The organism is Leucothrix mucor DSM 2157 (assembly GCF_000419525.1).
Lineage (GTDB): Bacteria > Pseudomonadota > Gammaproteobacteria > Thiotrichales > Thiotrichaceae > Leucothrix > Leucothrix mucor.
The window spans coordinates 2,532,773-2,590,443 of the sequence record NZ_ATTE01000001.1; the positions used below are offsets into that span (position 1 = coordinate 2,532,773).

The 57,671-nt window shown below is 46.9% G+C and carries 56 protein-coding genes and 1 tRNA gene (2 of these 57 running past the window's edge); 14 read left to right on the forward strand and 43 right to left on the reverse strand.

What is annotated here, in order from left to right; all coding sequences use genetic code 11:
* From dnaE to rpsB, 16 genes are all read right to left on the reverse strand, one after another.
* Positions 1–2,289, reverse strand: the 5' portion of a protein-coding gene (gene dnaE / locus LEUMU_RS0111300) for a DNA polymerase III subunit alpha (protein WP_022952395.1). The gene continues 1,179 nt to the left of window position 1, outside the view; the window shows 2,289 of its 3,468 coding nt (coding positions 1–2,289); the start codon lies at positions 2,287–2,289; its stop codon lies beyond the left edge, outside the window.
* Positions 2,286–2,861 (reverse strand): ribonuclease HII, encoded by a 576-nt coding sequence (gene rnhB, locus LEUMU_RS0111305; RefSeq protein WP_022952396.1) that lies wholly within the window; start codon positions 2,859–2,861, stop codon positions 2,286–2,288. The genes dnaE and rnhB overlap by 4 nt, the downstream gene beginning before the upstream one ends.
* An 83-nt stretch (positions 2,862–2,944) precedes the next feature.
* On the reverse strand, positions 2,945–4,093 hold the full coding sequence (gene lpxB, locus LEUMU_RS0111310; protein ID WP_022952397.1) for a lipid-A-disaccharide synthase: 1,149 nt from the start codon (positions 4,091–4,093) through the stop codon (positions 2,945–2,947).
* A complete protein-coding gene (gene lpxA, locus LEUMU_RS0111315; protein ID WP_022952398.1) occupies positions 4,093–4,863 on the reverse strand; it encodes an acyl-ACP--UDP-N-acetylglucosamine O-acyltransferase in 771 nt (256 codons plus the stop codon). Before lpxA ends, lpxB begins: the two co-directional genes overlap by 1 nt.
* Positions 4,860–5,309: a 3-hydroxyacyl-ACP dehydratase FabZ gene (gene fabZ / locus LEUMU_RS0111320; RefSeq protein ID WP_022952399.1), complete on the reverse strand. Its 450-nt coding sequence runs from the start codon at positions 5,307–5,309 to the stop codon at positions 4,860–4,862. The genes lpxA and fabZ overlap by 4 nt, the downstream gene beginning before the upstream one ends.
* Entirely contained in the window at positions 5,306–6,358 is a 1,053-nt protein-coding gene (gene lpxD, locus LEUMU_RS0111325; protein ID WP_022952400.1) for a UDP-3-O-(3-hydroxymyristoyl)glucosamine N-acyltransferase, read from the reverse strand. Before lpxD ends, fabZ begins: the two co-directional genes overlap by 4 nt.
* 2 nt (positions 6,359–6,360) lie before the next feature.
* A complete protein-coding gene (locus tag LEUMU_RS0111330) occupies positions 6,361–6,957 on the reverse strand; it encodes an OmpH/Skp family outer membrane protein (RefSeq protein ID WP_022952401.1) in 597 nt (198 codons plus the stop codon).
* Between the two features lie 138 nt (positions 6,958–7,095).
* Positions 7,096–9,375, reverse strand: a complete 2,280-nt coding sequence (gene bamA, locus LEUMU_RS0111335) for an outer membrane protein assembly factor BamA (RefSeq protein ID WP_022952402.1) — start codon at positions 9,373–9,375, stop codon at positions 7,096–7,098.
* Between the two features lie 2 nt (positions 9,376–9,377).
* Complete coding sequence (gene rseP / locus LEUMU_RS0111340; RefSeq protein ID WP_022952403.1) at positions 9,378–10,751, reverse strand: RIP metalloprotease RseP; 1,374 nt, start codon at positions 10,749–10,751, stop codon at positions 9,378–9,380.
* Entirely contained in the window at positions 10,748–11,959 is a 1,212-nt protein-coding gene (ispC, locus tag LEUMU_RS0111345; protein ID WP_022952404.1) for a 1-deoxy-D-xylulose-5-phosphate reductoisomerase, read from the reverse strand. Before ispC ends, rseP begins: the two co-directional genes overlap by 4 nt.
* Positions 11,959–12,771, reverse strand: coding sequence for a phosphatidate cytidylyltransferase (locus tag LEUMU_RS0111350; RefSeq protein ID WP_022952405.1), 813 nt, complete (start codon positions 12,769–12,771; stop codon positions 11,959–11,961). Before LEUMU_RS0111350 ends, ispC begins: the two co-directional genes overlap by 1 nt.
* Complete coding sequence (gene uppS / locus LEUMU_RS0111355) at positions 12,764–13,489, reverse strand: polyprenyl diphosphate synthase (protein ID WP_022952406.1); 726 nt, start codon at positions 13,487–13,489, stop codon at positions 12,764–12,766. Before uppS ends, LEUMU_RS0111350 begins: the two co-directional genes overlap by 8 nt.
* Positions 13,490–13,532: 43 nt before the next feature.
* Positions 13,533–14,090, reverse strand: coding sequence for a ribosome recycling factor (gene frr / locus LEUMU_RS0111360; RefSeq protein WP_022952407.1), 558 nt, complete (start codon positions 14,088–14,090; stop codon positions 13,533–13,535).
* Positions 14,087–14,818 (reverse strand): UMP kinase, encoded by a 732-nt coding sequence (gene pyrH, locus LEUMU_RS0111365; RefSeq protein WP_026744689.1) that lies wholly within the window; start codon positions 14,816–14,818, stop codon positions 14,087–14,089. The genes frr and pyrH overlap by 4 nt, the downstream gene beginning before the upstream one ends.
* Positions 14,819–14,968: 150 nt before the next feature.
* On the reverse strand, positions 14,969–15,859 hold the full coding sequence (tsf, locus tag LEUMU_RS0111370) for a translation elongation factor Ts (RefSeq protein ID WP_022952409.1): 891 nt from the start codon (positions 15,857–15,859) through the stop codon (positions 14,969–14,971).
* Positions 15,860–15,907: 48 nt separating this feature from the next.
* Complete coding sequence (gene rpsB, locus LEUMU_RS25730; protein WP_022952410.1) at positions 15,908–16,687, reverse strand: 30S ribosomal protein S2; 780 nt, start codon at positions 16,685–16,687, stop codon at positions 15,908–15,910.
* Between the two features lie 189 nt (positions 16,688–16,876).
* On the opposite strand from rpsB, the gene map reads away from it, so the two are divergent.
* The 4 genes from map (at position 16,877) to LEUMU_RS0111395 (ending at position 21,712) form a co-directional block, all read left to right on the forward strand.
* The gene (gene map / locus LEUMU_RS0111380) at positions 16,877–17,668 is read left to right on the forward strand and encodes a type I methionyl aminopeptidase (protein WP_022952411.1); all 792 of its coding nucleotides are present in this window, start codon (positions 16,877–16,879) and stop codon (positions 17,666–17,668) included.
* Positions 17,665–18,192, forward strand: coding sequence for a DUF2059 domain-containing protein (locus LEUMU_RS0111385; protein ID WP_022952412.1), 528 nt, complete (start codon positions 17,665–17,667; stop codon positions 18,190–18,192). Before map ends, LEUMU_RS0111385 begins: the two co-directional genes overlap by 4 nt.
* Positions 18,193–18,487: 295 nt before the next feature.
* Positions 18,488–20,173: a DEAD/DEAH box helicase gene (locus LEUMU_RS0111390; RefSeq protein ID WP_026744690.1), complete on the forward strand. Its 1,686-nt coding sequence runs from the start codon at positions 18,488–18,490 to the stop codon at positions 20,171–20,173.
* Between the two features lie 30 nt (positions 20,174–20,203).
* Positions 20,204–21,712: a tetratricopeptide repeat protein gene (locus tag LEUMU_RS0111395; protein WP_022952414.1), complete on the forward strand. Its 1,509-nt coding sequence runs from the start codon at positions 20,204–20,206 to the stop codon at positions 21,710–21,712.
* Between the two features lie 71 nt (positions 21,713–21,783).
* Here the strand turns inward: LEUMU_RS0111395 and LEUMU_RS25735 are convergent, their stop codons facing one another.
* On the reverse strand, positions 21,784–23,358 hold the full coding sequence (locus LEUMU_RS25735; protein WP_022952415.1) for a S1C family serine protease: 1,575 nt from the start codon (positions 23,356–23,358) through the stop codon (positions 21,784–21,786).
* Between the two features lie 318 nt (positions 23,359–23,676).
* Between LEUMU_RS25735 and LEUMU_RS0111405 the strand changes: the two genes are divergently transcribed.
* Both LEUMU_RS0111405 and LEUMU_RS25740 read left to right on the forward strand, forming a co-directional pair.
* The gene (locus LEUMU_RS0111405) at positions 23,677–24,072 is read left to right on the forward strand and encodes a hypothetical protein (RefSeq protein WP_022952416.1); all 396 of its coding nucleotides are present in this window, start codon (positions 23,677–23,679) and stop codon (positions 24,070–24,072) included.
* An 80-nt stretch (positions 24,073–24,152) separates the two neighbouring features.
* A complete protein-coding gene (locus tag LEUMU_RS25740; RefSeq protein ID WP_022952417.1) occupies positions 24,153–25,994 on the forward strand; it encodes a SulP family inorganic anion transporter in 1,842 nt (613 codons plus the stop codon).
* Between the two features lie 40 nt (positions 25,995–26,034).
* Here the strand turns inward: LEUMU_RS25740 and LEUMU_RS0111415 are convergent, their stop codons facing one another.
* From LEUMU_RS0111415 to LEUMU_RS0111425, 3 genes are all read right to left on the reverse strand, one after another.
* Positions 26,035–26,481 carry a type II toxin-antitoxin system death-on-curing family toxin gene (locus LEUMU_RS0111415; protein WP_022952418.1) on the reverse strand — a complete coding sequence of 149 codons (447 nt, stop codon included), beginning with the start codon at positions 26,479–26,481 and terminating at the stop codon, positions 26,035–26,037.
* Complete coding sequence (locus LEUMU_RS0111420) at positions 26,481–27,491, reverse strand: hypothetical protein (RefSeq protein ID WP_022952419.1); 1,011 nt, start codon at positions 27,489–27,491, stop codon at positions 26,481–26,483. Before LEUMU_RS0111420 ends, LEUMU_RS0111415 begins: the two co-directional genes overlap by 1 nt.
* A gap of 109 nt (positions 27,492–27,600) precedes the next feature.
* Complete coding sequence (locus tag LEUMU_RS0111425) at positions 27,601–29,280, reverse strand: formate--tetrahydrofolate ligase (protein ID WP_022952420.1); 1,680 nt, start codon at positions 29,278–29,280, stop codon at positions 27,601–27,603.
* Positions 29,281–29,543: 263 nt separating this feature from the next.
* Between LEUMU_RS0111425 and LEUMU_RS0111430 the strand changes: the two genes are divergently transcribed.
* Complete coding sequence (locus LEUMU_RS0111430) at positions 29,544–29,996, forward strand: flavodoxin family protein (RefSeq protein ID WP_022952421.1); 453 nt, start codon at positions 29,544–29,546, stop codon at positions 29,994–29,996.
* A 117-nt stretch (positions 29,997–30,113) separates the two neighbouring features.
* On the forward strand, positions 30,114–31,343 hold the full coding sequence (locus LEUMU_RS25745) for an MFS transporter (protein ID WP_051156020.1): 1,230 nt from the start codon (positions 30,114–30,116) through the stop codon (positions 31,341–31,343).
* Between the two features lie 84 nt (positions 31,344–31,427).
* Here LEUMU_RS25745 and LEUMU_RS0111440 read toward each other — a convergent pair whose 3' ends face one another.
* A complete protein-coding gene (locus LEUMU_RS0111440) occupies positions 31,428–33,029 on the reverse strand; it encodes a DUF945 family protein (RefSeq protein ID WP_026744691.1) in 1,602 nt (533 codons plus the stop codon).
* Positions 33,030–33,153: 124 nt separating this feature from the next.
* Positions 33,154–33,711: a phosphoribosyltransferase gene (locus LEUMU_RS0111445; RefSeq protein WP_022952423.1), complete on the reverse strand. Its 558-nt coding sequence runs from the start codon at positions 33,709–33,711 to the stop codon at positions 33,154–33,156.
* A gap of 93 nt (positions 33,712–33,804) precedes the next feature.
* On the opposite strand from LEUMU_RS0111445, the gene LEUMU_RS0111450 reads away from it, so the two are divergent.
* Positions 33,805–34,380, forward strand: a complete 576-nt coding sequence (locus LEUMU_RS0111450) for a phosphoribosyltransferase (RefSeq protein WP_022952424.1) — start codon at positions 33,805–33,807, stop codon at positions 34,378–34,380.
* Here the strand turns inward: LEUMU_RS0111450 and LEUMU_RS0111455 are convergent.
* Complete coding sequence (locus LEUMU_RS0111455) at positions 34,377–35,048, reverse strand: YoaK family protein (protein WP_022952425.1); 672 nt, start codon at positions 35,046–35,048, stop codon at positions 34,377–34,379. The two genes, LEUMU_RS0111450 and LEUMU_RS0111455, sit on opposite strands and share 4 nt — an antisense overlap.
* A gap of 16 nt (positions 35,049–35,064) precedes the next feature.
* Complete coding sequence (locus LEUMU_RS0111460; RefSeq protein ID WP_022952426.1) at positions 35,065–36,021, reverse strand: COG2958 family protein; 957 nt, start codon at positions 36,019–36,021, stop codon at positions 35,065–35,067.
* Between the two features lie 580 nt (positions 36,022–36,601).
* Between LEUMU_RS0111460 and LEUMU_RS0111470 the strand changes: the two genes are divergently transcribed.
* A complete protein-coding gene (locus LEUMU_RS0111470; protein WP_022952428.1) occupies positions 36,602–37,018 on the forward strand; it encodes a type II toxin-antitoxin system VapC family toxin in 417 nt (138 codons plus the stop codon).
* 305 nt (positions 37,019–37,323) lie between these two features.
* Here LEUMU_RS0111470 and LEUMU_RS0111475 read toward each other — a convergent pair whose 3' ends face one another.
* A complete protein-coding gene (locus tag LEUMU_RS0111475; RefSeq protein ID WP_022952429.1) occupies positions 37,324–37,875 on the reverse strand; it encodes an NADPH-dependent FMN reductase in 552 nt (183 codons plus the stop codon).
* 15 nt (positions 37,876–37,890) lie between these two features.
* Entirely contained in the window at positions 37,891–38,571 is a 681-nt protein-coding gene (locus LEUMU_RS0111480) for a pirin family protein (protein WP_022952430.1), read from the reverse strand.
* 110 nt (positions 38,572–38,681) lie between these two features.
* On the opposite strand from LEUMU_RS0111480, the gene LEUMU_RS0111485 reads away from it, so the two are divergent.
* On the forward strand, positions 38,682–39,041 hold the full coding sequence (locus tag LEUMU_RS0111485; protein WP_022952431.1) for a winged helix-turn-helix transcriptional regulator: 360 nt from the start codon (positions 38,682–38,684) through the stop codon (positions 39,039–39,041).
* A gap of 328 nt (positions 39,042–39,369) precedes the next feature.
* Here LEUMU_RS0111485 and LEUMU_RS0111490 read toward each other — a convergent pair whose 3' ends face one another.
* Positions 39,370–42,642 (reverse strand): type I restriction endonuclease subunit R, encoded by a 3,273-nt coding sequence (locus LEUMU_RS0111490; protein ID WP_022952432.1) that lies wholly within the window; start codon positions 42,640–42,642, stop codon positions 39,370–39,372.
* Between the two features lie 133 nt (positions 42,643–42,775).
* On the opposite strand from LEUMU_RS0111490, the gene LEUMU_RS25750 reads away from it, so the two are divergent.
* Complete coding sequence (locus LEUMU_RS25750) at positions 42,776–42,964, forward strand: type II toxin-antitoxin system Phd/YefM family antitoxin (protein ID WP_022952433.1); 189 nt, start codon at positions 42,776–42,778, stop codon at positions 42,962–42,964.
* Between the two features lie 76 nt (positions 42,965–43,040).
* Here the strand turns inward: LEUMU_RS25750 and LEUMU_RS0111505 are convergent, their stop codons facing one another.
* The 6 genes from LEUMU_RS0111505 to LEUMU_RS0111530 all read right to left on the reverse strand — a co-directional run bounded on the left by LEUMU_RS0111505 (position 43,041) and on the right by LEUMU_RS0111530 (position 49,699).
* Positions 43,041–44,594, reverse strand: coding sequence for an ATP-binding protein (locus LEUMU_RS0111505; protein ID WP_022952435.1), 1,554 nt, complete (start codon positions 44,592–44,594; stop codon positions 43,041–43,043).
* 62 nt (positions 44,595–44,656) lie between these two features.
* Entirely contained in the window at positions 44,657–44,881 is a 225-nt protein-coding gene (locus tag LEUMU_RS0111510; RefSeq protein WP_022952436.1) for a hypothetical protein, read from the reverse strand.
* A gap of 23 nt (positions 44,882–44,904) precedes the next feature.
* Positions 44,905–45,114 carry a DUF6088 family protein gene (locus LEUMU_RS29425; protein WP_022952437.1) on the reverse strand — a complete coding sequence of 70 codons (210 nt, stop codon included), beginning with the start codon at positions 45,112–45,114 and terminating at the stop codon, positions 44,905–44,907.
* A 204-nt stretch (positions 45,115–45,318) separates the two neighbouring features.
* Positions 45,319–46,002: a hypothetical protein gene (locus tag LEUMU_RS0111520; RefSeq protein WP_022952438.1), complete on the reverse strand. Its 684-nt coding sequence runs from the start codon at positions 46,000–46,002 to the stop codon at positions 45,319–45,321.
* Positions 45,999–47,378 (reverse strand): restriction endonuclease subunit S, encoded by a 1,380-nt coding sequence (locus tag LEUMU_RS25760; RefSeq protein WP_022952439.1) that lies wholly within the window; start codon positions 47,376–47,378, stop codon positions 45,999–46,001. The genes LEUMU_RS0111520 and LEUMU_RS25760 overlap by 4 nt, the downstream gene beginning before the upstream one ends.
* Positions 47,378–49,699, reverse strand: a complete 2,322-nt coding sequence (locus LEUMU_RS0111530) for a type I restriction-modification system subunit M (protein WP_022952440.1) — start codon at positions 49,697–49,699, stop codon at positions 47,378–47,380. Before LEUMU_RS0111530 ends, LEUMU_RS25760 begins: the two co-directional genes overlap by 1 nt.
* A 409-nt stretch (positions 49,700–50,108) precedes the next feature.
* On the opposite strand from LEUMU_RS0111530, the gene LEUMU_RS28770 reads away from it, so the two are divergent.
* Positions 50,109–50,288 (forward strand): hypothetical protein, encoded by a 180-nt coding sequence (locus LEUMU_RS28770; protein WP_157474321.1) that lies wholly within the window; start codon positions 50,109–50,111, stop codon positions 50,286–50,288.
* Between the two features lie 194 nt (positions 50,289–50,482).
* Positions 50,483–51,175 (forward strand): hypothetical protein, encoded by a 693-nt coding sequence (locus LEUMU_RS0111540; RefSeq protein ID WP_157474323.1) that lies wholly within the window; start codon positions 50,483–50,485, stop codon positions 51,173–51,175.
* Positions 51,176–51,228: 53 nt separating this feature from the next.
* Here LEUMU_RS0111540 and LEUMU_RS0111545 read toward each other — a convergent pair whose 3' ends face one another.
* The 10 genes from LEUMU_RS0111545 to hflK form a co-directional block, all read right to left on the reverse strand.
* On the reverse strand, positions 51,229–51,414 hold the full coding sequence (locus LEUMU_RS0111545) for a hypothetical protein (protein WP_022952443.1): 186 nt from the start codon (positions 51,412–51,414) through the stop codon (positions 51,229–51,231).
* Positions 51,415–51,752: 338 nt separating this feature from the next.
* Positions 51,753–52,079 (reverse strand): hypothetical protein, encoded by a 327-nt coding sequence (locus tag LEUMU_RS0111550; protein ID WP_157474325.1) that lies wholly within the window; start codon positions 52,077–52,079, stop codon positions 51,753–51,755.
* Positions 52,080–52,513: 434 nt separating this feature from the next.
* Entirely contained in the window at positions 52,514–52,846 is a 333-nt protein-coding gene (locus tag LEUMU_RS0111560; RefSeq protein ID WP_022952446.1) for an Arm DNA-binding domain-containing protein, read from the reverse strand.
* 164 nt (positions 52,847–53,010) lie between these two features.
* A tRNA-Ser gene (locus LEUMU_RS0111565) sits at positions 53,011–53,101 on the reverse strand.
* Between the two features lie 54 nt (positions 53,102–53,155).
* Positions 53,156–53,851 (reverse strand): pseudouridine synthase, encoded by a 696-nt coding sequence (locus LEUMU_RS0111570; protein ID WP_022952447.1) that lies wholly within the window; start codon positions 53,849–53,851, stop codon positions 53,156–53,158.
* A 12-nt stretch (positions 53,852–53,863) separates the two neighbouring features.
* A complete protein-coding gene (locus LEUMU_RS0111575) occupies positions 53,864–55,159 on the reverse strand; it encodes an adenylosuccinate synthase (RefSeq protein WP_022952448.1) in 1,296 nt (431 codons plus the stop codon).
* A gap of 35 nt (positions 55,160–55,194) precedes the next feature.
* Positions 55,195–56,382: an ATP phosphoribosyltransferase regulatory subunit gene (locus LEUMU_RS0111580; RefSeq protein WP_022952449.1), complete on the reverse strand. Its 1,188-nt coding sequence runs from the start codon at positions 56,380–56,382 to the stop codon at positions 55,195–55,197.
* A 22-nt stretch (positions 56,383–56,404) separates the two neighbouring features.
* Positions 56,405–56,596, reverse strand: coding sequence for a DUF2065 domain-containing protein (locus tag LEUMU_RS0111585; protein ID WP_022952450.1), 192 nt, complete (start codon positions 56,594–56,596; stop codon positions 56,405–56,407).
* Positions 56,597–56,620: 24 nt separating this feature from the next.
* Entirely contained in the window at positions 56,621–57,478 is an 858-nt protein-coding gene (gene hflC / locus LEUMU_RS0111590; RefSeq protein WP_022952451.1) for a protease modulator HflC, read from the reverse strand.
* Positions 57,475–57,671 carry the final stretch of an FtsH protease activity modulator HflK gene (hflK, locus tag LEUMU_RS0111595; protein ID WP_022952452.1) on the reverse strand. Its footprint extends 1,030 nt past the window's final position, so only the last 197 of its 1,227 coding nucleotides appear in the window; its start codon lies beyond the right edge, outside the window — the gene reads right to left on this strand; its stop codon occupies positions 57,475–57,477. Before hflK ends, hflC begins: the two co-directional genes overlap by 4 nt.

Below are 57,671 nucleotides of genomic sequence, written 5' to 3' on the forward strand. Positions count from 1 at the left end.
GAATGAAACCAAGGCATAAGCTGCGGAGTGAGATTTGTTAAAACCATACTCTGCGAACTTTTCCATCAAATCGAAAATAGCCGTTGCCTGATCGGGATCGATACCACGACCGCCCGAACCTTCCATGAAGATTTCACGCTGCTTGGCCATTTCCTCAGGCTTTTTCTTACCCATCGCCCGTCGCAGCATGTCCGCACCACCCAGCGAGTAACCCGCCAGAATCTGTGCGATCTGCATTACCTGCTCCTGATACACGATTACCCCGTAGGTCGTGTTTAGAACAGGCTCAAGGTCCGGATGCGGGTATTCAACTTTGGCGATACCTTTTTTCCGGTTTACGAAGTCGTCCACCATGCCCGACTGCAATGGGCCCGGCCGGTAGAGCGCCACCAAAGCGATAATATCTTCGAACACATCCGGCGATAATCGCCCGATCAATTCTTTCATACCACGCGATTCAAGCTGGAATACCGCGGTGGTTTTTGCCGAACGCAACAGCTCGTAGGATTTTGGATCATCCAACGGAATTTGCGTGATATCGATGGGCTCTTCGCCTTTTTTAGCGCGCAGATCATTGATGATTTTAACCGCCCAATCGATGATGGTCAGATTACGCAGGCCCAAGAAGTCGAACTTAACCAAGCCAACCGCTTCTACGTCGTCCTTATCGAACTGCGATACCAGACTTCCGCCACCTTCTTCACAATACAGCGGGGTAAAATCAACCAAAGCCGATGGCGAAATTAATACACCACCCGCGTGCTTACCAACGTTTCGGGTCAAACCCTCCAGTGATAGCGCGAGGTCGATCAGGCTTTTAACTTCCTCATCTTCATCGTAAAGCACTTTTAAGTCAGGAGACTCTTTAAGTGCTTTGGTCAGGGTCATTTTGATTTCAAATGGGATTAGCTTAGCAATCCGATCCACAAAACCATAAGGATGCCCAAGCACACGACCTACGTCACGTACTACCGCTTTAGCCGCCATGGAGCCGTAGGTAATGATCTGCGATACCTTGTCACGACCATAGGTTTCCGCCACGTAGTCGATAACCATTTCCCGCTTATCCATACAGAAATCGATATCGAAATCGGGCATGGATACACGTTCAGGGTTCAGGAATCGCTCAAACAGCAGGTCATATTTCAGTGGATCAATATCGGTAATTTTTAGCGCGTATGCCACTAAGGAGCCCGCACCAGAACCACGTCCCGGCCCTACTGGCACATCGTTATCCTTACCCCACTGAATAAAATCAGCAACAATTAAGAAGTAACCGGGAAATCCCATACCATTGATTACGTCCAGCTCAATTTGCAGACGCTCATCGTAGGATTTTCGTTGTTCAGCAAATGCCGGTGCATTCACATCAAACATCACCTGAAAGCGTTCTTCCATGCCCTCGCGTGATACTTGGCAGAAATATTCCGCTTCGGTCATACCCTCTGGGATTGGGAATGCTGGCAGGTAGTTTTTGCCCAGCGTCAGCTCCACCGTACAACGGCGTGCAATCTCGACAGTGTTTTCAATCGCAGAAGGAATGTCCGCAAACAACTCCTTCATTTCAGCCGCACTTTTCAGATATTGCTGCGGCGAATACAGTTTCTCACGACGCTTATCAACCAGCGTGTAGCCATCATGGATACACACCCGCGCCTCATGCGATGAAAAGGCATCTTCGGTGAGGAAGCGCACATCATTAGTGGCTACTACGGGCACATCGTATTTGGCAGCCAGTTCGACTGAGGCCTGTAAATAGCGTTGTTCACCCACGCGCCCTGTGCGCTGTAATTCGATGTAAAAGCGGTCTGGGAAGACGCTCATCCAGTCTTGCAAACGCTTCTCTGCCACGCCGGCATTGTCTGCCAGCAAGGAATATCCAATATCCCCGTCGCGCGCGCCAGACAAGGCAATAATTCCTTCATTCAGCTCTTTAATCCAACTCCGCTGGACTCGCGGTTTACCAAGCACCTGCCCTTCCTGATAAGCCTTTGAAATCAGCTTGGAAATATTCAGGTAGCCTTGGTTGTTCTGGCATAGCAGGATCATGTGATAGAGCAGGTCAGGATCTTCTTCATCCTGCAGCAACACATCCACCCCGAAAATCGGTTTCAGTCCCTGCCCCATTGCGGCACGGTAAAACTTCACCATCGCAAACAGATTGTTCTGGTCGGTCATCGCAACCGCAGGCATTTCGCCCGCTTCCACGGCAGGCATCAATTGCTTAATGCGTAGCGTGCTGTCGACTAGCGAAAATTCAGTGTGTAAGCGCAGGTGAACGAAACTCATTGCGGGTTCCTGATTATATTTTGTACGGGTTTAAAACTGAGGCGGTGAATGGGGCTTGCACCTTGCTTGATCAGTGCTTCCCGGTGCTGCTTGGTGGGATAACCCTTGTGCTTGGCAAAGCCGTAGCCCGGATATTTGATATCCATATCTTCCATTTCATGATCACGTGCCACTTTGGCAATAATGGAGGCGGCACTGATTTCAGCTTCAGTGAGGTCGCCTTTTACAATAGCTTCCATTGGATACGGTAAATCCGGGCAGCGATTGCCATCAATCTTCACAAACTCTGGCTCCACGCTCAAACCTTCAACCGCGCGTTTCATGGCTAACATGCTAGCCCAGAGAATATTGATTTCATCAATTTCAGCGACTTCAGCGCGACCTAATGACCAAGCTAATGATTTCTCACGAATCTCAATCGCCAGTGCTTCGCGGCGTTTTTCAGTGAGTTTCTTGGAATCGGTTAGCCCTTCAATCGGCTGATTCGGATCTAAAATAACGGCAGCGGCAACCACCGGTCCAGCCAGCGGCCCACGACCGACTTCGTCGACACCTGCAATGAGTTGTGACACGGTGTGTTACCTCTTGAAAATGCTTGGTATTAAGTTAATGCGTGTGACGCTCAAAGCAATTGATCAGCCTGCTGACTACTCTATTAACCGGCTTTGCTAATCAGTTGTTTAATAGCCAATGCGGCTTGTCGACTGGCATCTTGTTTCAGTGTTTTGTGTATTTCAGTAAAGCGCTGCTCGCGATACGCAGCTTGCTCTGCGGTTTCGGCAAACTGTGCTTCTACCGCATCCACCAACGCTTGTGGCGATAGTTTTTCTTGCATGACTTCTGGCACCAAACACTCATTCGCCAAGTTATTTGGCAAGGTGTAATACGGTGATTTAATCATGCCTAGCTGGGTAATGATCCAACCGGTTAACGCAGCAACCGCATAAGCTGCCACCATGGGCCGGCCAACCAACATGCCTTCTAATACTGCCGTTCCCGATGCCATCAAAATCTGATCTGAAGCTGCCATTACGGTACGTGACTGCCCTTCAATAAAATGAATCGGCACTTCAGGCGCATACTGTTGATGCAGCGCTTTAAATTTCGCAGCGATTTTATCATTGACCAAGGGCGTGACAAACTGCCAATCCGGATGGTTTTGGTGCAGGGTCGCAACTGCTTGTAAAAAATGCGGCCCAAGCCGTTGAATTTCCCCTGAGCGACTTCCCGGCAATACAGCAAGCAATCTCGCAGCTTCCGGCAGATTTAGCGCTTTGCGGGCAGCCAAGGCATCATTGTGCAATGGAATCTCATCTGCTAAAGGATGACCAACAAATGCAACCGGAACTTTGTGTGCTTCGTAAAAAGACGCTTCAAATGGAAATAACGCCAGCATCAAGTCGAGTTTACCGACAAACTTTTTAACCCGCCCTTGTCGCCATGCCCAAATGGAGGGGCTGACATAATGAGCAACCCGAACGCCATTCGCATGCAGCTTACGCTCCAGTAACAGATTAAAGTCCGGTGCATCAATGCCAATCATGATATCAGGTGGATTATCGGTCCAGCGCTGAATCAAGCTTTTACGAATGCCCAGCAATTCCCATAAGCGACCAATCACCTCAGAGAAACCCATCACTGAGAGACGCTCCATATCATGCAGCGAGACACAGCCGGCAGCCTGCATTTCAGGGCCAGCAATGCCTTCAAATTGCGCATCAGGGAAATGGACTTTGAGGGCTTGAATCAAACGCGCCCCCAAAATATCTCCGGAAACCTCACCCGAAACCAACGCTATTCTCATCAGCGAATAATGCCGCGTTCGCTGCGACGGCAGAAATCTAGCAATAGCTGCACATCATCATGCCCGGAGTACGCACCTTCCATTTCCTGCAAGGCTTGCTGAAATGGCATATCTAAACGATACAGATAGCGATAGCACTGCTTAATGCGTGCCTGACTTTCAGAATCAAAGCCATTACGCTTCAGGCCTTCTTTGTTGATTCCACGCGGGACTGCCGGCGTGCCATGCGACATAATATACGGCGGCAAATCTTTAGTCAGTGCCGTGCCCATTCCGGTAAAGGAATACGCACCCACATGACAGAACTGATGAACCAGCGTGAAGCCACCTAAAATCGCATAGTCGTGAATATGCACATGACCTGCTAAGGTCGCATTATTGGCAAAAATCGTACCATTACCCACAATACAATCATGCGCAATATGCACATAAGCCATGATCCAGTTGTCATCACCAATTACCGTCTTGCCAATATCTTGGGCAGTACCACGATTGATGGTGCAACTCTCACGAATCACATTGCGATCCCCAATAATCAGCTCGGTTGGCTCGCCCGCATACTTTTTATCCTGCGGTGCTTCACCCACTGAGGAAAATTGGAAAATCTCGTTATCTTTACCAATTCGGGTCGGCCCCTGAATCACCACGTGCGGGCCAATCCAACTACCCTCACCGATAATGACATCCGGACCGATTACCGAATAAGCGCCCACACTGACATTATTTGCCAGCTGCGCGCTCGGATCAATGACTGCCGTTGGATGGATCAAGCGCCCTCCTTCACCACAGCACACATAAGTTCTGCAGAGGTAACTGTTTTGCCGTCTACTTTCGCTTCAGTCTTAAAGAACCAGATCGTACCTTTACGTTTAACCAGCTCGGCGTGTAGCTCAACCTGATCTCCCGGTACTACCTGCTTGCGGAAACGAACGTTATTGACGCCAACCAGAATGTATAAAGTATCTTCCTGAGGCTCAGTTCCCATGGTCAGGAAGCCTAGCAGCCCAGTCGCCTGCGCCATCGCTTCAATCAACAACACGCCCGGCATGATTGGCTGATCAGGAAAGTGGCCGTTAAAAAATGGCTCATTGATTGAGACATTTTTAATCGCTTTCAGGTATTTGCCTTCTTCATAGTCCAATACGCGATCGACTAATAAAAACGGATAACGGTGGGCAAGGAATTTTCTGATTTCCACTACGTCCATTACTTTCATTCACTACTTCCTGATTTGTTTTGGTTAAGTTCTGCGAGTTGCTTTTGCAAGTCACGAATGGTTTTTGCCATGTCATCCAATTGCGAGAAGCGCACTGCATTTCGGCGCCAGCGTTTGGATTCTGAAACGGGTACGCCTGAAGAGTATACACCAGACTGCTTTATTGAGCTCGCCACCATGCCCATACCGGTCACAATCACATCATCCGCAATGGTGATATGACCAGCCATACAAACAGCGCCACCGATCTGGCAACGCTTACCAACGGTAGTACTGCCCGCAATCGCGGTTGCGCCAGCCATCGCCGTATAATCACCGATCACACAGTTATGGCCAATCTGAATTTGGTTATCGAGGATTACGCCATTACCGATAATGGTATCGCTTAGCGCGCCACGGTCGATCGTGGTATTAGCCCCGATCTCCACATTGTCGCCAATTTGCACCGAGCCGACCTGTGGAATTTTATGCCAAACATGTTGATTTGGCGCATAACCGAAGCCATCACTACCGATAATAGTACCCGAATGAATACGAGAGGCTTTGCCGATGCGTACGCCATGATACAAAGTGACATTAGCCATTAATTGGACGTCAGCGGCTAACTGACAACCTGCACCAACCACGCAGCCTGGGCCAATCACAACATTATCGCCCAAGCTCGCGCCAGACTCGACAACGGCATTGGGACCAATACTAACATTTTTACCCAATGCCACATCCTCAGCTACTACTGCACTGGGGTGAATGCCCAACGGGGCTTGAGCTTCAGGGTATAAATGCTGCATTACTTTTGCATAAGCAAAATAAGGATTGTCATGTTTTAGCAATGCGCCCTTAAAAGCGCTCACATTCATTTTTGGCGAAACAATGAGTGCCTCAGCCTTGCACTCTGCAATGCCGGATAAGTATTTTGGGTTGCTGATAAAGCTTAATTCACCCGCTTGAGCCTTATCGACCGGAGCAACGGCCTGTATCAGTAAATCGGGATTGCCTTCAAGGCTGGCGCCGGTTATTTCAGCCAGCTCTGCCAAACGTATTACTGCCATATTTATTGCTCCGTTGATTTTTTATTGTTTTGCGTACCAGACTGTTTTTGGTCAAATTGGCGCTGCAAATAATTTAATACATCTGGCGTAATATTAACCCGAGCGCTCGCAGCAACGTATTCCTCAATCACGACATCAATCTCGCGCTCTTCGCGGACGTCTTCGATTGCCTTAAATACACTTTGTTGGACCGAATCCAAAGCAGCATCTCGCGCGAAACGTAATTCTTCACGAAAATCCTCTAAAGCACGCGTCCGGTCACGCTTGCGAGTACGCACTTCCCGCTCATTTTGCTGGCGCTGCTCAGGCGTCCAGGTGACTAGATTACGTTCACGCTCAGCTTCCAGCTGGCCAATCAACTCAAGCTCTTTACTGAGGGCCAACTCACGAGGTGAAAAGCGTGCTTTGAGCTCAAGCCCTGCGGACTCAGCCTCTGGCGCATTTTTCATCAAGTATGCCACATCAACCACGGCAATTGTTACATGCGTGGTTTCAGCCAAAGCAGGCAAACTTAGAAAACTAAGCAGTACTAATAACAAAGGGAGTGAGCGCTGTTTAATCCGCACAATGTTAGATTTAATATTATTCGTCATCATCATAGTTTACTCGCCGCTACTTTTTGACACAATTATAGATTACTGCAATTAATTTACCGTCATTTTAAAAACAGCTGGTTCTTAAACGCAAAGACCCCGCCATAATAGCGGGGTCCTAGTGTTGTAGCTATGAGCTAAAGCTTAGAAGTTAGCACCCACAGAGAATTGTAACTCCTGAGTTTTATCATCGTCTTTAGCATTCAATGGCTTAGCATAACTTAAGCTCAGTGGTCCCAATGGAGATACCCACGTCAAGCCAACACCTGCGGAATAACGAATATCGCCGGTATCGATCTCATCGTTAAATACGTTACCCGCATCAACGAAGACACTACCTTTCAGACCATCGACATCCGTTAAGAACGGTACTGGGAAGCGTACTTCAGCCGAGGCGTTAACCGAGACATTACCACCAATGGCTTCCGGATCATCCAGATCACCATCGGTTGGACCTAAAGAGTTGTACTCAAAACCACGAACTGTGCGGATACCTCCTGAGTAGAAGTTTTCAAAGAACGGCAACTCATCAGTATCACCAAAACCATCACCGTAAGCCAAGCCACCTTTCAGCACACCGGTAAAGTTCTCAGAGATCGGGAAGTAAGCCGAACCGCTGTACTTAATCTTGTAGTACTCCAAGTCACTGGATGGCAAACCAACTTCTAGCACCAAACTTTGGATCTGACCTGAAGTTGGGAAGATGGTACGGTCACGCGTGTCATGCACATAGCTGGCAGTACCCAGAATTTCGGTGTACTCATCGCCATTTTCTTCAATATACTCTTCAATATAGGTCGGACTTGAAGAGGTCGTGCTAATTTTGCGTTGCTCTGCACCAATACTAAAGCGCAAAGAGTCATCTTCGTCGATTGGGAACGTGTAGTTAATACTCGCACCATATCGATCACTCTCATAATCTGAGGTGTCATCGTCCGAGGTATCTGTCTTGTCGTAGTAAACCTTAAAGCCGCGACCAACCCCATCAATCGTGTGATATGGGTTGTTATAACTCAGGTTGAAACTCTGCTCAGACTCACTGTTTGAACCGGCTACTGATAAGCTTTTACCCGTACCCATAAAGTTGTTTTGCGTCAAGCCGACATTAAACAGGATTCCGGCAGTCTGTGAGTAACCCACACCGGCGGTAAACTGATTAGATGAACGCTCTTTAACCGTGATATCCAAATCAACCTGATCGTTAGTACCGACCACAGGTGAAGTATCAATCTTAACGGACTCAACAAACGCCAGGCGCTGGATACGGCGACGTGACTGCTCGACGGACTCTTTTGAGTAGAATGAGCTTTCCAGCTGACGCATTTCACGACGGAAAACTTCATCCTTGGTGCGGTAGTTACCACGCACATTAATACGGCGAACATAAGTACGCTGACCTTGCTTCAGGTCGAAGGCAATATCTACACGCTTATTAATTTCATCAATCTTTGGTAACACATCGACCTTAGCAAAGGCGTAACCGTACTTGCCCATTTCACTGGCAAAGTTCTTCTGCGTCTCGCGAAGTAGAGCCTGAGAGTAAACCTGACCTGTTTTCAGCTTAACCAGCTTTTGAATACCTGCTGACTGAGTACCGGTGACATCAACTTTACCGACTCGGTATTGATCACCTTCTTTAACCGCGATGTTAACGTTAACCGTACGCTTATCATCCGACAGTGTGACTTGGCTGGACAGTATCTCAAAACGTAAGAAACCACGGTCACGGTAGAATGACGTCAAGTTATCCAGATCGCCAACCAACTTGCCTTTAGAGTACTCATCACGACTACTTAAGAAAGCCAATCGACTTTTCGGGCCTGATTCCAGCAGCTTCAACAAAGTTACTTCAGGAAATGCCTTATTACCGGTAATCTTGACGTTTCTAATCTTAGCCGTGCTGCCTTCTTGCACAGTCACTTTCACCGCTGCACGGCCATCACTGGCAGGTGTAATGGTTGAAGAGACTTTTGCAGAATAGTTGCCACGAGACACCAACTGCTGCTGTAGCTCTTTCTCAAACTGAGATAAAGCCGCTTTGTCTAATGGACGACCTGGTGCAATTCCACCGCCGCGCATAGCATCTAACAACACCTTGTTGGTTAGTGACTTGTTACCTTCAAAGGTAATTGCACTAATCGCTTGGCGCTCTGAAACTTTGACTACCAGTACGTTACCACGACGACTCAGACTGATGTCATCAAATAAACCGGTACGATACAGTGAATTAACCACATCAGCCGTCATCCGATCGTCAAAGGTTTGACCTACCCGAACTGGCACATTACTCAGTACTGTACCTGCGTTGATACGCTTTAAGCCGCTAACCTGGATATCTTGCAGCAAAAAACTGTCGGCCCACACTCCCTGGCTCAGTGCAAACAGGCAACTGGCAAATGAAAGCTGTAGTGTTTGTTTTTTCATAATTAACTCACTAATCGTGTTATGTCGTTATAGATTGCCAGCACCATGAGCACACCGACCATGGCCATGCCAATACGCATCCCAATTTCTTCTACCTTCTCAGAAACCGGGCTACCTTTGACGATTTCAATCAGATAATACAATAAATGACCACCATCCAGCATTGGCACTGGCAAGAGGTTTAACACCCCAAGACTCAGGCTAACGATCGCCAGAAAGCTCATAAAGACAGAGAAGCCAATCAACGCACTTTTACCCGCGTAATTCGCGATAGTAATCGGGCCACTGATATTTTTGATAGAGGCTTCACCGGTAATCAAACGCCCCATCACCCGCAGAGTCATCACCGATAAATCCCAAGTCTCAACCGCGCCTTTGTACAAGGCATCACCCACTGAAGAGTGGCTGGTAAAGAGCAAACGCTCCCGAATGCCCTCTTCCATTAAGCGAGCCATGCGAATACCCAGCAAGCCAACGGTTTGTCCTTCTACAACAGAAGGCTTTGGTGTAACGGTAAGGTCTGACTCAACGCCATCACGGGAAATTCGTAACTGAACCGGCTGATCAGCGTGATTATTAATGTAAGTGGAGAATTCAAGCGTCGATGTAATGGTTTGCCCATCCATTGCCAGAACCTTATCTTCTGGTAGCAAGCCAGCCGCTTCAGCAGCTGAGCCTGGCATCGCTTCCATAACAACCGGAATACTTTTCGGACGCTCAACCTGCAGACCTGTTTTCGCAAGATGATCACCTTCATCTTCTAGCAAAGCAATGCCTTCAAGATTTAGGTTACGAGTACGGGCAGCACCATTCGCGGTTTCAACTTCTATCGTCAGCTGTTGGGTCGCGAGGTATTCATTCAGCAGCGTTAAACGCAGTTGATTAAGCGACTGTACTTCGGTGTCATTAATCTTAGTAACACGGTCCCCAGCTTCAAAACCACTGATGGCCGCTGGCGTATTAGGCAATGGCGCATCCAAGTAAGGACGGACAGAGTCAACACCGATCATGTAGGTGCTGGCAAAGGCCAGAATCGCAAAAATGAAGTTAAACATGGGGCCGGCCAGTACGACCAGAAAGCGCTTCCAAACCGGTTGCACATTAAATGCCCGATGGCGCTCAGCAGGATCAACATCCCCCTCACGCTCATCCAACATTTTGACATAGCCACCGAGGGGAATCAGCGATAGAGAATATTCAACCTTATCGTCGTCTTTGCCCCTAACGGTCCAGATCTGTTTACCAAAGCCGATGGAGAAGCGAAGGACTTTAATGCCGAGTTTACGAGCCACCCAATAATGTCCAAATTCATGAACAGCGACCAATAGGCCAATGGTGACTAAAAACGCAGCGATAGTTATCAAGGAATTCATCATAGAACGGTAGTCTGCTTCTTATTGTTTTTTATCCATAAGCGTGCCTGTTCACGGCTGTCTGCATCCTGAATAAGGATATCCTCTAAGACAAGTGGCGTGCCGCTGGATGCTTGCTCAAGCGCATTTTCAATAAGCTGCGGAATCTCTGTAAAGTTAATACGGTGATTAAGAAAATTCTCAACCGCGATTTCATTAGCGGCATTCAATGCAATACTCGCATAGCCACCCATTTGGTGAGCATCGTATGCAAATTTAAGGCATGGAAACCGATTGAAATCCGGCGCTTCAAAATCCAAGCGCGCCAGTTGGAAAAAATCCAACTCATCCACGCCGGCATCTATTCGCTGTGGCCAAGCCAATGCATAAGCAATCGGCGTGCGCATATCCGGATTACCCAATTGTGCAATCACGGAGCCATCGATGTAAGAAACCATGGAATGAATGGTACTTTGCGGGTGAATAACAACCTGAATCTGCGAGCTAGGCACATCAAATAGCCAACAAGCTTCAATCACCTCCAAGCCTTTATTCATCATGGTGGCGGAATCCACCGAAATTTTTTGTCCCATCGACCAATTAGGATGAGCGACAGCTTGTGCAGGCGTTACCTCATGCAAGGTATCAATGTCGCGAGTGCGGAATGGACCACCAGAACCGGTCAGTAAAATTCGTTTTACACCCGCTTTGCCTTGGACTGGCATACTTTGAAAGATCGCATTATGTTCACTATCAATAGGTAACAGCTCTGCGCCATTATCCCGTACCGCGTCCATAAACAGCTTGCCAGACATGACCAAGGCTTCTTTATTGGCCAGCATTACCCGCTTACCGGCTTTCGCAGCAGCGAGTGAAGGTAGTAGCCCTGCAGCGCCAACAATGGCTGCCATTACATAATCAGTTTCCGGTAGTGCGGCAACCTGCTCTAGTGCAGCAGCCCCACTGAGCACCTCGGTTGAACTACCTGCAGCATTGAGCTTTTCAGCTAGAGCTTCCGCACTAGCCTCATCGACCATGACAGCATATTTGGGATGAAAAGCCTGACATTGCTGAAATAGCACATCGGTTTGCGTATTGGCGGTCAGTGCAATGACTTGATAGTCATTTGGATGACGTGCCAATACATCCAAAGTACTCAGGCCAATTGAGCCTGTCGCACCGAGAACAGTGATTCCTTTCTTCGGCGTCTGCCCCGCCTGCTCTACTGCCATTATATGCCACGCCCCACAAGGCTAACCGACAACCCCAAGACGAATACAGGCAGTGCAACGAGTAAGCCATCGATACGATCTAAAATACCACCGTGGCCCGGCAGGATAGTACCGCTATCTTTCTGGCCAGCTTCGCGCTTTAGCAAGCTTTCAAATAAATCGCCTGCAACCGATAAGGCCGCAACCAGCAAAGACAATAGCAAGAAGTAAACCCAAGCGATGCCAGTAAAACCAAAATAGGAAGCACCTAGTAAAGCCCACAATAACGCAGCGGCCAATCCACCTTTAGCACCTTCTCTGGTTTTGCCTGGGCTTAACTCAGGCGCTAGTTTGGTCACACCAACGGCCTTACCGACAAAGTAAGCCCCAGTGTCCATCGCTGCCACCAAGAAGATCAGGTACAACACGAGCATTGGGTCATGAGCTTGCAGACGCGCTAAAGCCAACCACGCTGGGACTAGTACCAGAAAGCCCGCTAAGCTCAGTAGCCACGGCCTGCTGGAGTAGAATGTGCTATCTTGACGATAAATAGTTAACAACCCAAGGATAGTCACCCAAAAGACCACGCCAGTTGCAATCGCATACCAGCTCACGCCAGTTATATAAATGAGCGTGCCGACAACAATCAGAAAGATAACCGCCCACGCTTGCTGCATTGCTTCAAGGCCGATTAATCGAGCCCATTCCCAGCCGCCAATCGCTAACACGACGACCAGCGAAGCAATTGCAAAATACGGGGTCGGCAGCAGCGTGACGCCAGCCAATACTGCCAAAACCAAGAATATTGCAGTGATGACGCGTTGTTTAAGCATGGTTGGTTTCCTTGACCTGTTCGCCGGTCATGCCAAAACGTCGTTGCCGTGAGGCAAAATCATCAATAGCATCGAGCAGAGCCGACTCATCAAAATCGGGCCATAGGGTATCGGTAAAGTATAATTCCGAGTAAGCCAGTTGCCACAATAAAAAATTGCTGATGCGACGCTCACCACCGGTTCGTATAAACAAATCGGGATCAGGCACATCAGCCGTACTTAATTTACCAGAGAGAGAGTCTTCGGTTAATGGAATGTCAGGCTGCTCATTCAATAACTGCTGAGCAGCCTGCACAATATCCCAACGTCCGCCATAGTTAGCGGCAATTTGCAGCAGTAAACCCTCACCATTGCTGGTCATAGCTTCAACATCTGCAATTTTGCGCTGCAACTTCTCTGAAAAAGCGGTGGTATCGCCGATAAACTTTAAACGAACACCGTGTTTCATCAAGCCTTTCGCTTCACGCTCAAGCGCCGTCGCCAGCAGACTCATCAAACCGCTGACCTCTTCCTCTGGTCGCTTCCAGTTTTCACTGCTAAAGGCAAACAAAGTCAGGCACTCGACGTTCAGACGCCCACAAGCTTTAACGACACTGCGCACAGCTTCTGCCCCGCGGTGGTGCCCAAAAAGCCGTGGCCTCTTACGTTGCTGCGCCCACCGGCCATTGCCGTCCATGACAATGGCAATATGGCGAGGGATAACCGTTGTATTTGTCATATTTTATTATTCGTTATCGGCAATATTCCGGATCTCCGGAAGTTTAAATTTCCATCAGATCCTGTTCTTTCTTGGTCAGAACCTCATCAATCACCTTAATATATTGATCAGTCAGCTTTTGAACACCATCTTGTGCGCGGCGCTCATCATCTTCAGAAATTTCTTTATCTTTCTGCATCGTTTTCAAGCTTGAGTTAGCATCGCGGCGGATGTTACGGATTGCCACGCGCGAGTTTTCAGCTTCGCCACGAACGACTTTAACCAAGTCCTTACGACGCTCTTCTGTCAACGCTGGCATTGGAACACGAATCACAGTACCCGCTGAGTTAGGGTTCAAACCCAAGTCAGACGTCATGATCGCTTTCTCAATCGCCTGTACCATGGTTCTTTCCCATGGCGTAATGCTCAGTGTGCGAGAATCTTCGATACCAATGTTAGCAACCTGGCTCAATGGAACCATACTGCCATAATAATCCACACTAACGTGATCCAACAATGAAGGATGTGCGCGACCCGTTCTTACTTTGGCCAGCTCATCTTTCAGGGCTTCAATGGATTTCTGCATTCTTGTTTCAGCATCTTGCTGAATATCGTCAATCATAACTCTACCTCAACTAAAGTACCGACCGCCTCGCCTTTCATAATGGCTCGCAATGCGTCCGGCTCAAACATATTAAATACACGCAAAGGCATATTATTCTCGCGACATAATACCATTGCTGTAAGATCCATAACACCCAGCTGTTGTGCAATTGCCTGATCAAAAGTCAGTGTATCGTAACGCTTAGCATCCGGGAATTTCACCGGATCAGCGTCATAAACACCATCAACTTTAGTGGCTTTTAGCAACAAATCAGCCCCAATCTCAATCGCGCGCAAGCTCGCAGCACTATCCGTCGTAAAACAAGGATTACCAGTTCCAGCTGCGAAAATAACCACTTCGCCCTGCTCCAGATAACGACGCGCCTGCTCTGCCGAATAAGCCTCACCGAGCTGATCAATCTTTAATGCCGTCATTACGCGGCAACTAACGCCTTGCTTGTGCAATGCATCCTGCATCGCCAAGGCATTCATCACCGTTGCCAGCATACCCATCTGGTCGGCACTGACTTTATTCATGCCGCTTTTTACCAGGCCTTCACCACGGTAAATATTACCGCCGCCAATCACCAGCCCTACTTCAATACCCGCTTGCTGCTGTTCGACAACTTGGCTGGCGGTCTGTTTCAGAAACTCCGGATCAATTCCAAAGTCCATATCGCCCATCAACGCTTCGCCGCTAAGCTTTAGCAGGATGCGCTTTGGAGACTGTACTCTTACATCTGTCATTGCTATGAAAACCCGATTTTTGACTAAAATTGGAACGCTGCATGTGGCCATGCAGTAGCAGCCATAAGCAACAAGTGCGCCTAGACTACATAAAAAAAAGGGACGTTGCTACGTCCCTTTTTTCAATTCAACAAGAAATGTCGAATCTATTTAGCTAGATTGCTTGACCTGAGCCATAACTTCAGCTGCAAAGTCTTCTTGCTTCTTCTCAATACCTTCACCTACTTCGTAACGCAGGAAGCTAACTACTTCCGCACCAGCAGATTTCAGTAACTGAGCAATAGTTTGGTCGCTATCTTTAACGAAAGCCTGACCTAACAATGTTACTTCAGCAAGATACTTACGCATACGGCCTTCAACCATCTTCTCGATGATAGACATTGGCTTACCGCTGTCCTGTGCCTGAGCGATGAAGATTTCTTTTTCCTTCTCCAATACTTCAGCAGGAACATCAGCTTCAGATACACAGATAGGACGGCTAGCAGCAATGTGCATTGCAATGTCCTTACCCAGTGCTTCGTCGCCGCCTTTCAGCACAACTGCTACACCAATACGCTCACCGTGCTGGTAGAAGTTAACCTCTGCATCAGCATCTGTTGCAGTCATCAGCTGGAAACGACGAACCTGGATGTTTTCACCGATCTTAGCAACCAAGTTGTTACGAGTTTCAGCGATAGACTCACCAGAATCCAAAGGCAACTCAGACAGTGCAGCAACATCAGCAGGCTTATCAGCCAATACTTGAGCAGCAACCGCTTCTGCAAAGCCAACGAAGTTATCATCTTTAGCAACGAAATCTGTTTCGCAGTTAACTTCAACAACAGCAGCTTCTTTCTTATCTTCGCTTAATGCGATGATAACGCGGCCTTCTGCAGCAATACGGCCAGCTTTCTTATCAGCTTTGGCAGCACCTGACTTACGCATCAGATCAATCGCAGCATCCATGTCACCATCAGTTTCGGTGAGCATTCTTTTACAGTCCATCATGCCAGCGCCAGTACGCTCGCGTAACTCTTTAACCATTGCAGCTGTAATAGCCATAATATTAAATCCTAAATTTTAAACGCTTATCTTGTGATAAATCTGAACTTACTCAGCAGCAGCTTCTGTTGATGCTTCTGCAGCAGGTGCTTCTTCAGCAGCCGCAACTGGTACAGCAGCAGCCATATCTTCAGCGGTTGTTGCAGCACTTACGTGGCCTTCAACGATGCTGTCAGCAACGGCAGATGCATATAACTGGATCGCACGAATTGCATCGTCGTTACCAGGAATTACATAATCAATACCAGTCAAAGCATTGTTAGTATCAACCACACCGATTACTGGAATACCCAGAGTCACAGCTTCTTTAACAGCAATATCTTCATGCCCAACGTCGATGATGAACAAAGCATCTGGCAAAGAACGCATATCTTTGATACCGCCCAAGCTCTTCTCTAGCTTGTCCAGCTCGCGAGTCAGAGTCAGAATCTCTTTCTTACCACGGCTCTGCATGGTGCCATCAGCAATCATCTTGTCTAGCTCTTGCAAGCGACGGATTGACTGCTTAACTGTTTTAAAGTTAGTCAGCATACCACCCAACCAGCGGTAGTTTACGTAAGGCATTTTACAACGAGTCGCTTCTTCGCGAACCGTGTTTTGTGCTGCACGCTTAGTACCAACGAACAGAATTTTTCCACCACGAGCAGCCAACTTACCAGTAAAGTTCAACGCGTCGTTGAACATTGGAAGAGTCTTCTCAAGGTTGATGATATGAATCTTGTTGCGATCACCAAAGATGTACTGACCCATCTTTGGGTTCCAGTAACGAGTTTGGTGTCCGAAGTGAACGCCTGCTTCTAGCATTTGGCGCATTGTAACTTTTGCCATTAGATAATCCTCTATGGGTTAAGCCTCCACAAATCCCATCAAACAACTGTAAAAACAGCACCCTGTATGATGTGTCGATTCATGTGAGTATTAGGGGCTAAAATTGCCCAAAAAATAAATTTGCGTTGAACGCGCGCGCTTTATACCATGTTTGTTTTACTAAATCCAACAATCGGTAACATAAACCTAATGGCTGTCACTATAAAAACCGCTGAAGAAATCGAAAAAATGCGTATCGCCGGAAAACTTGCCTCGCAAGTTCTGGACATGATTAAACCGCATGTTGTTCCCGGCGTAACGACAAATACATTAAATGACATTTGTCATGACTATATAGTTAATGAACTAGGTTCTATTCCGGCCCCGCTCAACTATGGCAACCCGCCATTCCCTAAATCTATCTGCACCTCGCTTAACACGCAAATTTGTCACGGCATTCCCAGCGAGAAAAAGCTGAAGAAAGGTGACACGATGAATATTGACGTCACCATTATTAAAGATGGCTATCACGGCGATACCAGCCGCATGTACCACATTGGCGATGTCGCGGCTCCGGCTGCTCGCCTGAGCCATATTGCACAGGTCGCCATGTACATTGGTATCGATATGGTTAAGCCTGGTGTTCGCTTGGGCGATATCGGCCATGCCATCCAAACTTATGCCGAAGCTCAACATACTTCAGTCGTCCGTGAGTATTGTGGTCATGGTATTGGCGCAGTGTTTCATGAAGAGCCGCAGGTCTTACACTACGGCAAACCAAACACCGGCTTGGTATTAGAGCCTGGTATGACGTTTACCATTGAGCCAATGATTAATCTGGGTAAGCGCGAAACTCGCCTACTGGGTGATCAGTGGACCGTAGTTACCAAAGACCGCTCACTCTCAGCACAATGGGAGCACACAATTTTAGTCACTGAAACCGGTTATGAAATTCTGACGCTTCGTGAAGAAGAAGCTAACTGGAAGACCCTATTACCATGACCTTAAACCGGATGGCCAGTATTGCAGTACTTATTATAGTGTGTAGTACTGGCTTTGCGGATGACACCTCGCATCAGCAAGCCGCCGCTGAGCTATTAGAGGTCACTCACTCCGATGAAATCGCTGCCAGCCTAATTGATGAGATGAAACAACTCATTGACGAAATCCCACATAGCGATGACCTAAGCGCAGAACAAAGCAAATTACTCACTGACTTCAAACTGGAGATGCAGACACTGATAACCAATACCTTCGGTTGGTCTGCAATGCAGGAAGATTACAGTAAAGTCTATGCTGACGCTTACACTGAAGCAGAGCTCAAACAACTGACTGCCTTTTATAAGACTGACCTTGGGCAAAAATTGCTGGAACATGGCAATGACGTTGCCGAAGCACTGGATCTGATCCCTCAGCAACGCATCGAAACACTAATGCCACAAATGCAACAGTCCGCACAGGCAATCATGCTCAAAATAGAAGCACTTAGCACTAAAGATTCAGAAGCTACTGAAAACACGGAATAATTTATTGTCTTACATTGGCTACAGTAGGGTTCAATCTGTTGTAAAATAAACACACCACTACTCCGCAAATGCTTGACTCATTCTGGCGAATCCTATAAGTTCGGTCTAAGCGTAGACGCAAATCAATGTCTACTTAGCCCGCACCTGCTTAGGGGTGCTCCGCGATGCCATCATACCAAATCATAATTCGGGGGTTACGGCATCGGAATATCTATATGTGCCGTTAGTGTATTCTTTCATTCTAAACTTTGATTAGGGATAGCATGTGCCCCAACGCACTTCGCTAGGTTTTAATTTGTCATTTTCTAACTTAAATTTACAAGACAGCTTTGTTGCTTCTATTGAAGCTGCAGGTTATCAGTCGCCTACAGATCTCCAAACTAAGTTAATTCCGTTAGTCGGAGAAAGGAAATCTGTATTGGTCTGGAGTCAATCAGCGGCAGGTAAAACTGGCGCATTTCTGATTCCCGCCGTTAATTATATTCTGGCTAATCCGCTGGAGGAAAAACGGGGTGCGCGCATTCTGATTTTGACTTCGCGACGTGATCGCGTCAGTCAAATTAACTACACCCTCAAACGACTGACCCGCGATCATAATATGCGCTTTGGGTTTATTGTTAGCGGCCGCCCTTATCAACCACAGATGCGACTTATGCGCAGACCGTTGGATATGATGGTTGCCACCCCCGGTCGCTTAGGTGATTTGGTTGATAATAATAAAGCGGACTTCTCTCAACTGGAAATGCTGATCATTGACGATATGACCACCATTTATCAGAAGAATATGCACCCGCTAATCAGCAAAATTATGGAACAGACGAAACGTGACTGCCCGGTCGTTGCCTTTGTGCGCTACGACGAGGAAGTTAATCATCTGGCCAGAGAGTTACTGCCAGATGCCGTTGAGATCGAAGGTTTGGAAGGTGAAGACGAAGAGCTACCGGTAAATACCGATGACGCACTCGTTATCAATGTCCCCACACCAAAATCAACAGAAGCGCCTAAAAAGACATTCCCAGAACACCCGCAACATGTTTACGTTGCCGATGACTACACGCATAAGATCGCGTTAATGGATCATTTTCTGGATGAGCTGGAGGGAGAGCCAACCGTTATTTATGTCTCTACCACTAAAGCGGCCTCTGTACTTCAAGATAACTTGGCCAACCTCGGACACGTCGCAGAACTGGCACATGATCTTAAGCCGAACGAAATCTCCAGCACTGATACGCCAACCCTCATTGTTTCAGATCAAAAGCCACTAGACCTGCCAGCGGGACAAGATCAACACATTATTCATTTTGATCTGCCGTTTAAGCTAGACAACTATCGCAAGCGAATCGATAAGCACGATCAGAGCCGCGAAGACGCCATGATTATTCTGGCGGACGGTAATGATTACGACTCATTACAGCGCATAGAAAAGGCAATCGGCTCATCAATTGAGCAGCACACTGCACCGGGCTTAGAACCTCTCAATCCATTTGTTAGCACTCAACCCGCCGCCTCAAGAAACAACAGCAACACCCGCAAGTCTAATCCCAGAACCAATACCAGTACGAATAAGCGCGCGCCAAGAGCACGCACCAGTACCGCGAATGCAAATGCAAGTACGGGAAAGAAGCCAGCTGCACCAAGAAAGAATACTCGTAAGCCTGCAGCAAAAACCGCTGGAGCGACCAATACGACTAACAATAAAACCAATACCCGCTCCCGTAGCACTGGCACCGATGACAAAGAAAACCGTCGTCAGCGCAAAGGTCCTTATGGACGCTTAAATGGCGGCGCTCAACGTAAGCGTAATGATGTTGGCGTAAGCAGTGTAGGTACGCAAGCACCTGCCGTTAGCCCCATGTCTAATAAAGAATGGGATAATGCAGTAACCAGCAAAAATAAGCCCGAGAAAGAAAAACGTGTGGTTATCCGCTATAAGGATAAGAAGCGCACCTTGGTTAAAGAAGACCCGGGCTCGGACGCTTAATCACAGCAGTAGATCTAAAGGAACTGATCAATGCAGAGGGAATCATTAGCAGCGCAACGCGGACAAGGATGGCTGGTCAGTTTTGCTGCTTTAATCGTACTAAGCGCGATTGGTGTCGTTGCTTACACCATTATCACCACACCTAAGCCAGAAGCAACTATCGTAGAGCCCACTGCTCCGGCGGTTGCACCCGCTCTGAGCAATCAAGATTTACTGCAAATATCCCAGCAGCTTTCACTTAAATATCTCAGCAAAAAAAGCACTTCTGCCGAAGAAGATCGCCAAGCACTCAATAACACCCTGAACAACCTCAGCCGTAGTGACTCAGCCACCGACCGACTTGCATTACAGCAATTAAAAGCGGGTGAACTGGATGAGGCAATCACTACCCTGAAAGCTCAGGCACTGGATACCAAAGCACCTCGCGAAGCAGCCAAACACTGGCTCGACATTGGTAATTTACAGAATTTGAATTCAGGCGATGATGCATTGAGCGCTTATCAAAAGTCTGTAACATTGGACCCGGATAATATCAATGCATGGAATCGTATCGGACACCTTGAACGTCAACGCAAACAATATGATCGGGCAGAAATTGCTTACCGTAATGTCACGCGCCTAGGAAACAACCAAAGCCAGACTCAAGCATTGGCATTGGCTAATTTTGGTTTGCTGTATCAAACTCAAAACAAAACTGAGCAAGCCATTGATGCCTTCGCACAAGCTCTGAAAATCAATACGACGCTAAACAACAATGCTGGCATTGCTTCCAACAGCGAAAATCTTGCCAGCTTATATCGCCAGCTAAACCAGTGGGAAAATGCCGAACAGCATTACCGCCGAGCGCTGGAGATTTATAAAGCAGATAAGCATGTCGCCAAAAGCATTGAGCTCCATGCCGCGCTAGGCAGCTTGTATCAAGCTAACCAGCAATCGGAACTGGCCCTCAGCGAGTACCAACAAGCACTAGCACTGAACGTTGAAAATCCTGATAAACGCTTTAATGCCAGCCTGTATAGCAGCATGGGAATTCTGGCACAGCAAAGTAATGAGCTAGACAAAGCAGAAGAGTATTTTAATCAGGCGTTGGCGCTGTACGAAGAAATGAATAATCTGCGCGGAACAGCTGATCAGTTAAGTAATTTGGCCACAGTGAGCCGAAGTCGCAGGCAGTATGAAGCCAGCGAAGCACTACACCTAAAAGCAATCGCGCTGTATGAACAAGGAAAGTATCCGCAAGCCATCACTACTCAGCACACTAATCTAGGCTTTCTTTACACCGCATGGAAGAAGAACGATCTCGCCTGCAAATATTGGCGCAAGAGTGTTGAAGGCCTCACAGGAGAACGTAATAGCGCTCGTAGGGCACGGATTGAAGCAATCATTGAGCGTGACTGCCAAACTGAGGTAACAGTCCAACCTGAGACCGACGAGACTCCTGTCGCTGAAGCACTCACAACTCCAGAGCCTTCTACTACAGACACTGAGCCACCCGTTCCGGAAGCTGAGGCAGTACCAGAAAGCTCGACAACACCCTAGCCAAACAGCAGATACAAAAAAGGCGGATGACATAGCATCCGCCTTTTTCTTATTACAAGCTAAACAACAACTTAAACTGCAGAACCTGCTTTAGTCGCTTTTGGTGCTTCAAGCTCTTTATCAATCTCATTCAAGTCTTCTGACTGGGCAGCACCGACGCTGTACAACTTCAGAATACTATCTTGGCTACTCAGAGCCTTCTTACGATCGATTACCACCTGATAGCCAAACTCATCTTCAAGCTTGATAAAGTCATCCTTACTGCCTTTGATTAGCTTGTAGAACGATTTGAAGTCCTCAAAGGTATGCCCGTTCAACTTTTCAATCAGCAAGAACGATACATCATGAAAGCCTTTATTACTGTTAGCCGGTAAAACGCGTGTCAGAATAACCGCTTCTTTACGAGTTTCTGTGGGCCAGAAATTTTTCAGCGTCATAATGCGCTCATCAAAATTCACACGACGACGGCTTGCCGTAATCAAGTCATCCGTTAATGGCATAAATATGAAACCACCAACAATAAAGTAGCTTGGCTTTTCTTCAAACTTTGGTGCGGATACCAGATCAAATGCATCTTCGGTACGAGAGAGCTTCACCACTACATCCATTGGCTTAGCATCACGAATAATACTCAGCTTCACTTCGTCACCCAGCTGGTGCATATCAACATAATGCTCGTAAGCAATGGTTTCTTTGTAACGGAACGCAACCATGCCGTTATTAGCAATCTTATGACCATCAATAGTGGTGATGATGTCATCCTTCATCAGAATACCTTCAGCCGGTGCGCTTGGGTAAACCATTGAAACCAATACTCCACTCTGATCATCCGTTACACCGTACTTACTGCGCAGTGCCGGACTTTCAATCTCTTGATGCAAAATTCCCAGTGTTGGGAAGCCATCATAACGCTTGTCTTCCAAATCCGTCAGGAAGTGCTTAACAACCGCCGTAGGAATGATGTAGCCGACATTTTCTGATGAGTTCATCGACTGCATAACAACACCGACGACTTTGTCACCAGACATCACAGGACCACCACTATTGCCCGGATTAATCGCAGCATCCACTTGTACGGAAATCAGGCTGCGGCTCTTGTGTACATAGACTGAACGCTCGATACGGGACACGACACCACGAGTAACACTCAAACTATCACCACCGACCGGATAACCGTAAGCCGTTACTTCCTGCTGAGCCTGTGGCAAATCACCAAAGCCCAATGCCTTAGTATCAAAGAAACCCGGTACCGGATCTTTTAGCGTTACGATCGCCAAATCAGAGTCGTGAGAAATATTGGAGACAACCGCCTCATAGCGATTCGTTTCACCGTGCTTTCTCACTTCGATAAAGGTCGCATTAGAAACGACATGCGCATTGGTCAGAATCTGGTTACCACCGATAATAAATCCGGACCCCGTTGAACGGTCGATATAAGAATTCCAAGGCTTTAGTGTATCCACCAAATGAGACACAACAAACAGCTTAACCACCGCTTCTTTGGCGTCACCCAGCACCATTAGCTTTTTTTGTTCGGCAGCTTCCGTCTCAGCATCTGCCATTGCAGCGCTCGCCATAAATGACATCACAAAGCCTGTCATCAGCGCTATTAATAAGTTTTTCTTATAGTTAACAAGTTTGAACATATCTTCCCCGAGGATTATTAAAATACTTATATGTCTTATATATCAACAACCCACACACCATCACAAGTTGTTTATGCATTATATAACCTAAAATTTAAGCAACCTAAGACAATCAACCAAAACGTTTAAAATAACTATTTAGGATACAGTGACTTATAGCGCAAACATCGACCGACTATCGCCTCGCAAATGATTCATCGCACGATTAAGCTAACAACAAGGTAAATCGCCATAGACTAATTATCAAGCAGTCACTCACCCCCCATGTGTGGCAGGACTTGATCAACTAACCCCAAATAATAAGAATGTATAAATATTATGAATGAGATTAACCCACTTCTTGAAAAGTACAATAGTCTTGTGAATGTCATTATGAACACTGACTACACTGTTAAAGAGTATATCGTCACTGAGCAAAAGATAGTGACAACACTAAAGGCGATGCGAGGCAAGCTTAGCCATGAGCACCTCCATAATATTACCCGCATCAGCAAAGTCTTAAGCTCAGAGGCCGTAATGGTTCCGATGGCTGAGACGGTCGGCTCCATTAAAAGCCAGGATTCTTTTGATTATTTGTTGGATCAGTTTCTGGAATGCCACGAGTATGAGCAAGAAAATCACGCGACTGCCATGGCTTGTTATGAAGCGATGGTAAGGCTTGATCCAGAGCGCGTCGTCCGTGAGGGAATTGATCAGCACCCATCTTTGCTATAAGGACAACTTATCGATTGTTAGAATAATCACGTGCTACACTGTTGAATTATTAATGGATGTGACGCCGATACTAGCTAACGATGAATACTTATCTGTCTATATTGCTAAAGGATGCCAAGCTGCGTCTGACACCATTTACCCAATGGGCGGGTGAACTTAAAAACCCGGAAATACTCAGAGCCGACATTGTTGCGGGCATTACCGTAGCACTGGTGCTAATTCCACAATCCATGGCTTATGCGCAATTAGCCGGATTGCCACCACATATCGGTTTGTATGCGTCATTTTTAGTGCCCATTATTGCGGCCCTATTTGGCTCATCAAGACAGCTACAAAATGGTCCGGTAGCGATTATATCGCTGATGAGCGCAGCCGCGCTGGCCAATCTCGCGTTATCGACAGAGCAATACATTATTCATGCGGCCATATTGGCCCTCATGGTGGGCGTGTTTCAGCTGATACTCGGCTTCTTGCGGCTGGGTGTATTGGTTGATTTCTTATCGCATCCCGTGGTGATTGGCTTTACCAATGCCGCCGCCATCGTGATCGGCAGCCTGCAAATCGGCAAGCTGTTTGGCATCAGCATGGAAAGCAACACCAATCTATTCACGACCTTTTCCAAGTTTATTGGGGAAATCCCAACGCATACCCATCTCCCGACCTTGATTATGGGGATCTTCTCCCTATTCCTGCTGATCTATATGCGTCGCCAATTTCCGCGGTTACCCGGTATTTTATTGACCGTGGTCATCACGATTATATTGTCATGGATGATTGGCTTTGAAGATCGCGGAGGCGCAGTAGTCGGTTTTGTAAACCCTGGCCTACCGGCAATTCGTATTCCAATTGCTGACGAATGGCACTTCAAGCCCTTGATTGTGCCCGCCATGATTATTGCCTTGCTAAGTTTTGTGGAAGCCTTTTCAATTGCCAAAGCCGTCGCTTCAAAAACGCGTCAGCGCATTTCAGCGGATCAGGAAATGGTCGGTAAAGGGCTCGCCAATATCGCAGCCGGCTTCACTCAGGGTTATGCGGTGTCAGGCTCGTTCTCACGTACCGCCGTGGCATTTGATGCCGGCGCCAGAACCGGTTTTGCAGCGATTGTTAGTGGTATTATCGTCGGAATCACCCTGCTATTCCTGACGCCACTACTGCATCACCTGCCATTGGCAACGCTAGCAGCCATCATTATTGTTGCTGTCTACAATATGATTAAGTTTGAACCCTTCCAACATGCCTGGAAGGTGAATCCACATGATGGTGCGATTGCTTTAATCGTCTTCTTGAGCACCTTAGCCGCAGCCCCACATTTGGAAACCGGCATCTTTATCGGTGTTGCCTTATCGATTGCGCTCTACCTTTACCGCACCATGAAGCCACACTTTGCAGAGCTGGCTAAAGACAAAGACGGTGTATTCCGAGATGCCAAAATCTATGGCATGCAAACCAGTGATAACTTCGCCCTATTCCGCTTTGATGGCGATTTGTATTTTGCTAATGCGGGTTATTTAGAGAAGCGACTGCTCAATGCCATTGCCGACAAGCCAAACTTAAAAGCGATCGTATTGGATTTGGAAGCGGTTGATCAGATTGATTCCACCGGTGAAGAAATGCTGGCACATATGGCAGAAGGCCTAAGCTTAGCAGGAGTTGTGCTCTGCATTAGCCGTCCGAAACACAAGCTACTGTCAGCATTAGAGCGCTCGGGTTTATACCATGTGATTGGCGCACAAAACTTCTACGGTAAACGCATTCGTGCGATCTGGGATCTGAAAGAACGCTTAGGGGATGAGCTCGACATTAGCCATCTGGAATACTACAAGCCAATCGATGAGCTACCAGATGAACATGAAGACCGCGACTTTGCGGATAAGCCATTTGCCATAAAGCCAGCACAGAAGCCAACTGACTCAGAAGTTTAGGCAAGTGACTCCCCGTTAATGGATTTCATTTGGCGGGGAGTTAAAGATCAAAGCCACCCAGCGCCTCGATCAATGTCAACTTTAAGGAATCGCTAAACTCTTCCTCATACAAATACGCACACACGATTTCGCGAAGCACGCATTTATCAATCTTACCTTCTGCCAAACTCACCACGTAGTTTTCACTCTCATGCCAGAAGCGCTCAATGCAATAATCATAACCATTCAACTCCATAAAATAAGCCCCTAGATATAAACTAGAGCGCTTATTACCATCATTGAAAGCATGAAACTTGTTAACGGCAAAGATTAGATGGGTGAGTTTATCGACAAAGTCTGGGTAATAGAGATCGTTCTGAATGTGTTCCAGCACGCTTTCCAGCAAGCCAATTTCCCGAATACCTTCTAAGCCCCCACTTAAGTCGATGATCAGCTTTTGCTCGGCAATCGCCCGATGCACATCAAAATAGAATATTGGGTATTCCATTAGCGGTCTTTCAGTCGGCGAAACACGGCCAGTGTTTCTTCATCCTCAAGCCGCTCGGCCAGACTCTTACTGGTTTCACCCAGAAATTTTTCAAAATCCACCGCAGGGACCGATTGAATATAGCCTTCCAGCTTATGATGCAGGGCATCACGAAAGCATAAGTCACGGCTTGCCATACGAGTGCGAGCGCCATCAATATAGGGGCGGATAAATGGATTTTCCTGAGAGGCCTCAAAGATCTCTTCAACTTCCTCCCTCAGCAGCTTACGTCCAAGCACCTCACATCGCTCACGCAGCTTTTCTGCAATCCCATTTTCATAACTGGCGATCAAACTTAACACTTCCGAGTACATGGTATCCCGGGTGCTACTTTTGTCGTTTAGATTGAGGATTTTCCGGTATTCAGAGGCATCTTCTTTGAAAATAGCCTGATAAATACGATTGGTAAAATACGGGTACTTATCGCCCCCCATGTCCACACAGTCGCGCAAGGCTTCGGTGAACAAACGGCGATAGCTGTATTCCTGATAGGAGGCGGGTAAATAATCACGGTCGCGCTGATTGATAAAGCGAGTATGTCCACCACTCTTTTTGGCAATCACATCCAGCACAATATCTAACACGCGAGAGCGAATTTGGCGCGCTCGCTCACTCTCAGTTAAGACCATGGCCAGATTGATCACAGCACGAAAATTGAATACGCCAATACTAGGCGCTTTGTCGCCGACACCCGTGTCGGAGACATACTGTAACTTGAAGATTTTTAAGCGTTTTCCTTTTAAAACCGTATAGCCGTTACTAATCAGTTCATCGCTATGATGCTGAATAAAACGCTCTACCGTTCGGGGGTCTACCCCTAGAAAATCAGCGACCTGCGCCTTGGTAAATACCGGCTCATCTTCAAATGGTGTTCCCTTAAAATCAAAATGTTCGCTGATTTTTTCTAAAGCATACGGGTTATTTAAAATGTTCTGCCGATGAATACTCGAAGTGGTTAAATCCTTACTCATATCACCCCCTGAAAGCCAACAGCTGCGACACTGCTCTCAATCCATCTGCAGAACACAATACCGCTTTTTGTTTGACAAATAAAGTAAAAATATCAAACAAAAAGAGAACTCAAAACAAACCGTCTATCTGCCCCTGCTCATTGATATGAATATGATCAGCGGATGGCACACGCGGCAATCCGGGCATGGTCATAATGTCGCCACACACTACTACAATGAACTCAGCGCCTGCCGACAAGCGTACTTCACGCACCGGAACCGCATGGCCGCTAGGCGCTCCCATCAAGTTTGGATCGGTTGAGAAGCTGTATTGAGTCTTCGCCATACACACGGGAAAATGCCCATAGCCCTGCTCCTGAAAACGCGCAAATTGCTCACGTACTTTTTTATCCGCAATAATTTCATCCGCACCGTAGAGCGTCTTGGCAATGTGCTGCGCCTTATCCCAAAGTGGCATTTCATCATCATAGAGCAGTTTGAAATCACCCTCACCGCTATCGGCTAACTGCGCCACATGCTGAGCTAACTCCTCTGTTCCTGCCCCGCCATTACTCCAATGCGTACAATCAAAGGCGCTGACACCTAACGCCGCACAGCGATCGCGAATGGCCTGTAACTCAGCCTCAGTATCGGTCACAAAGCAGTTAATCGCTACCGTAACTGGCACACCAAATTTAGACAGATTACTAATATGGCGCTCCAGATTACTGCAACCATGCACCACTGCTTCTACATTTTCTCCCGCCAGTTCGTTTTTAGCGACACCACCATGCATCTTAAGCGCACGCACTGTGGCCACCAATACAATTGCAGCAGGCTCCAAGCCACTTTTACGGCATTTGATATCAAGGAATTTTTCAGCACCTAAGTCCGCACCAAAACCAGCCTCAGTCACTACATAATCAACCAGCTTCAGCGCGGTTTTGGTCGCAATCACCGAGTTACAACCATGAGCAATATTGGCAAATGGACCACCGTGAATAAAGGCTGGATTATTTTCCAGTGTCTGCACCAGGTTGGGCATAAAGGCGTCTTTAAGTAATACCGTCATCGCGCCTTGTGCATTCATTGCTTTAGCCAACACAGGCTGCATATCGCGAGTGTAGCCCACCACAATATTACCAATGCGTCGCGTCAGATCATCTAAATCCGTCGCCAAGCAGAAAATGGCCATAATCTCGGAAGCCACCGTAATATCGTAACCACTTTCACGTGGCGTGCCGTTAAATGGGCCGCCCAATCCAATCGTGATATTACGCAGCGCCCGATCATTCATATCCACCACCCTACGAAATACGATACGACGAGGATCTAAACCTGATTTATTTTCCCAGTGGATATGATTATCAACCAAAGCCGCCAGCAAATTATGCGCTGCGCTAATGGCATGGAAATCACCCGTGAAGTGAAGATTAATATCCTCCATCGGCACGACTTGGGCATAGCCGCCACCGGCCGCACCACCTTTCATGCCAAAACAGGGGCCAAGGCTTGGCTCACGAATACAAATCGCCGCCTTTTTACCAATTCGATTTAAGCCATCACACAAACCAACCGTCGTGGTCGTCTTACCTTCACCCGCTGGCGTTGGTGAGATTGCCGTTACCAGAATCAATTTGCCATTTGGCTTATCCTGAATCGACTGAATAAAGGCCTGACTGATTTTTGCTTTGGTATGCCCGTAAGGCATCAAGTCATCATAAGGAATGCCTAACGTCTCTCCGATTGCAGAAATCGGCTGCATGCGGGCTTCCCGTGCTATTTCAATGTCACTTTTATAAGAACTCATATTCCTCCGGTATTCCATAGTGCCTATTGCAAGCAACGTCGAGTTTTCTGGTATGCCACTACCTAACATCGCTTCCAATGGATAAGTTTGCCTTAAATAAAACGAGGCCTTTGATTAAACTAAAATTAAGTCTATTCTAATTATGACATCGTTTTACTATCACCTATCATGAAATAGTCTTTTATCAGATGCAAGCGTTTTCATACCGCTGTCAGTACAAGATTTCTAACACAAAATCCATTTTCTAAAGCTATACTAAGCTTATGAGTTATCTACTAATTATTGCAAATACACCCTCCCCCAACACACAGCGTCTAAGAGATGCGGTTGCTCGTGGGGCTGCATCATCCGACTTTCCAGTCCGCGTTCATTCACCACAAGAAGTCAACGCTGAAGATATCTCGCAAGCGGCCGGCATTATTATTGGCACCACTGAAAACTTCGGCTATATGAGCGGCCTACTGAAAGACCTGTTTGAGCGCATTTACTACCCTTGCTTGGAACAAACACAGGCCAAACCTTGGGCACTGTATGTGAAAGCAGGATTAGATGGCACGGGCGCAATCAGCAGCGTTGAGCGAATTGTCACCGGATTGCGTTGGAAAGCTATCCAACCACCGCTGTTACTCAAAGGCGACTTTCAGGAGTCTTTTATCGAAGAGTGTGAGACTTTGGGAGCCGGCATGGCAGAAGGCCTATCTCTGGGTATTTTCTAAGCGTTTATTGATAGTTTTTCTATCCCTCAACCCTCTGTTTGTTTCATTGACAGCAAAGCAACTCGGCCCTAAAGTCCCGCAACTTTTTTAATACTATCACTCAAACGAGGTTGCGCTGTGTACCGAGTCATCAGTCCACTTTTATTACTGTTTGCCAGCGTGTTTATTCTGATGCTGGGAAATGGCTTGATCAATATTCTCCTGCCAGTAAGGCTGAGCCTTGAGTCAGTCGATACCGATAGCATCGGTTTAATCCTGTCTTTGTATGCGGTTGGTTTGCTGCTGGGTGGTATGTACTCTGGCCATCTCATTCAGCGCGCCGGTCATATCCGCGTGTTTGCATTTAGTGCTGCGCTGGGTGCAATTAGTATTTTGGTCTGCAGCCTGTATACCGACACCTGGCTTTGGGCAGCAATGCGCATCGTGATTGGTTTCAGTAATGCCTGCGCCTATTCCGTTATGGATGGCTGGTTGAGTGACAGCTCTACCCCTAAAACACGTGGCCGTATCCTAGCGACCAACCAAGTGGTCATGATGGGCGCGATGTTTATCGGGCAATTCTTAATGGTATTAGCCGACCCGATGACTCACCTGTTGTTTGTATTGGCCGGCATTATTCTGTGTTTCTCCGTTATTCCGGTTTCGATGAATCGTAACCCCGGCCCGATCATAGAAACCAATGAAAGCATGCCGATCATGAAGCTTTATAAGCGCTCTCCACTAGGCGTGATCAGCTGTTTCTTTTGCGGCATTTTATACAGCGCTATTTTTAACATGCTGCCCATCTTCGCAGCGGATAACAATATCACTGGCTTGCAGCTATCATGGTTTATGGGTAGCTCGATCTTGGGCGCGTTCTTATTGCAGTTCCCCGTGGGCTATCTTTCGGATACCTTTAGCCGCAGAACGGTGATGCTGTATGTGATTGTGGTTTCAGCCGTTGCCGGTTTATTGATTCCGATCATGCTGGCAGCCGATCAGTTTTTGGTTGTTTTAGTGCTTACTGGTATTACTGCAGGGATCTGCGCTTGTCTCTATCCAATGAGTATTGCAGAAGCCTTTGACCGCTTGAAGCAAAGCGAAATGGTTGGCGCCATGGGCAGCTTGATCATGGTCTTTGCCGTTGGCAGCATGATTGGCCCCTACAGCTCATCACTAGTCATTAAGTGGATGGGCTCTGGCATGCTGTTTACCTTCCTCGCCGTAATTCAGGGCGGATTAGCATTCTTTATCGTGTACCGCATGCAAGTTCGCGAATCGGTACCTTCTGATGAGCAGGAAGACTTTGTTATGCAAGGCGCGGCGATGCCAATCGGTGTTCACCTCGACCCTCGTACACCAGACTGACATAAAAAAGCACCTGACGCCATGCAGGTGCTTTTATAAACTCGACTGCCAGACTTCAATCGAAGTCTGGCAGTTTTCTTAGGATTACTCTGTCACTTTCATGGCTTCATCAGCCTCTTCCAGTGATTTCGCTGCATCCTTTGCAATCTGCTCTGCCATTTCATCAGTCAATACTTCGTCTGACTGGCGAGCTGCCGCTGGTGCTAAAGGCACTAATTGGTCATTCACATATAACTGACCATCAGTGATACGCATATCAGACTTAAATGTCTCGCCATCCAATTTCACAAAGTCGCCAGCCATCATTGACACCATTGGCGTCATACCAGCTTTATCAGTGATGCCTTTGCTCAGGTCAACATGACCACGGCCAACCAGAATCGACAATAACGAGCTTGGATCCGCTTGTCCCATCAGCTCCATCAACTCATCTTCAGACAACTCAAGACCAGGCTGGAAACCTAACTCAACATCGGCATTCAAATCACCTTCAGTCGCCTTAGCCGCCAAGTTCATGTTCATTGAGCTCGCGCTCTTCACAATCGATTGGATAATTGCAGTTAACTCTTCCTGCATCGCTTCAGCGCCAGGCTCACTCTCACCAGCGGCAATGCTTTGCATCATTTCCTGATATTTCGTTACAACCGCAACGGGCAATGACTTGATTACAACATCCAGCTGAACTGTTTTCACATCAACCGGAGAGTTCATCACGGTCATCAGACTAGAATCTAAAGTCGCTGCGTAGCTCGCCGATATATCCATATCGCCGCTCTTGTTCTGCTCAACCAAGCTCTTTACTATAAACTCAGGGATCTTGATTGGCGCAGGTAAAGCGTCAGGATTCGTGATTTCGATATCACGCAGAGACAGCTCACCACCGCCCAGCATCATTTCAATGCCTTCAGCCTGAGTGTAGTTACCCTTCAGTGCTAATGACTGTGCAACCAATTTGCCAGACTCGCCCATTTCAAAACTCATCTCGCCAGAAGTGGCTTCATAAGTTCCTTTAGACATATCCGGCTCACCTTTACCCTGAATATCCATTTTAAACGGATTCATGATAAACAACTCTGGCTCATCGTCATTACTAACGGTCAGCTTCTCAATCATCGCATCAGCTGTGAAGGTGTAACGATTATCAGCTGAACTTTGTGACAACACTTTCGCACCGGCAAAGTCGATGACCGTTGCATCTTTAGTGGTCACTTTAATGGGTGCCACTGTCACGGTTTCATTCAGCTGGCGAGAAAAGTCGACAACATCTTCAATCACAATCGTGTCAGCGCTCAGGCTGGCTTTTAACTCATCAGGAAAATCTAAACCGCTCAAATCCGGACGCGTTACAATTTTAGCCAAACCAAAACCAGACTCACCCAAGTATGGGCCGTGGGTGATTTCACTATTTAATGGAATTTCAAAAACAGTTGGCTCAGACTCGCCAGGAATCGTCACCGCCACGCGGAACATTGCTTTGGCCTGTGCATTCAAATAGCCCTTTTCATAAGACTCAAGCTTCATGCTCAGATCTTTAAGCTGAGGATTACCTGTCATGCTCATCGCCAGCTGCTGATTGGTTAGCTCAGCCTGTTCACGAATGATCGACTCAGCCTGTGAACCAATAATGTAGGGAGCCGCCGCACCTGCTCCAGCCAGTACTACGATCGCAATAAGAGTTTTCTTCATAATTTTATTTTTAAATCGGTCTATTATAAAAACAGACTGTATCGTCCGACGTCTGACAGGTCAACCTATCAGGACGGGCCCGACAGAGTGTTTATTAATTGGCAATAAACAACATGGCTTATCACTACAATGGCACGAACGACTTGTGCTCGCGAATCTCATCCGCAGTCAGCCCACTCAATTCATAAGGAAACACTAGCCAATCATTAGTCTCGTGCAGGCAAAAATCCGGTGTCAGCCCAGTTTTGTCATGTAACGAGCGATGATACAAACTGGCCACTTTCACTTCCGTTGGCATATTGCGCTTAAGGTGGGACTGCAAGCGCTTAATAACCGCAGTAACATTGCGTCCGGTACTCACGACATCATCCACGATCAGCAAGCGATCATCTGCATTTAAGGTTTCCAGCAAATACTGTGTGCCATGCACCCGAATTTCAGGATCAACCGTGTCGAGTGTCGCCTGATAGTGGGATAAACCTTGATAAGAGGTGCGCACTGAAATGTGATTAGTCGCCACGCCCAGCGTTTGCAAACATTCCTGCACATAAATACCGACCGTGCTGCCACCTCGCCACAAACCTACTATAAAGGTTGGACGAAAGCCGCTGCGGTGAATTTCAGCGCCCAGACGAAACGCATCCAGAATGACGGCTTGCTCATCCAGAAACTGCTTTTCCATGTATAACTCCTGCTAAATTTGCTTAAAACAGAGCTTGCGCAGCCACTGAATACGCGACAATATAACCGATTACGCAATAGCCTGTGAATAGTTATGAGCAAAGTCTACCTGACTGCCCAGGGATTACTGAACGATTCCTTCGCGCTGGCCAAACAAGTATTGGACAGTGGCTTCGAACCAACCTTTATCATCGCCGTGTGGCGTGGTGGCGCGCCGATTGGCATCGCCGTGCAAGAGTATCTGGAATACCACGGCATTCAAACCAACCACATCGCCATTCGTACCGCCTCTTACAGTGGTATTGACCAGCAAGCGCGCGAAGTGAAAGTGTTTGGACTGAATTATCTGGTGAAACACGTGCAGCATCACGACCGCTTACTGATTGTCGATGATGTGTTTGATACAGGCCGCTCTGTTGAGGCCATTATTAATGAGCTTCGCAGCCGCGCCAGACTCAATACGCCCGAGCAAATTCGCATCGCAGTGCCCTATTACAAGCCCAGTCGCCGTCAGGTTGAGCTGGAGCCGGATTATGTGATTCATGAAACGACGGATTGGTTAAAGTATCCGCACTCACTTGAAGGCTTGAGCCATGCGGAAATGCAGGAGCATCGCCCTGAGATTTACGAAATTCTCAAAGACTTGCTCCCCGCAGAACAATCCGCCTAGCTAACGCCGTAAGGCTCTTTCACCGCATACACACGGTATAAGGTCGCTAACACAATACAGATAGCGGCCGGCACTGCCAGCGCAAAGAACTGCATCCATGCATATAGATACGCGCCTAAGCTGCCGCCCGCAATAAAGCCAATGATAATCAGCAGTAGCAAAATCGCCTTGCGCCGATCAAACTGATCACCTCGAATCTTGGCCCCAATCATCAAGCCTAAATCCGTGAAGATGCCCGTCATATGAGTGGTTCGCACAATTGCGCCACTGTAGGACGTGGCTAACGCATTTTGAATTCCACAGGCCGCAGAGGCCGTGTAATGCCCTAACAGCGAGCTGTTCTTCAGCAAATAGATGGAGACCAGCAGCATGATCCCTTCAATGGCTAACAGGGAGTCATAATGTCGCCCGAGTTTAAGTGATGTGCCGGGCAGTAAAGCACCAGAAAGTGATGCGCCCGCCAGAAAGCTCAGCAGAATACCCGCAAGGTGAAACACATCATTACCGTTAGATGTGATTATACCAGTGCCGACCAGCGTGACGGTTCCGGATAGGTGTGAGATCGCTTGATGCTTAACGCCAAGAAAGCCAACGGCGTTAACCGTGCCTGCCACAAACGCTAAGACGAAAGCGCCGTACTCGACCCAACGGGGGAGCTTAGAGATCATTTTTCCTCCAGATTACTTAGACTTTATTCCAGTCCCGAGCGCGTATCCGGCCCGTTTGATAGTAGGTTGAAACCAGCTCGATGTAGTCTTTGAAATCCACATTCTCACTCAGAATGCGATTCGTTGACTCCCAGTCAACATCCGTTCTGGCTCTTGCCGGTAACGTCATTTCACTTTCGCTGGGGTTTTCAGGGTTTAACAGAATAACGCCAATGCCATGTAAGGCCGAGAGCATTCGTAACTCTTTTTCAGTATCCGCGTTGCTAATCGAGGTCGCGACCAAGTAGCCCTCATTCGCCCAACTTGAGTTACTGACTGCCTGAAAGAAGCTTTTGCGCGCATTCGATACATTCAGCTCTTTTTTGACTTCAAACGACCATAAGCGAACACTTTGCCCCGCACCCTGCTTGACGCAACTGCGAACCAGCTCATTCCACTCTTTATCAACCGGCTGCATGGCGACAATATCCGGATGCAACCACTGATTACCGCCGCTACCTCGGGAGTTTTTAGAGCGCTTTTCATCAATCCGCATGCAATACAGTTTTAGCTCTGATTTGAGGTATTCAATCAGCAAAGGATAGAGGTCGTGCTCAGATAAGCTGTGATTGGTGGCGGTGCTGGTATCTACTGCGGGCTCTGAATCAAGCTCCTCGATATCAGGAGAGTCATCAACTGGAATATCCGTAATACGCTTATCGGGGTCATACCAATACAAACGTGGGCGTGGCTTGTCTTGCCAAAAGATGTGTGGACTGGCCTTTAGAATCTGATCTTTCTGTGAGCCAATCTCAGCGACTATCTGGGTAATAAAGGCTTTATCATCTTTAAAACGGGGGTTACTGCGCTTTTCGGCATAGTCCTCTGGATGCAGACTGACGATGGCCTCAGCGATGGCGCGGGCATTAAATTTCTGATTTGGGTGTTGCTGCAAGAATTGAGATACTTTCTTTGATTGAGACTGCTTTGCCAAGACGCGCTCCCTTATTTCAGTTTTACGGCTACTAACCCCAGTGCCTTTACGAAATTAGGTTTTCTTGGATCAATTATATGACCTACTAGAAAACCCAACCTCAAAATAGAAAACTTAGGGGGGACCATATTAGTCCCTAAAATTGAAAATCGATAGAATGTTTAAGGTATCGCTTTATAAATTATAGGTAGCTTTGGTTTTACTGGCGCTCTGAATACTTAGTACCTTTTGATAGCTGGACATAGCAAGCATCTTGCTTAACATAAAAATATAGTCCAATATAGACCATATTAAATCATCAAGGAATCGTACTATGCCCAGTACATCACAATATAAAGACGCGTGGACAGTCTCTGAAGCTAAAGCAAAACTCTCAGAACTGCTTAGGTGCGCAGATGAAAGGCCACAATACATTGGCGCAAGAAAGCCATACGTATTGATTTCCGTGGAACAGTGGGAAGCGCTTAATAAGCCAAGCGAGTCCATGGGAGAATGGCTCGTCAAAAACATGGCCAACCTAGGCGAACTAGAACTCCCAGACAGAGCTGAACCTTCCCGTGACATTCCATTTCAATAAACTATGATGACTAATTACCTACTTGATACCAATATCATCTCGGAGCTCGGACGGCCAGAACCACAAAAAAGTGTTGTTGATTTTGTCGCATCCACACCAATAGCTTGGCTATCCACGATCACCCTGCATGAACTGGAATATGGTATTGCTCTGATACCCGAAGGCAGTCGGCAGAAAGCTATAAAACAGGTCGTGTCCGAGCTTGTAAGTGCTTATGGTGATTATATTATTCCTGTCGGACAACAAGAAGCTCAAGAGGCTGCATTATTACGTGCGATGATGAAGCAACAAGACAAGGTGCTACATTTGGCTGATTCGTTGATTGCAGGTACGGCTAAGGCCCACAACCTGATCGTCGTGACAAGAAATATTAAAGACTTCGAGGGCTTAGGACTTCACTTGAAAAATCCGTTTGAATGATGCTTAAGTGGTTCAGTACATTTTCCAAACACAATAGCCTAAATAAGTCAGGATTTAACGACAATTGCGCAACAAGCTGTTGCGCAATTTTAGTAACTATAGTGAGTCGCTACTTGGACTTTTGGTAGAAAAGAATACAATGAGTGGAAAGCACGGGGGCTGACGATAAAACTACATCAACCATCAAACCACCTTTTACCCCGAGATGGCTTGATAGTTTTCCTTAAAAGACATTTTTTCAATTTCAGGTTGCCATTTCGCACACATTTACTTGAGTTTTGGAGTAAACATCTACTAAATTTGATTTATAACCCTAGTCGCTCTGGATTCAACTCACTGACGACCTTTGCTAAATCTTCATTAGTCTGGGGTGTTATGAAAGAGCCGTCTTTAAAGTGCTCATAGAACGATGGGATGGAATAGGTTCCGCGTAAGTTTGCGTCAAAGAACGAAACCGTATTAGCCGCTATTTCAAGTAGTGACTGTCCCCCTCTTGGCCCTGGTGACGTCGCAAGCAGTACCAAGGGCTTGCCTTGATAGACTTTTGGATTAATCCGAGAGCACCAATCAAGCAGATTTTTATAGGCTACTGTGTAGTTTCCATTATGTTCAGCAAGTGAAATCAGCAAAGCATCCGCTTCTCCGATTTTATTAAAAAACTTCATGGCACTTTCCGGTTGGCCGAGTTCCTTCTCAGCGTCTTCGCTAAACAATGGCAGCTCATAATCATTTAAATCCGCGATTTCCGTCGAGTAGCCGGTAAGCATGGATGCTGCGTGCGTTACGAGTTGTTTATTTATTGAGTTGCGACTATTTGAAGCCGCATAAGCAAAGAGCTTAGGGGTGTTGATTGTCATTGTGACGTGTTTTCCTTAGTGATTTTCATAAATAAGCGCCAGACCCAAGTCAGGGCCGGCGGTGAGCTCTAGTGAGCTACCTTCGATTAAATCGCCTTTCGCTACGGGCACACCATTTGCAGTCGCGTCACCCTGCGTGATAAGAACTATAAATGGTTGAGGCACTGCTACTGATTTTCCAACAGCTAAATAGCCCACCTTACAAACCATATTGCTATTGAAGCTCCCATCCTCGCCGCCAAGTACGGTTGTTAAACCATTGTCATCGATCTTGAAATTTTTGTAGGCTGGCTCCAACCCATTTTGGGGTGGCTTAAACCAGATTTGTGCAAAGTCAGCAGCAGTATCACGGAGGTTAAATTCGGAGTGCTGCATCCCTGTACCAGCGCGCTGCACCTGAACCTCAGGTGCGTGGATCGCGGTGCCATCACCAAGCGTTCCTTTGTGCCCCACGCTGCCAGAGAAAACCACACTAACAATATCGACATCATGATGCGGGTGTAACGGTGCACCGTCATTAGGTAAAAACTGACCGAGTGCTAAGTAAATAAAGTCTCCAAGTCCATGACTAATGTCTGTGCGTCCTCTGGATCGTGGCCATAAATCTGGGTTTTGAACCATGTGGCGTTCAGTAATTCCAGCAAAACCGCTCTGGGGTAGGTCGTCATAGTGAATGACTCTTTGGGTAGTGCTCATGGGGGCTTCTCCTAATGGCTATGATTTACTCGCCCTTGATTACGAGGGTTCATTAGTGTTAAATATTGCATATTAGTTATTTTTTTGTAAGTAGGTACATTTTTGTAACCATGGATATTTCAACTAAGAAAAGCCTAAAGGGAACGATCGAAGCAGGTGAAGAGTGTCCTGTAGAAATAGCAATAAGAGTCGTCGGTGGGCGCTGGAAATGCCCAATTATTCATCACTTGTTGACCGGTACGAAGCGCTTCAATGAGCTTCGTAAGCTTATACCTGCTGCATCCCAGCGCATGTTGACTAAACATCTGCGTGAATTAGAGCAAGACGGGATTGTTCTTCGTAAAGTCTATGCAGAGGTACCGCCGAAAACTGAGTATTCACTGACGGATGTAGGTGAGTCGTTAGAGCCAGTTTTGTGGGCAATGCACGATTGGGCTACTGCGAATTTTGTTTTGGACGCAGATGGCTAAGTTGATTAGAAAATTATTCTAAGAAAGTGGCTTAAACAAGATTGGATTCGTCTGCACAAGGGTACCAAAAGTATTGAAAATCACCTTTGATTTTTCGCCAAGATATAATCCTTCGATCAGTAACTCTATAGAACTTGTGCCGAGTTTCAGTTCTGTACCTGAAGTTTGGCCAAGCTAAACATAACAGCGATTATGCGAACCACCGCTGATCTGGTCTTGGGGTTGTAGGCGGCTTAGTTTTAGCCGCTGTCCGACATCTAGCTAGCGCTTACCCTAGTTAATAAAGCAACCCCTGCAATCAAGCCGGTCAATACAATGGATAGGTATTTCATCTCGCTTGTCCTCCAGCCGTCAACAATTCAAGAATGAGCCTTGAGAACGCTTGGCTCCGCTCTGGATTCGATAACAGCTGCATCATCTGATTCTGGTGGGCAGAACTGCTATCCAAGATGGCATCATCAATCGCTTGGGCAAAGTCACCCAGCATTGCTTGCTCTGCCGTATTATGTTTAAGCTGGTTCATCACCTTCACGTTCTCTCTCATCTTGTCTCGGATCGTGTAAGCATAATTCACCATATCTTTCTCGCTCAGCCCATCCGTCACAAAGATCTCATTCAGCTTCTCAATAATCTGAGATAGGAACTCCGCTTTCTTATCCTTCGGCTTGGCAGCACCCAAGCTATCGCCCGGTATAATCTTGTAGTCTTCAGCATCCTCTTTGAGCTTAATGTGTTGTTGGCGTATTGCAGACAGCCGGTAATGACTCAGCACCACATTACTCAAATCAACGTCATCATCCTCAACGACCGTCTCCCGCAGCATGGGCCGCAAGTTACGCGCATACAGGCTGAGCTTTTCCAGATCCTTATCGTCGTAGTCCACAATCTGAGACATAAACTCATAGAAGCGCACAAAGCTACCCAAGTCCTTTTTGAATATCTCCAGCTCGTCCTTAGCCTTCTTGCAATCCTTCAGGCTGTTCTCAGCATTAGCGGTCACCACGGGGTCATTGAATTTCTCAACGCGATCAAACATATCCTTAGCTTCTTTATAAGCCTCAATCGCCTGCTTATAACGCTTCTGCCAACGCTCCACCGCAGGTTTACAGATATTGGCAATCGCGGCATTGCTTTTGCTTTTAACAAAGAACGCCTCACAAAACTGCTCAACTTCATGCCAATAAAAAATCTTGGCACTGCGCAACTTCTGTGACAGATCAAATATCAAGTCAGGGTCAGACACATCGGCTAATTCAGCGGTTTGGTAATACGGCTGGAACGCTTCCAGTATGTCATCCGGCTCATTAAAGAAGTCCAACACAAACGTGCCGCTCTCCGCTTTACCAGGGAACGTACGGTTTAAGCGCGACAAGGTTTGCACACACTCCACACCGCCCAGCTTTTTATCCACGTACATGGCGCACAGCTTGGGTTGGTCAAAGCCGGTTTGAAATTTATTGGCGACGATCATCACTTGGTAATCATCACTATCAAAGGCTTTGCGCATATCACGCCCTTTGAGATTAGGATTCATGCCATGCTCTGTAAACTTCTCACCCAGTAAGGCCGCCGCGTTCGGGTCTTGCTCGTTAAATTCCACCTCACCAGAAAAGGCCACCATGGCAGTGATCTTGTCATAGCCTTTTTCGGTAATGTATTTGTCAAAGCCTAACTTATAGCGCACGGCTTCTTTACGCGAACTGGTGACCACCATCGCTTTGGCTTGCCCACCCAGCAGGCCCATGATGTTGTCTTTGAAGTGCTCAATAATGACCTGCACCTTCTGACTGATGTTGTAGTCATGCAGGCGCACCCACTGATTCAGCTTTACCTTGGCCTTTTTACTTTCGACTTCCGCATCACTTCCGGCAATCTTCATCGCCAGGTTATAAGCGACTTTGTAATTGGTGTAATTCTTCAGAACATCGAGAATAAAGCCTTCCTCAATCGCTTGGCGCATACTGTATACATGGTAGGCCTCAGGCTTATTGGTCTTGGACGGTGGTTCATCTGGCTTGGGTAGACGGCCAAACAATTGCAGCGTTTTATCTTTCGGGGTTGCGGTAAAGGCCAAGTAACTGAGGTTCTTCGAGGCACGACGCGAGGCCACCGCCGCATCTAAAATATCCTCCGTCGTTAGCGCCTCATCATCCGCTTTGCTGTCAACCATCAGCACTTCTTTTAATTGCCGCGCAGTACTGCCAGTTTGTGAGCTATGCGCCTCATCGGCAATCACCACATAGTTACGTTCTTTCAGGCTGACACTGTTCTCAATGGCTTTTAACACAAACGGGAAGGTTTGAATGGTGACAATAATGATCGGTTGCGAGTGCTCCAACGCTGAGGCCAATTGCTCTGACTTGGAGCCTTCACCCTCTTTACGGTTAATGCGCCCCACCACGCCATCAACTGAAGTGTATTGTGAAATAGTCTCCTGTAACTGGTCATCCAGTACCGTTCTGTCAGTCACCACAATCACCGACGCAAACACCTTACTGCCATCCGCGTTATGGAGTGCCGATAACTGATGCGCAGACCAGGCAATGGAGTTGGACTTACCCGACCCGGCACTGTGTTGTATTAAATACTTTTGACCAGGGCCTTCGGTTTTAGCCGCCTCAATCAGCTTACGCACCACATCCCACTGGTGATAGCGCGGGAAAATTAGCGTCTCTTTTTTGGTTTTACGGCCTTCCCAGTCTTCCTTTTCCTTAATTTCAAGGTGCATAAACCGCGCAAGGATATTTAACAGGTTGTCCGGCAGTAACACCTCATTCCATAAATATCCCGTTGCGTATTGCTGCTTATCTTCTGGGACTTCATTACCCGCGCCACCGTCTTTGGTGCCTTTATTGAACGGCAAAAAGAACGTGTCATCACCTTCTAAGCGCGTCGCCATAAAAACCTGATCTTGGCTCACCGCAAAATGCACCAAGGCACCGCGTTTAAAGGTTAATAAGGGCTCAGGCTTTTTGGTCACCGGGTCAATAGCAAAGCGCGTGGTTTTATATTGCTTAACCGCATTACTCACGGGCTGCTTAAACTCAGACTTCAACTCCAGCGTGGCCACCGGTAAGCCATTCACAAACAATACCAGATCAATGCGCCACTGCTTGGCCCGAATGCCGGTCTCGGCTTCATGCGCATCGGTTGCCCACGGGCTATACACCAGCTCTGGCACCAGTCGCAGACGGTTCTTGTTGTAACGCGCTAAGGTATCGGGATTTAGATCATGCTCTGGCTTGAATTGGCATAAGCTGAAACGGGTGCCACGGTCGCGCAGCTCATTACGCAGTACACCCAAGGTGCCAAAGGTTCGGATCTCTCGATTGGCCGCATTAGGGTCGGCTTTATTGAGCTGTGAGGCAACGCGCTCCAGGAACTTCTGCTCTGGATTATTGGGGTACAGCGTGCAGAATTTTTGCCATTGCTCGTCTTGGGTATCTTTAACGAACCCGAGCACATCTTCGGAATATAAGGCCAACTCACGATTGTAGTGTTTGGGATTGCCGAGTAACCAGCCGTTTGCCAGCATTTGACGGATCATGTCATTTTGAAAAATGTATTCCGTCGACTTATCCCCGCCGTAAAACACGCTCATGAGCCATTCCCTGTTTAGTTATGCGGAAATAGTATACCAAGTTTATACAACAACTCAGTACAACATATGATCTTGCTTATATCTAAAATGCAGTCCAACATAGACCATATTAAAACAGTTAAGGAGTCTGAAGATGCCTAATACACAATACAAAGACGCTTGGACAATAGCAGAGGCAAAAGCCAAACTCTCTGAGCTACTCAGGTGTGCAGATGAAAAGCCACAATACATTGGTGCCAGAAAACCTTATGTATTAATTTCTGTTGAGCAATGGGAAGCTCTCAATAAGCCGAAAGAATCGATGGGTCAATGGCTTGGCTAGCCGATGCTTACGGTGACTATATTCTTCCTATTGGGCAGCAAGAAGCTCAGGTTTGGTTGATGCTGACGAACAGAACCTAAGCCTTCTCCACCTCAACACTCACCACATTGCGTGTCTTCTTACTAAACTCCACACCGATTAAATAGATCGGCCGATCTGGTGCTCTAAACTTATCCGCGTAAGCCTTATCCTTAATTTGCTGAAGTGCTTCACCCTTCGCTTCATCATCGACCACTTTGAATTCAAAAATATAGATTTGCTGATTAAATTTCAGCGTCATATCAATTCGGCCTAAATTGGTGGCGTCTTCCACCGTGACATCCAACCCAAGTGAAGCAAAGTAAGAGTAAAACACCGAGGCGTAATAGCCTTCGTACTCCTGAATATGGTTTTTGGTATACCACTGGTGTGGAATACTCGCGTAAAAACGGTGAAAGAGCTTTTCCAAGCCTTCAAAATCATTAGCCAGTAAATACTGATGAAGCTGCGCCGTGTTCATCGCTTGCGCCGATTTGTCTGATACCAGCGCCGATAACAGCACATCATTTAGGCTTTGATAGACCTCTAAATTAGGATAACCGAGCGTGTAAAAATCCTGATTACCAATACGTTCTTGCTTCTTAATGGTTAAATAACCGGTTTGAAACAACAAGGCTTCGGTGTCGATTTGACCAACTTCAAAACTGGATAACATGGCACTGCTGCTAAACAGGCTATCTAAGTTTAGTGTTACCACCTGCCGCTTAAACAACATGTCGACCAAAAACGTGGGGGTCGCGCTTTCAAACCAATAACTTCTAAACTCACGATAATCAAACAACTGTAAGATATCGAAAGGGTTATAAACACCTTCTCCCCGCCAGTTATAGCCGTTATACCATTGACGGATTTTATCTCGATCTAAACCAAACAGCTCAGGTGCAAACACAGAGTCGATATCGAGATCTGTGTAGCCGCAAATAGTCGAATGGCGAGGGTCAAGCGTTATGTCCTTAAGGTTATTCAGCCCAGAAAACAAACTCACGCGAGAAAACTTACTAACACCGGATAAAAAGCTAAATTTAATATCAGCGTCACTGTCTTTAATGGTGGAATAGAAGCCTCTCAGGTAATCACGATTAGTTCTGGCGACGTCTGTGTTGTCTAACGTATCCAAAATTGGCTTGTCGTACTCATCAATCAGGACAACCACTTTTTGTTGATGCTCCCGCCGGATATGTGACAACAGACTAGCTAATCGCTCAGGCGCTGTATCGTACGGTGAATGGTGATCAAACTGCTGATCCAGTTGATCCAATTGCGCCATGACATTTTTATGCAAATACTCAACCGCGCCAAAATGCCCTTTGCCAAAGCTAAACCGTATCACCGGGTATTTGACCGACCAGTCCCACTGCTTCTCAGCTGCTAACCCTTTAAACAGTGGCTCATTACCTTCAAACAACTCTTTTAAAGTATCAATAAACAGACTTTTACCGAAACGACGAGGCCGTGATAGAAAATAGTGCTTACCTTCTTCTATCAGCTGTAATGCTTGGTCAGTTTTATCGACGTAGTAGTGATTCTCCTGACGTATTTCACTAAAGGTCTGGATGCCAATGGGTAGTCTTTTGCGGGCAGTTTGACTCATATGGGGCTCTGTTTCTGTATTGAGGTGTCAGTTTAGCATGGCTGGGATTTTGCAGGTGGTTGCTAACCAGTACCCAACACCACGTGGCGAATATTGCGCGCAATCCAAGCTGTCACGTACTGGGTATCTTTCAGCGTTTTATCAATCAATGCTTGTGTCAGTATCGGGCTCTCCTCTGACGCTCGCACTTCAGGCCAGACACCAGCCGCTTTCATCAAGTAGACACGCAGTTTTTGTTGTTCTTCCTGTGTTAAGGCCCTATCGCCCAAAGCCTGAACAGCCTGCACTATTATTTCATTGTGCGTATACTTCAACCCCAACTGAGTAAAGCGTGTTTTTTTAAAACGAACTTACGAGCCAGTGCATGTGCGACTTGGTCAATATCCGGACTGAGCTGTTTTTTTAGCAATTTGCTATAAATTGGATAGTCATATAAGCCACGCATGACCCTGCGTATGACGCCTTTTTTTTCCATTCGGCCAAGTGTCTGATCTATGCTATCTGGCTCACCAAAACGCACGAAATCACCCCGTTATAGCTGCTTTCTTCTGCGCCCTCATCCTAGCCACTGACTTCTGTCATCAAACCGGAATAATAAATCTGGCTCGATAAACCGACGTAACTCATCATCTGCTGAGTCGTAGCCTGGCCAAGATTCAACGCTTTAAACGCGTTGAAGCCACCTATACCACCCGGCCAGCTTTGCCGTTAATAATCGCGTTTATCATTCTTGTAGTTCCGAGAGTGCTCCATTTTTCTTTGATGCACTTACAAACCTTTCGCGCTCATCATCAGCCTCACTTGCCTCTCTTAATGCATCAAGACCAATACAATAACTTCTCTGCTGATCGAAATAGTACATAGAACGAAATACTGAGCCGGTGTGGGACATTCTATGCTTTTCAAACTCTTGGGAAATAAGCGAATAAGCCTGATTTAAACTCCCCGCTTCAATATCAAGCAGTGGAATTTTACATCGACAGGACTCCAATTTAGCTCGCTTTGTACCGCGCAAAGTTAACTTTAAATCACCAAGTAAAATGATTTCGACGGGGCCATTTTGCAAGATAACTTTGCTGCTTCGGTTTTTAATCTCTGATCTATGCTGCTCCGATATCATTTTGTGCCGCCTTAGCAGTTCAGCATCCACTTTCTCTGGCCTATCAATTTTAATAGCCATAAAAATCTTGCTTCCTTCTGGCAAAAGAGAAACCGTTTTTTCGGCAGATAGCTGCTGCTGATTTTGCTCAGTAATACCATAGGCAGGAACAATCAAACGGCAGAGAACTCCTTCTTGGATATTCGGTAATTCACCATCATAGAAAAACTCAATCTTGTTCCCTTTTTTTACTCTGACAGGTATTTCAACGGTCTTAGAGTGCTTATCAGGTTCAAAGTGGGTACTCATGCCACTGCCTCCTTTTTTGGGTTACTTGAAAGTGCTGGTGCTTGCCAATCTCTAACGTCGATTTTTCCGGTAACAGCGGCTGAGATTAGGGCTGTACGACGTTCTTTTAGAAAGGAAATCAAAATATTTGCTTTGTGATCCAGTTCATCATATTCGCCTAACTGCAGGTTCAAATAATCTGATATCTCAATTTGCTCATCAATAGGGGGAAACGTGCCAACCACCTTCAACAAATTCTGAATAGATAAGCGCCTCAACGCAGCACCTTTAACAAAGCTTTCCACTTGTTCTGCTACCACCCCACTTTGTAGTAAAAAGTCCAGATAACTTGGCTGAACCTTCTTTCGATTTGGACGAATAATTATTAGGGAAGAAGCGACAACAAAATCAATTCCCTCAGGAGTTATAGCCGTTTGACCAATTGTGCCATCCTTGCTGAAGAGAATATCTCCAGGAAAGGGCAAGCAACCCGCTTTCACTAAATATCGGTAGCTAGTACCTGTGGTTAATAGGGCGTTATCAAAGTTGATTTTTCCTTTCTTTATATCGGTTATCGAAACAAAAAAATGCTCTCCACCTTCTGTATCTGGAGATATATGTGCACCATCTGTTATTTCCGCGCACATGTGTTTAATCAAGCAGCAATCCCAATGCTCCGGCACTTCCCCCAACCACTCAACCCCAGAATCCCGCATCGGCGCATCAGGATTAAGCCCTTTGATCACAGCATGGCTAATCACCGCTTGGCGTTTTTCTTTTAGCAGTTTTATGAGCTGTTGTTGCTTTTCGATCAGGGTGTCGATTTTGGCGGTTTCGTGATCGAGGAAGTTGGCGATTTTTTGTTGTTCAATTTCTTCAGGCATCGAAATTGATATTTGATTTAAATGAATAGGCCCATAATGCTGAATAGTAGCGCCCGTTTGCAGAACCTCAATTTGCTTTACATATACCTCCGACTGAACAAAGTACTTTATGAAGTCTTTATTCATATGACCTAGTTTTGGCCACAACCTAATAAGGCCAGTATAAGGGATAGCCCCAACTGTTCTCGAATCTACTTCAGATACGATTCCAGTTGAGGCACTGCAACTCATTATTATATCGCCTAAGCGAACCTTGAATTGCTTCCATTTCTGCTCAACAGTGCCTTTATCTAGGTACGTTTTGTAATCATCAGAGACAAACTCTTCTTTTACATTTTGTATACGTAATAATGGAACACCTGATTCAAAGAAATCTTTAGCGAGAATTCCTGGGCCTTCTTGAAAATTAATCGCATACTTAAATTTTGTCACACCCCAACTTACTGGAGTCGAACCAATAAACTCAACGCTTGATTCTTTATACTCAGGATAAGCCTGATACCTATCTGCCATTATGAATGCACCTCCCGAAGTAGCTCCATTATCTCAGCACTCACCTTATCCAAATCCGCATCAATCTCCACTAAATCCCTCGGCGGCTGATACTCATAAAAATGCCGATTAAATGGAATCTCATACCCCACAATCCCAACTTCCTGATCCTTATCATCCGTCTTAGTCGCATCGATCCAGGCGTCTGGTACATGCGGTTGCACTTCCTTAATGAAGTAAGCCTCATTCAAGGTGTTTACGGCTTGGCTTGGGTCAAGCGCCACATTTTCATGGTCGCGCAGATTGCCATCCGGTTTGTATTCAATGGTTTTGGTGCCGACTTTAAACAAGCCATAGAGCGGATTGGCTTCCGTGTTTTTATGTACCTTCTTAATCACCTTTTCCGCCTCTGGATTGATCCAGCTCACCGCAGCGGTAATTTGCTTTTTCTGAGTGGCATCTAAGCTTAGGTCTTGCGCTTTGCAGGCGGCTTTAAGCACTGACTCATAGCGATTCATATCATCGTATTGCGCGGTGCCGATCTCAGCTTGCAGCGTTTTAGCCTTGAGTAGTATCTGCTTTTGCTTGTCCCAGGTTTCAACGTGTAATAGCTCTTTGATTTTGGCTTCTTTCAGGTCGCTAAAGTTAGCTTTCAGGTGGATGCGAATATCTGTTGCCTGCTCAGCCAGCTTGCCATAGTGCTCACAGCCTTCCTCATCACGCCACTCAGCACCATAAGTTTCATAGATCCAGCGCATTGGCGCATCCAGTGGCTTGGCCGCAAAGCGCAGCTCAGCAATGCGTTCATCACTAAACTGATAGCTTTCGCGTAGTGGTCGCTCAATGGTGATCCGGCGATAGCCAAATTCATGATTCGCAAAGATCTTACTGGCAAAGGTTTTAGGGGCGTCAGTTTTGGGGTTGGCAGACTGGCGGCCACGGTTGCTCTTTTGCTCATCCGGCTTATCGACTGCACGCGCATCAACTGCCTCAAATGCGCCAAAGGTACGGGTAATGGTGGCAATGTCATCCTCGCCCATCTCATTACGCTTACTGCCTAGGGACTTACGCATTTTGCGGTAGAGGTTCACGCCGTTGATGAGCTGTACCTTGCCCTTGCGCTCAGTGGACTTTTTATTCGAGAGCACCCACACATAAGTGGCAATGCCGGTGTTGTAGAACATATCCGTGGGTAAGGCGACAATGGTTTCCAGCAGATCCGCTTCAAGGATATACCGGCGAATTTCAGACTCACCCGAGCCCGCACCACCGGTAAACAGCGGGGAGCCGTTTAAGATAATCCCGATACGGCCACCGCCTTCGGAGGCATCGCGTAACTTGCTAATCAGGTGTAGCAGGAACAATAAGGAACCATCCGACACACGCGGTAGACCAGGGCCAAAGCGGCCATCAAAGCCTTTTTGCAGGTGTTCATCCTTAATCAGGTCAACGATCTTTTTCCAGTCCACCCCAAACGGCGGGTTCGACAGCATGTAATCAAACCTCACCGCGAAGAACTGATCGTTCGACAAGGTGTTACCCAGTTTGATGTTATTCACATCCTGACCCTTAATCAGCATATCCGCTTTACAGATGGCATAGCTTTCAGGGTTTAGCTCTTGGCCAAAGGCACGAATCACCGCATTGGGGTTTAATTCATGCACGTATTCCATCCCCGAAGACAGAAAGCCGCCCGTACCTGCGGTGAGGTCGTAGAGCGTGCGAATAATACCTTCCTTAGTCAGGGCATCATCGTCTTCCATAAACACTAAGGCCGTGGTCAGGCGCACAATATCGCGCGGTGTAAAGTGTTCTCCGGCGGTTTCATTCGAGCTTTCAGCGAAGCGCCTAATCAGTTCTTCAAACACCAAGCCCATGTCGTGGTTGGTGATGGATTTGGGGCTTAGGTCGGTGGCTTTGACTTTTTCAACAATCTTGTACAGCAGATCTGCATCATTGAGCTGACCGATAAATTCGGCAAAGTTGAAGTATTCAAAGATCTCGCGAGCATCTTTTGAGAAGCCTTGGATATAGCTTTCCAGATTGCTTTTAATCTCATTCTGGCCCAGCTTGGAGAGGTTCATCTGTGAGGTGTTAAAGAAGCTGAGGCCACTGGCTCGGAGGAGGAATTTCTCTTGGGCTTCTTCGGGTAGGTTCATCCCTTCAATTCTTGCAAACTCAGTCAGTACCGAGTCCTTAGTGGCTTCCAGCACGCATTCCAAGCGGCGTAACAGCGTGAACGGTAGAATGATGCGCCCGTATTGGCTTTGCTTAAAGTCTCCGCGCAGTAAGTCAGCGATAGACCAGCAGTAGGCTGCAAGATTATTAGGGGTTTGATCCACGTAGAAATACTCCATTAAGGTTCAGCGCTAACATTATCGCTTGTCAGCATATAGGCGATGATCGTATCACCAAATTCTATACATTTGTTCTCTGAATAAGTAGATAAATTACCAAGTGAAAATAAGTCAAAATGAATTTAATAACCATAGATATACATTATTATTAACACTATTGAAGAATATTTCATTGCCCCGTAGAGAAAGTTTTTAGTTATAATTCCACGCATCAAATTACCTTCTTATGCGATTGCTTTTGTTGAGGCCCGAACAAGGTAATCAGGGGAGGAGGTACAAAATAACAGTGAAGATTATTTCCAAAAACAATGCTCATTACACTGCGGTTTTAGAGAAGAATCACCTTAAGTGCTACTTGAGCGAAAAATTTATAACAAATTTAGCAGTCCGCAATATGAAAGAGGCACAGGCAATTGTGGACTACTGGTCGATAGAGCAATGTTCGCTATATGAAGCACAGCGCTTCTATGATCTGAGCCAGCTCTACCCCAATACCCAAATGAAAAATATGCGCTTCTCCGCTGACGGAAAATCAATTCTTCATGAAGGCTCTGTAATTACTTACGACGTGTAGTTACTACTCATCAACCGGTAAGCGTATGCGTTTAAGAAGTCATCAGCATATTCAGTCTAAAGACGTTTTCTAGGAAGCCTAGTATCAGTGTTAGGCCGCCTTAATTAATACTCTAATACAGAATTCCAATACTATTAATTTCAAATGTAGCTATAGAGTAATAGGCATGCTATATAATCATGCAAAACGGGGGAATGGACGAGAAAACTGAAATCATGCTATCAATAATCAGAAAAATAATGACAACGATGTCTTTAGTGCCTTATTTTAACTATGCAGGCCACAACAGCAATTACCCTACTCTAAGGCTGAAACATAAATCCACCAAGTCGCCTTCCAACGCTGCAAAGCTAACACCTGAGCTAAGCTTTTTAGCTAATATTGAGCGCACATCAAACATGTCCAAGCCACACATCACCGACCGCTGGAAAACAGTCTCGGTCAACTTCACAAATGACGATTTTGTCTGCATTGGTTTGTTTAGAGCATTTAACGATTCACATGCAGACGCAAAGATTCTTGATATCTATTGGAACAACAAGCACGCAGCACGATACCGTTGTACTCAAGAAATTTGCACCGTTTACAACATCGAACGCTTAATTGATGACACTGCTTTATCGCCTGAGAAAGCCAGTGCCAGTTTTCGGGGAATCAGCATTGAAAAAGGCACGAAAATGCTTTGGTCTAACTTACATTTTGCAGGCATTGAAATAGACAAAATCGCCTGCCTAGAAACCGTTGAAGATGCCTGTAGCTACTTCCCACTGAGAGGTGACATTACAATTTATACTGACCCAGAAGTCAGAGTCGCCTATTTAGACTGGGTGTTGGCTGTTACTAGAGATTTTAACCAATTGATTAAATACAGCCGGGCATCTGCATAACAGCACTCCCACCTAACGCGGATTTGACTAACCGAACTCCGTAATTCTGACTTTCACTGACTTGTAGCTAAAGCCAATTGCGCTTTACGCCGTGGGCATTGATAGGTCTCCAGAACATTCTCCAGAGTTTTAAGTTGCGACAGCTTAAGTGGATCGGGAACCTTAGAACCACTCACCTCATTCTTAAGTGCTGCGTAACGGAACTTGATTTTGCAATCATCATAGAAGGACTTATTCATTTTTTTTATACCTAATTGATTGGGACAGCACCATGGGGGGATCATGCTGTAGTCTTATTATTACCCACTTTTATAAATTATTGTTAATCTTTCGACTAGCGGATATCCATTGGCTTTTTCTCTCCTAAAGTGGCTGAGCAAGGCTCTTAGGCTACTCTTTTCACACCTGAAACGCCAAATCACCCGAGAGGGATTAGCCCATCCCTGCTTTAGTATATGAGGCCTGACTTGATCTGACTGTTATCTAATTTAGATGATAGTCTGTTAGCCTTCCCAAAACTAACAAGCGAGAAAGGTCGGGCTAGTTGCTCCCGACCTCCTACCCTGCCAAGACTCAACTACTTGCTGATTAACGCGCCGATACCAACAACAGGTGAAATTCCCTCCTCACTGACTCCAACACCTGCACCGATCGCGGGTGTGACTTTGATTTTCTTTTTGGGTGAGTCGTCAACCAAGTTATCCGCTGCAACATAAATTGCACCGCATGAACTTTTAACTCTGCCCTTGGGTGTGGTCTCGACTATTCGCTCCTGCTTTCCACATTCGGGACAAATACAGCTCACTGGTTCATCAAGTGTGATATTTCGATTAGCCGGTTTGCGCTGCCCTTCCAAGTCACTCTGGGAAGGTTGATCGTTCGGATTGAGCATGAACTTTGCCACGACCTTTCCCCCTCTTTGATCGTTAAGAAATGACCATTCGAGTAATCGACTTTGCCGCCCTGCTGACTGTCATCATTTGGAGTACGTACACCAACACCCTCCGAAGGATTTAAAACCGCCCCCCCCAGCCTAGTATCTTCTACGTGGGGGCGGTTTTCAGTGGGCCGATTATTACCTCTTTTTAGGGAGCCTTTTTCAGCCCTAAGAAGGGCGGTATTTTTCACGGTTACCGCTACTTTTTCACGGCCCAAGTAGACGCTAAATTTATTCGCCAAAGGGGATAATTCACGCTGCACCGTTTTCACAACCACTATTAGATCTTGAACCGCAATATCATTTAACTGCCTTGAACCAATAACTTTGAACACGTCTCTTTGTAAGTAGCTTTCCGTACGCTGCTGTATGAGTCGCTGACCAACCATCAGCATTGTGCTCTATCCAGGACTCAGCAGCATCTTGGAAGGAGTTATTTTCAAGTGAGTTTTCTCGACCTGCTTTTTTATAGCTGGATCAGTACCATTCGAGAGGTCATTACGCGCAACACCGAATAGCTCACGAGCAAGCTTTAAACCTATAGCAGGATAATTGCCAATGGTGAGTGTTTTGCTTTTACCTGCAAAGCGATAGTGATAACGCCATGACTTAGCACCACCAGGCATAATGAAGAAGTGAAGCCCTCCCCCATCAGCAAGTGAATACCTCTTATCTCGCGGTTTGGCCGCTTTGAGGTCAGGGTCAGATAGTTTTTTGGTAGTGTATTTAGCCATAATGCATGTACCAGCAAGCAATAAAAAAACAATACATGCATTCGTACATGCATTTTAATTTGATTACAAGCAGCTTACTTAGGGGGCTAGTAGTGCATTAAAGAACATAACACACTGTTTCTTAAGAGATAACTGACCTAGCTAGTAGGCCAGTTATTCAAATTTGGCGGAGAGAGAGGGATTCGAACCCTCGGTAAGCTATTAACCTACACACGCTTTCCAGGCGTGCTCCTTAAGCCACTCGGACACCTCTCCGTAACGACAACACTGTTAAGCAATGCTGTCGAGGGGCGGCAGATTACCGCACTTTTATGAGTTTGACAAGTCAATCTCATCAATAGTTAATTCACGCCATTTACCCAGAGGCAAATCGGTATCTAATTCGATGTGCGCAATGGATTCGCGGTGCAGTCCAACCACTTCATTACCGACCGCTTCAAGCATGCGTTTGACCTGATGGTAGCGCCCTTCACTAATGCTCAAATGGATCAGATTACTCTCCAGCGTGTGTACCATTGCAGGTCGGGTAATCTTCGTTTCACCCTCTAGCATAATACCCTGCTCAAGCTTATGAATCGCTTGCTCAGTGATTGGTTCTGCCAGCGTGACACGGTAGCGTTTGAAGTGCTCATGCTTAGGCGAGGTCAACTTATGTGACCATTGGCCATCATCAGTCACCAGAATCAATCCCGTGGTATCACGATCCAAACGGCCAGCCACATGCAATTGATCACGACGTGGCACGATCAGGTAATCAAACACCGTCAGCGAGTTTTTATCGCGATTGGCACTCACACAGTCCAGCGGCTTATTTAGCATGTAATAGCGGGGCTTAGGCTCGCTAATCACGGTGCCAAGATAAGTGACGTGGTTTGCTTCAGAGACGTGCGTGGAGGATTTGGTGATCGGCTCACCATCCACGAGGACATCGCCGTCGCGGATGGCGCGAACCGCCTGTGAACGCGTCAAATTAGACGCGTTACTAAGTAGTTTATCTAAGCGCATCAGTTAGTCTGATTAATCCGAGTAAGGATTGCGCATGATCATTGTGTGATCACGGTCAGGACCTGTTGAGATGATATCAACTGGAGTTTCCAGAAGCTCTGCCATACGAGCCAGATAAGCACGTGCATTTTCTGGCAGGTCTTCATAAGTAGTCACACCAAAGGTGTTGCACTGCCAGCCTGGAAGCGTCTCGTAGATCGGCTTACAACGTGCAAATGCTGAACTACCGGCTGGTGGCACATCAACAATCTCGCCATCCAACTCATAAGCCGTACAGATGCTGATTGTTTCCAACTCATCCAGTACGTCCAGCTTAGTCACACACAGACCGCTAATGCTGTTTAAACGCATTGCACTACGAAGCGCAACGGCATCTAACCAACCGCAACGACGTGCACGACCGGTTGTTGCACCAAACTCCTGACCTTTCTTAGCGATACCCGCACCCACATCATCAAACAATTCTGTTGGGAATGGGCCAGCACCAACACGCGTCGTGTAAGCTTTGGTAATACCTAAGATGTAGTCCAGATCACGTGGGCCAACACCGCTACCCGTACATGCGCCACCTGCTGTCGTATTCGACGAGGTCACGTATGGGTAAGTACCGTGATCGATATCCAGCAAGGAGCCTTGAGCACCTTCGAACATCACATTCTCATTGTCGCGACGCATTTCATGCAAGCGCGTTGGAATGTCTGCCATCATTGGGCGCAGGCGCTTAGCGTGAGCCAGCGTTTCTTCCAATACCGCGTTGTAGTCCAAAGGCTCAGCTTTGTACAAATGCTCCAGCGCGAAGTTATGGTATTCCATCACCGTTTTCAGCTTCTCAGCGAAACGCGTTTCATCCAGCAAATCACCCAAGCGTAAACCACGGCGACCGGCTTTGTCTTCATACGCAGGACCAATACCACGACCGGTTGTACCAATCGCTTTAGTGCCACGTGCTGCTTCACGCGCCGCATCCAATGCAGCGTGGTATGGCAGGATCAACTGACAAGAAACGGATAGCTTCAAACGCTCAGTCACTGGTACGCCTTCGGCTTCCAGCTTATCAATTTCTTTCAGTAATGCTTCAGGAGACAACACCACGCCGTTACCGATCATGCACTCAACGCCTTCGCGTAAAATGCCTGAAGGAATCAGATGCAATACTGTTTTCTCACCTTTAATTACCAGCGTATGACCCGCATTGTGTCCGCCTTGAAAACGAACCACACCGGTTGCGTTCTCAGTCAGCAGATCAACGATCTTGCCTTTGCCTTCGTCACCCCATTGGGTGCCCAGAACTACTACAAACTTGCCCATTACAATCTCTCTTGATCAAACAAAATGCGTTGTCATTAACCAGCGGTAGCGATACGCCACTCACCGTTATGTTGTTCCAGCACCCGATCGCAACCTTGTAAAGTCGCCGACAGAGTCGCCAGGGGTTCCAGCTGGCGGATTACAATCTCGCCTTGCGCTCTTAGCTCTGCAATCTTGGCAGTCAGCGCAGCATCATCATCAGACGGCGCTAAAATGCCAGCCGCGCTAGCCACTTCCGTGTTCTCACGTAAGCTCAGCAAGGTACGCAGGTTGGTACTAAAGCCGGTTGCCGGACGTGCGCTACCAAAGTTCTCACCAATGCCATCGTAACGGCCACCACGCGCAATCTCACGGCCAAAGCCCGGAATGTACGCAGCATACACAATGCCAGTGTGGTAGGTGTAACCGCGCATTTCTGCAAGGTCTACGTTCACGGTCAGCGCTGGGTAAGCAGCCTGCAAACGTGCCACTAATTGCTGTAGGTATTCCAGCGCTGCCAGTACTTCTTTGCCGCCTCCACTTAGCTGCGCTAAGGCTTCATCCAGTACGTTCACATCGCCATGCAGATTTGGCAGCGCACGCAACATGGCGCAGGCTGTTTTATCAAATCCACATTCAACCAACCATGCATCAATTTCCGGTAAGGATTTACGCGCCAGCTGGTCTAAATAAATATCTTGCTGCTGAGCGTTAAGCCCAACTTCTGCAGCCAGTCCTCGTAAAATACCCACATGACCTAAGTCCAGTACGATATTTTTACGGCCGGTTAATTGCAGCGTATCCAACATCAGGCTAATGACTTCATAGTCACTTTCCATGCCTGCATGACCGAATAACTCAGCACCGACTTGAATCGGCGAACGTGAGCCACCGGCTTGTTCACTGTGCGTCCGCAATACGGTGCCGACATAGCACAAGCGGTTAGGCTGGCCAGGTGCCATTTGCATACGGTGTGAATCAATTCGGGAAACTTGAGGGGTGATATCTGCGCGGAGGCCCATCATACGACCATTGGTCTGATCGGTGATTTTAAAGGTCTGCAGATCCAGTTGTGAGCCCATCGCAATGCTTAGGGATTCCAGATACTCCACCATGGGTGGCATCACAAACCGGTAACCCCAGCTGCGATAAAGATCCAGTAACTCACGGCGCATAGCTTCGAGGGCTTCTGCCTCGGGCGGCAGTGACTCGTTAATTCCATCCGGAAGTAACCAATATTTCATGTCAAACGGTTCTCGTGTGGCATTAAACCAAAAAAAGAAGGAACAGCCCTGCAACCATACTGCCAAACCCAAGCACTCGTAAAGACTTGTCCGGCATTTCTAACATCGACTGATACACTTCTTTTAATTTAGAAGGGGCTGCAAACGGAAGCAGCCCCTCGATGATAAGCACCAATGCTATAGCAGTCAGCAAGTCATTCCAATTGATATTCACTTGCTAACTGCCCTCACATTGATTTTACTGGGATTTATTCTTGAAGTAGCGGAAGAATTCAGAATCCGGCTCCAATACCATCACATCACCTGATTGACCCATCGCTTTACGATACGCCGCCAGACTACGGTGGAAAGAATAGAACTCAGCATTTTTGGTGTACGCTTCTGCATAAATCTGAGCCGCTTTAGCATCACCCTGACCGCGAATCTTCTCAGCTGCGCTATACGCATCTGCTTCGATTATTACAGAGTCACGATCCGCTGCTGCTTTAATACGCTCAGCTTCTTCACGACCACGGGCACGGAAATCCTGTGCTACACGCTCACGCTCAGAACGCATCCGGTTAAATACCGACTCACTAACAGATTCGGTGAAGTCAATCCGGCTAACGCGTACATCCACAATGTTAACCCCTAACTGATTAGCGGCTTCATTGGACTTAGTTTGCAGGCCTTCCATGATCTCATCACGCTCACCAGAAATCGCTTCCTGAATGGTACGCTTAGAGAACTCATTTCGCAGACCGTCGCGCATGATGCTTTCCAGACGATTCTCGGCACGGTTCAAATCACCACCAGTCGAACGGTAGAATTTGCCCGGCTCAGAAATGCGCCACTTCACGAAGAAGTCTACCTGAACGTACTTTTTCTCATTCGTCAAAAAGCTTTCAGGCTGAGCATCCAGCGATAAGATTTGAGAAGAGAAACGCTCAATGCGATCTAAGAATGGAATCTTAAAGTTAAGACCCGGCTCAATGCTTTCTTCAACGATTTTACCAAAGCGCAATACGATAGCGGTTTGACGCTGATCAACAACATAGGCGGAACTGGCAATGAGCACTATCAATGCCAAGATAGCAATTACGATAGGGTTTTTCATTGACGAACTCCTCGGGTTGATTCACGGAGCGATGAGGTATCAACACCTGTATTTTTAGCACGATCCGCAGCATTACTTAGGGCACTAGCCACGGCTGCACCCGCATTTGCGCTGTCGCTGTTTGAGCTAGACGACGCAGCACCAGATTGCATCTTATCTAACGGCAGGTACAACATGTTATTGCCTGACGAAG

Excerpts from the sequence above, each read along its gene's own strand:
- fabZ (WP_022952399.1), bottom strand. The coding sequence starts at position 5,309 with ATGAAAGTAATGGACGTAGTGGAAATCAGAAAATTCCTTGCCCACCGT.
- LEUMU_RS28770 (WP_157474321.1), top strand. The coding sequence starts at position 50,109 with ATGAAAGAGGCACAGGCAATTGTGGACTACTGGTCGATAGAGCAATGT.
- LEUMU_RS0111540 (WP_157474323.1), top strand. The coding sequence starts at position 50,483 with ATGGACGAGAAAACTGAAATCATGCTATCAATAATCAGAAAAATAATG.
- LEUMU_RS0111520 (WP_022952438.1), bottom strand. The coding sequence starts at position 46,002 with ATGAGTACCCACTTTGAACCTGATAAGCACTCTAAGACCGTTGAAATA.
- LEUMU_RS0111490 (WP_022952432.1), bottom strand. The coding sequence starts at position 42,642 with ATGAGCGTGTTTTACGGCGGGGATAAGTCGACGGAATACATTTTTCAA.
- LEUMU_RS25740 (WP_022952417.1), top strand. The coding sequence starts at position 24,153 with ATGAATACTTATCTGTCTATATTGCTAAAGGATGCCAAGCTGCGTCTG.
- LEUMU_RS0111445 (WP_022952423.1), bottom strand. The coding sequence starts at position 33,711 with ATGGAAAAGCAGTTTCTGGATGAGCAAGCCGTCATTCTGGATGCGTTT.
- LEUMU_RS0111425 (WP_022952420.1), bottom strand. The coding sequence starts at position 29,280 with ATGAGTTCTTATAAAAGTGACATTGAAATAGCACGGGAAGCCCGCATG.
- LEUMU_RS0111415 (WP_022952418.1), bottom strand. The coding sequence starts at position 26,481 with ATGGAATACCCAATATTCTATTTTGATGTGCATCGGGCGATTGCCGAG.
- pyrH (WP_026744689.1), bottom strand. The coding sequence starts at position 14,818 with ATGACAGATGTAAGAGTACAGTCTCCAAAGCGCATCCTGCTAAAGCTT.
- LEUMU_RS0111560 (WP_022952446.1), bottom strand. The coding sequence starts at position 52,846 with ATGGCTAAATACACTACCAAAAAACTATCTGACCCTGACCTCAAAGCG.
- LEUMU_RS0111470 (WP_022952428.1), top strand. The coding sequence starts at position 36,602 with ATGATGACTAATTACCTACTTGATACCAATATCATCTCGGAGCTCGGA.
- LEUMU_RS0111450 (WP_022952424.1), top strand. The coding sequence starts at position 33,805 with ATGAGCAAAGTCTACCTGACTGCCCAGGGATTACTGAACGATTCCTTC.
- LEUMU_RS0111485 (WP_022952431.1), top strand. The coding sequence starts at position 38,682 with ATGGATATTTCAACTAAGAAAAGCCTAAAGGGAACGATCGAAGCAGGT.
- LEUMU_RS0111350 (WP_022952405.1), bottom strand. The coding sequence starts at position 12,771 with ATGCTTAAACAACGCGTCATCACTGCAATATTCTTGGTTTTGGCAGTA.
- LEUMU_RS0111575 (WP_022952448.1), bottom strand. The coding sequence starts at position 55,159 with ATGGGCAAGTTTGTAGTAGTTCTGGGCACCCAATGGGGTGACGAAGGC.
- map (WP_022952411.1), top strand. The coding sequence starts at position 16,877 with ATGGCTGTCACTATAAAAACCGCTGAAGAAATCGAAAAAATGCGTATC.
- LEUMU_RS0111455 (WP_022952425.1), bottom strand. The coding sequence starts at position 35,048 with ATGATCTCTAAGCTCCCCCGTTGGGTCGAGTACGGCGCTTTCGTCTTA.
- LEUMU_RS0111430 (WP_022952421.1), top strand. The coding sequence starts at position 29,544 with ATGAGTTATCTACTAATTATTGCAAATACACCCTCCCCCAACACACAG.
- frr (WP_022952407.1), bottom strand. The coding sequence starts at position 14,090 with ATGATTGACGATATTCAGCAAGATGCTGAAACAAGAATGCAGAAATCC.
- lpxD (WP_022952400.1), bottom strand. The coding sequence starts at position 6,358 with ATGGCAGTAATACGTTTGGCAGAGCTGGCTGAAATAACCGGCGCCAGC.
- LEUMU_RS25760 (WP_022952439.1), bottom strand. The coding sequence starts at position 47,378 with ATGGCAGATAGGTATCAGGCTTATCCTGAGTATAAAGAATCAAGCGTT.
- hflC (WP_022952451.1), bottom strand. The coding sequence starts at position 57,478 with ATGAAAAACCCTATCGTAATTGCTATCTTGGCATTGATAGTGCTCATT.
- LEUMU_RS0111395 (WP_022952414.1), top strand. The coding sequence starts at position 20,204 with ATGCAGAGGGAATCATTAGCAGCGCAACGCGGACAAGGATGGCTGGTC.
- LEUMU_RS0111545 (WP_022952443.1), bottom strand. The coding sequence starts at position 51,414 with ATGAATAAGTCCTTCTATGATGATTGCAAAATCAAGTTCCGTTACGCA.
- rseP (WP_022952403.1), bottom strand. The coding sequence starts at position 10,751 with ATGATGAATTCCTTGATAACTATCGCTGCGTTTTTAGTCACCATTGGC.
- LEUMU_RS0111475 (WP_022952429.1), bottom strand. The coding sequence starts at position 37,875 with ATGACAATCAACACCCCTAAGCTCTTTGCTTATGCGGCTTCAAATAGT.
- bamA (WP_022952402.1), bottom strand. The coding sequence starts at position 9,375 with ATGAAAAAACAAACACTACAGCTTTCATTTGCCAGTTGCCTGTTTGCA.
- LEUMU_RS0111580 (WP_022952449.1), bottom strand. The coding sequence starts at position 56,382 with ATGAAATATTGGTTACTTCCGGATGGAATTAACGAGTCACTGCCGCCC.
- LEUMU_RS0111480 (WP_022952430.1), bottom strand. The coding sequence starts at position 38,571 with ATGAGCACTACCCAAAGAGTCATTCACTATGACGACCTACCCCAGAGC.
- LEUMU_RS0111420 (WP_022952419.1), bottom strand. The coding sequence starts at position 27,491 with ATGAGTAAGGATTTAACCACTTCGAGTATTCATCGGCAGAACATTTTA.
- uppS (WP_022952406.1), bottom strand. The coding sequence starts at position 13,489 with ATGACAAATACAACGGTTATCCCTCGCCATATTGCCATTGTCATGGAC.
- LEUMU_RS0111440 (WP_026744691.1), bottom strand. The coding sequence starts at position 33,029 with ATGAAGAAAACTCTTATTGCGATCGTAGTACTGGCTGGAGCAGGTGCG.
- rpsB (WP_022952410.1), bottom strand. The coding sequence starts at position 16,687 with ATGGCAAAAGTTACAATGCGCCAAATGCTAGAAGCAGGCGTTCACTTC.
- lpxB (WP_022952397.1), bottom strand. The coding sequence starts at position 4,093 with ATGAGAATAGCGTTGGTTTCGGGTGAGGTTTCCGGAGATATTTTGGGG.
- LEUMU_RS0111570 (WP_022952447.1), bottom strand. The coding sequence starts at position 53,851 with ATGCGCTTAGATAAACTACTTAGTAACGCGTCTAATTTGACGCGTTCA.
- ispC (WP_022952404.1), bottom strand. The coding sequence starts at position 11,959 with ATGGCAGTAGAGCAGGCGGGGCAGACGCCGAAGAAAGGAATCACTGTT.
- tsf (WP_022952409.1), bottom strand. The coding sequence starts at position 15,859 with ATGGCTATTACAGCTGCAATGGTTAAAGAGTTACGCGAGCGTACTGGC.
- LEUMU_RS0111505 (WP_022952435.1), bottom strand. The coding sequence starts at position 44,594 with ATGAGTCAAACTGCCCGCAAAAGACTACCCATTGGCATCCAGACCTTT.
- LEUMU_RS0111385 (WP_022952412.1), top strand. The coding sequence starts at position 17,665 with ATGACCTTAAACCGGATGGCCAGTATTGCAGTACTTATTATAGTGTGT.
- LEUMU_RS25750 (WP_022952433.1), top strand. The coding sequence starts at position 42,776 with ATGCCTAATACACAATACAAAGACGCTTGGACAATAGCAGAGGCAAAA.
- LEUMU_RS25735 (WP_022952415.1), bottom strand. The coding sequence starts at position 23,358 with ATGTTCAAACTTGTTAACTATAAGAAAAACTTATTAATAGCGCTGATG.
- LEUMU_RS0111405 (WP_022952416.1), top strand. The coding sequence starts at position 23,677 with ATGAATGAGATTAACCCACTTCTTGAAAAGTACAATAGTCTTGTGAAT.
- LEUMU_RS0111330 (WP_022952401.1), bottom strand. The coding sequence starts at position 6,957 with ATGATGATGACGAATAATATTAAATCTAACATTGTGCGGATTAAACAG.